Genomic DNA, 57,035 nt, shown 5'->3' on the forward strand with positions numbered 1-57,035 from the left:
CTTGACGAACAGTTCATCCCCAACGGAGACAACCTGCTCGGCGAGCTCCACGTGGCGGACTGCCAGCTCGGAGATGTGGACCAGGCCTTCGATGCCGTCTTCGACGCGGACGAACGCACCGAACGGAACCAGCTTGGTGACCTTACCCGGAACAACCTGGCCGAGGGCGTGGGTGCGGGCGAAGGTCTGCCACGGATCTTCCTGCGTAGCCTTCAGCGACAGGGAGACACGCTCGCGGTCGAGGTCAACTTCCAGAACCTCAACGGTGACTTCCTGGCCAACTTCGACAACCTCGGAGGGGTGGTCGATGTGCTTCCAGGACAGCTCGGAGACGTGGACGAGACCGTCTACGCCGCCAAGGTCCACGAATGCACCGAAGTTGACGATGGAGGAAACAACGCCCGGACGAACCTGGCCCTTTTCCAGCTTGTTGAGGAACGTGGAACGGACCTCGGACTGGGTCTGCTCGAGCCAGGCACGGCGGGACAGAACAACGTTGTTGCGGTTCTTGTCCAGCTCGATGATCTTGGCTTCGATCTGCTGACCGATGTACGGAGCCAGGTCGCGGACGCGACGCATCTCCACGAGGGATGCAGGCAGGAAGCCGCGCAGCCCGATGTCGAGGATAAGACCACCCTTGACAACCTCGATGACGGTACCGGTAACGACGCCGTCTTCTTCCTTGACCTTCTCGATGTCGCCCCAGGCACGCTCGTACTGAGCACGCTTCTTGGAGAGGATCAGACGGCCTTCTTTGTCTTCCTTGGTGAGCACCAGGGCTTCGACCTGATCGCCGACGGAGACAACGTCTCCGGGATCAACGTCGTGCTTGATGGAAAGCTCGCGGGAAGGAATGACACCCTCGGTCTTGTAACCGATGTCGAGCAGGACCTCGTCGCGGTCAACCTTGACAACGGTACCTTCGACGAGATCGCCGTCGTTGAAGTACTTGATCGTTGCGTCAATCGCGGCGAGGAAGTCCTCGGCAGTACCGATGTCGTTGATGGCGACCTGCGGGGTACCGGACTTCTCGTTGGTGGTGATGGTCATGTAGTTGGGACTCCGATGTGGAAGTTGTTTTGTATTCCGGACTGGTTTCCACTAACCGGCGGGATTAACCGCAGGCAAGATACTTGCCCAAGTGAATGACGAAGGCACGTAGATGCCTGCGACGAACAGCTTGTTTGCCCGGAGATGGACAGGATTGGTAATAACTTGCGCTATTACGCGCCCGATCAGTCTAGCCGGATGCGCCAACGCAGGTCAAAGGGAACCGCTGTGCCGCCGGCACTAAAATACCTGCCTGCCACTCAGGTGGTTAGAAATGCGTGCTGCAGTACGGTGCCGGGCCTGCGGTGAACAACTCTTCCAGGACGGCCAGCGCTTCCTCCCCGGCCCGCACTCCCCCGGCGGCCGCCAGGGTCCGCGCGCTGACTGCCCCCAGATAAAGGGACCCCAGGGCGGCCGCGCCCAGTTCCACCCGCGGGGCGTCCGGGTGCCCGCCGGGTCCGGCCGCGCGGACGGTCCCGACTCCGCCGCGTACTTCGAGCAGGAAGGTTCCCGCTGCCAGCCCCAACGGATCATCGACGTCGAGCACCACCGTGCCGTCGCCGAAGTAGCCGCGGGCCGCAAGGGCGGCCGCGGGATCCAGGATCCGCAGCCACAGGACGTCCGCGACGTCCTTCACCTTGTAGCGCCGCCGGTCCGCAAGCATCCAGGGCAGCGGATCCTCCACGGGCGCTTCGCTGAAGGTCAGCCGGTCCACCAGGTCAATGGAACCGAGGTAGCGCCACAGTTCGCGGTACGCCTCGTCGCTGGCCGCCACCAGGTCAGTGATCTTCACTGTGTGCGGCTCGTGCTGCCAGCCCAGGGACTTGTAGGCCGCGTAGCCGTCCGGGACGCCGTCTGCGTTGTACCGGAGAACACCGCGTACGGCCATATCCGGGTCCGTGTTTTCCCCGTTCCACTTCCCGGCAGCACGCATGGCGTACGCATGCTGCCGGCCAGGGCGCCGAAGGTGCGCTCCAAGTGGGCACGGAAGATGTCAGGCACCAGCCCCCGGAGCTTGTCGGCGTCGGCAATCGCGATGCTGCCGCGCGGCGGCGAGGTGAACTCCAGGTTGCCGCGGGTCTCCAGTTCGACGCCGGCGGTGGAGGTCGCGGCGCCGAAACCGAAGCGCCCGTAAATGGTTGCCTCGGACGCGGTGAGGGCTGCCAGCGCCAGTCCGGAGTCCTTGGCCCGGGCGAGGTCCGCGGTAATCATCCGCCGCAGGATACCCCGGCGCCGGTGGGTGGGCCGGACGGTGACCGCCGTGACCAGGTGCGCGGGCAGCAGTGCGCTTCCCCCGACGTTCAGGTCATTGACCATGGTGGCGTAGGTGGCCACGGGCACTGCCGGGTCCCAGGCGTACTCCGGCAGGCGATCGTCGTACACCGCCGTCAGGACGCGTCCGTCCCGCAGGTAACCGTCCACCTGGGCAGGCAGCCGCTCCTCTTTGGTGCGGTCCTCATGGAAGCCCAGGTTAACGGCGTCGAACCACCTGGCGGTCTGCTCATCAGCCTTGGCCGGGTCCGCTGCGTCGTACCCGGCCGGGAAGGACTCAAACCGGAGCCCGTCGGCGGTGCTGCCGGTGCTGCCGTCCGTACTGCGGTCCGTGCCCATGGTTCCCCCTGTGGCTATGCTGCGGGTCCCTCCCGCTTAATGCCCTGCCTCGTGCCAGCTGATGCCCTCGCCGACGGAGACGTCCAGCGGAACGGACAGATCCGCCGCGGAGCCCATCTGCGCCCGCACCAGCTTCTCCACCGCGTCCCGCTCTCCGGGGGCGACTTCGAGGACCAGTTCATCATGGACCTGCAGCAGCATCCGGGATTTCAGCCCCTGCGCCTTCAGTTCCCGGTCCACGCCGAGCATGGCCTTCTTGATGATGTCCGCTGCGGATCCCTGGATGGGTGCGTTGAGCGCCGCACGTTCAGCCATTTCGCGCAGCTGCCGGTTGTCGCTGGACAGGTCCGGCAGGTACCGGCGGCGGCCCTCGATGGTCGAGGTGAAACCGTCCTTGCGGGCCTGCTCGACGACGCCGCGCAGGTAGTCGCGCACGGCACCGAACCGCTCGAAGTAGTCGCGGATAAGGGTCCGGGCTTCATCCACCGGGATAGCCAGCTGTTTGGACAGGCCAAACGAACTCAGTCCGTAGACCAGGCCGTAGGACATGGCCTTGACCTTCGAGCGCATGGCACTGGTGACCTCTTCGGGTGCCACGTTGAACACGTGCGAACCGACAAAGCGGTGCAGGTCCTCGCCCGCCTGGAAGGCGGAGATCAGCCCTTCGTCACCGGACAGGTGTGCCATGATGCGCATTTCGATCTGCGAGTAGTCCGCGGTGAGCAGCGAGTCGTAGCCTTCACCGACCACGAAGACCTCGCGGATGCGGCGGCCCTCTTCGGAACGGATCGGGATGTTCTGCAGGTTCGGGTTGATCGAGGACAGCCGTCCGGTGGCCGCCACCGTCTGCGCGTAGGTGGTGTGGATGCGGCCGTCGTCGGCTACGGACTTCCGCAGCCCCTCCACCGTGGAACGCAGCTTGGACGCGTCACGGAACGCCAGCAGCTGCTCCAGGAACGGGTGTCCGGTCTTCACGATCAGGTCCGTCAGCGCGTCCGCGTCGGTGGAGTACCCGGTCTTGATCTTCTTGGTCTTCGGCAGGCCGAGTTCGTCGAACAGGACCGCCTGCAGCTGCTTCGGGGAGCCGAGGTTGATCTCCTTGCCGATGATCCGGAAGGCTTCCTCGCTCACACGGGCGATGGTGGCGCTGAAATCGTCCAGCAGCCGGTCCAGCTTCTCGGAGGATACGGCAATGCCGGCCAGTTCCATTTCCGCGAGGACCTCGGACAGCGGCAGTTCCAGCCCGCCGAGCAGCTGGTTGGCGCCGCGCTCCACGAGCTGGCCGGCAAAGTGCTCGCTCAGCCGCAGGGCGGCAAAGGCCTTGGACACGGCGGGCGTGGCTGCGTCCTCGTCACCGAGGGACAGTTCCAGCTGGTTGCTGGCGGCCGCGGCCGGCACAATGTTCATCCGCAGGTGGTACTGGGCCAGGTCCGCCAGCTCGTAGCTGCGGCGGTCCGGCTGGATCAGGTAGCCGGAGATCGCGGTGTCGTCGACTTCCCCGGCCAGGTGCAGGCCGCGGGCGGCCAGTGCCTTGTAGGCCTCCTTGAAATCGTGCACCACCTTCGGCTCGTCCCGGTCCGCCAGCCAGGCCGCGAGGACCTGCTCGGCGTCGGCGTCGAGTTCGGTCAGGGGCACGTAGGCGGCGGCTGCATCGGTGACGAGGGCAAGGCCGACGACGTCGCGCGCCCCTGCCGCACCCTCGGTGACCAGCTGCACGGCTGTCCGGGCCTGGTTGGTGGAGCGGATCCAGGTCCCGAGCTCCCCGGCGTCGGTGATGATGCTGTGTGCGGGCGCGGCCACTTCGTTGTGCGCGGCGCTCTCGCCCTCTTCCTCCCCGTAGACGTCGAAGAGCCGCTTGCGCAGTGCGTTGAACTGCAGGGCGTCGAAGAGTTCCTCGATGGCCTCCCGGTCCGGCCGGCGGGCAGCCATGGCCTCAAGCTCCACGGGAAGGTCCAGGTCCCGGAGCAGCCGGTTCAGGCGCCGGTTCCGCTTGACGTCTTCGATGTTCTCGCGCAGGGAATCGCCGACCTTGCCCTTGATGGAGTCCAGGTTCTCGAGAATCCCCTCGAGCCCGCCGTAAAGCTTGATCCACTTCGCAGCGGTCTTGGGTCCGACGCCGGGCACGCCGGGGAGGTTGTCCGCACTCTCACCCACGAGGGCGGCGAGGTCGGAGTACTTGTCCGGGGGAACCAGGTACTTGGCTTCCACAGCTGCCGCGTCCATCCGCGGCAGGTCGGAGACACCCTTCTTCGGGTAGAACACGGTGACGTGGTCATCCACCAGCTGGAAGGCATCCCGGTCTCCCGAAACGACCATAACGTCCCAGTTGAGGGCGGAGGCCTTTTCCGCCAGGGTTGCCAGGATGTCGTCCGCTTCGTACCCGTCCATCGACAGGGTGGGAATGCGCATGGCTTCCATGACCTTGATAATCAGGTCAATCTGGCCGTGGAACTCCTCGGGGGTCTTGTTCCGCCCGCCCTTGTATTCGGTGTATTCCTCCGACCGGAACGTAGGGGTATCCAGGTCAAAGGCGACGGCCACGTGAGTGGGCTTCTCCTCCTTGATCAGGTTGATCAGCATGGAGGTGAAACCGTAGACGGCGTTGGTGTGCTGGCCTGTGTCGGTGGAGAAGTTCTCGGCGGGGAGCGCGTAGAAGGCCCGGAACGCCATGGAGTGCCCGTCAATCACCAGCAGCCGGTTGTGCCCTCCGGCGTTCACGGTTCCCAGGGAAGCGGCGGCTGCACCGGCAGACGGGGTGCTTGGGTTTTCGACGGCGGTAGTGCTGTCTTCCGTGTCGCCGTTCATGTTGCCGTTAAGGGGGGTCGTGGCCAGTTTGGTAGATTCACTCACAAATGCAAGCCTAGTTGCCATGAGCGAGATTTTCACGCCGGGCCCTGCCGGCCGTCAGGCGGACACCAACCCCCACAAGCAGGAACTCATCGACGCCGGTGTGCCGGAGGAGATGCATGACTGGCTGTCCGCGCACGGCGTCGGCCGGCTGGTGGCGAAGATGGGCATCCGCTTCCTCGAAATGACCGCGGACCGGCTGGTGGCCACGATGCCGGTGGAGGGCAACGAACAGGTGGCAGGCATCCTGCACGGCGGCGCGCACCTGGTCCTCGCCGAGACCCTCGGCTCCTTCGGCGCAGGCATCCACGCCGGACCCGGGCGGCACGCCGTCGGCATAGAAATCGGTGCCACGCACCACCGGTCCGCGTCCTCCGGGCTGGTCACCGGAACGGCCACCGCCGTGCACCTGGGGAACACCCTCACCACGCATGAAGTGGTCATGACCGACGAGGAAGGCCGCAGGCTCTCCACGGCCCGCATCACGAACATGATCCGCGAGTCCCGCTAAGCGTCCGGCTGCCCGCCGAATTCATAGCACAGGCGGATGCTGCCGTCGGCGGACGGGCCGGCGCTGAGCAGCACGGCCGGCCGCGCCGCGGCCGGCCGCGCCGCGGCCGGCAGCAGGGGCAGGGGCAGCAGGGAGCGGCCCTGCCTGAGCAGGACCGGATGCACCACGAGGCGCAGTTCGTCCAGCAGTCCGTGATGCAGATACTGGCCGGCCAGGTCGGCGCCGCGCACCCATATCTCTCCCCCGTTGGCCGACTCCGAGATGTCCGCGGCGAATTCCCCCACCGGGCCGCGGACAAACATAATGTCGGCCCCCGGGACGCCGGGAAACTCATGGTGTGTGTAAACCCACACGGGTTTGGGCGGACAGTCCCACGCAGGGGAACCGCTCTCCCCCGGCTCCTGCAGCCGGGCATAGGTACCCGCACCCATCACGACGGCGCCGGCGTTTGCGGGTGATTCCGCCTCCTGGAATCCCCCGTTGCCCCGCCGGTCGGCGTCGTTGTGGGCGTTGAATCCGTCCAGGGACACGGAGGCGTAGTACACGGTGCGCACCATGACGCCATGCTAGCCATCCGGAGGCCGAACAGATATGGGCTGCGCCACAGAACGCACCCCGGGCGGAATAGGTTCAGCGGGGTCCCGGTTGCCGCCTATGGAACGTGACTGCCGTTCCCGGGCCTGCCTCTGCGGGTGCCGGCGGCGGCAAACTAGAGGAAGAGTTATTTAGTGAACCTGTTTTCTCCGATGACCGCGGGCAGCTTCGAGCTGTCCAACCGCCTCGTGATGGCACCGCTGACCCGCCAGCGCGCCGGCCGCGAGGGAATCCCCGGCCCGATGATGGTTGAGCACTACAGCCAGCGTGCCTCCCTCGGCCTGATCGTCAGTGAAGGCACCTACCCCAGCCGCGAAGGACAGGGTTTCCCGGGCCAGCCCGGGCTCGTGGATCCGGAGCAGCTGGAGGGCTGGCGGAAGGTCACGGACGCCGTGCATGCAGCCGGCGGCCGCATCGTTGCGCAGGTGATGCACGCAGGACGCGTGACCCACCCGAACATCAACGGCGGGCTGGACCTGGTGGCTCCGAGCGCCATCGCCGTGGACGGCATGTCCCACACCTACGAGGGCAAGCAGACCTACACGGTGCCCCGCGCACTGGAGACCGCGGAACTGGCTTCGGTGACCGCTGACTTTGTCCGCGGGTCCCGGGCAGCTGTGGACGCCGGGTTCGACGGCGTGGAACTGCACGGCGCCAACGGCTACCTCCTCCATGAATTCCTGTCCCCGGTGGCGAACCAGCGGACGGACAACTACGGCGGCAGCCCGGAGAACCGTGCCCGGTTCGTCATTGAAACACTTTCCGCAGTGGCGGCCGAAATCGGCGCCGACCGGGTGGGCCTGCGCATCTCCCCGGAACACAATGTCCAGGGCTGCCTGGAAATGGACGCAGACGATGTGCTCGCCACCTACGGCGCCCTGCTGGATGCCGTAGCTCCGCTGGGACTCGCCTACCTGAGCATCCTGCACCGCGACCCCGCCGGCGACCTGGTCCAGGCCCTGCGCACCCGCTTCGGCGGCAAGGTACTGCTCAACACGGGGTTCGGCCCGCTCACCACCCGCGAGGAAGCCCTGGCGATCATGGCAGACGGACTCGGGGACGCCGTCGTCGTTGGCCGCCCGGCCATTGCCAACCCGGACCTGGTGCGCCGCTGGCAGGAAGACCTGCCGCTGAACACGCCGGACGCCGCCACGTTCTACTCGTTCGGACCCGAGGGCTACACGGACTACCCGTTCTACGCCCCCGAAGCTGCGTCGCAGAACTAAGCTCCGCCAACGTCAAAGGCCCGCAGGATCCGTAGGGATCCTGCGGGCCTTTTCCTATCCCGGAGGCGTTGGCCGGTGCTGGAGGTCCTAGCTGTGCAGGGCCGGGACAATCAGGTAGATACCGAACAGTACCGCTGCGGCGCTGAGGGCGAAGCAGGCAAACGCGCCGGCCTTGGCCAGGGCAACGCGGTTGCGCGGGGTGGAGTCTGTTTCCGCGTCGAGCGAGACCGCGTAGAGGCGGACCCCGAACGAATAGATGCAGACGACGGTCAGGGCAGCGGCGAGGGTGACGCCGAAGACCGTCAGGTAGTCCATCCAGTGGATATTCATTTGGAACCTTCCTGGACGGTGCCGGCGTAGCTGCCGTCCGTGCCCGTGGTGCTGGAGTTGTTGCCCGGGGTACCGGCGGAGACGGACGTACCGGACGAGACGGACGTACCGGCGGAGACGGACGTACCGGACGTGCGCTTGCCGCCGGAAGTGCGGTTCCCGCCGGACTTCCGCTTACCCTTGCCGCTGTTCTTGCCGCGGCGCTTCTTGATGCGGACCACTTCGCCCGCGTTTTCAATGTCGCTGACCGCGTTGTCGTGGTTCACCGGGCTGCGGCGGGACCACAGGAACATGCCGAGGATGGTGAGGGTGCCGATGATGGTGATTGCGACCACACCTGCAGTGCCGATGGACGCGATGAGGGCCGCGACGGCACCCATAGCGGCGGCGGCGGGAAGCGTAAGGAGCCAGCCGGCGCCTACCTTACCGGCCGTGCCCCAGCGGACCTCGGCGCCCTTGCGGCCCAGGCCCGAACCGATGACGGAGCCGGAGGCGACCTGTGTGGTGGACAGCGCAAAGCCCAGGTGGGATGACGCCAGGATGGCGGCGGCCGTACTGGTTTCGGCAGCGAAGCCCTGTGCCGGCTTGACCTCGGTCAGGCCGGATCCCATGGTGCGGATGATGCGCCAGCCACCGGCGTAGGTTCCCGCGGCAATGGCAATGGCACAGGACGCGACAACCCAGAACTCGGGGCCGGTCCCGGAGGTCTGCAGGCCGCCGGCAACCAGGACAAGGGTGATCACACCCATGGTCTTCTGGGCGTCGTTGGTGCCGTGTGCCAGGGCCACGAGGGAGGAGGAGAAGATCTGGGCGTAGCGGAAGCCGCCGCGCTTGCGGGGCAGCTTGCTGCCGGAATCGGGATCATGCCGGCGGGTGATCCGGTACGCCAGCTTGGTGGCGAGGTAAGCCACGAACAGGGCGATGCACGGCGCGATCAGCGCCGGCAGGACAACCTTGGACATCAGCACGGAGTAATCCACGGAACCGAATCCGGCACCGACTATGGCGGCACCGATGAGGCCGCCGAACAGGGCGTGGGAGGAACTGCTCGGCAGTCCCCGCAGCCAGGTGATCAGGTTCCAGATGACTGCACCCATCAGGCCGGCGAAGATCATGACCGGGGTGATCTGGATCCCGCCCTCACCTTCCTTGATGAGTCCGCCGGAAATGGTTTTGGCTACCTCCGTGGAGAGGAAAGCACCCACCAGGTTAAGCACGGCCGCCAGTGCGACGGCGGTTTTTGGTTTGATGGCACCGGTGGCGATGGGGGTTGCCATCGCGTTGGCGGTGTCATGAAAACCGTTGGTGAAATCGAAGAATAGTGCTAGCGCGATCACCAGCGCGACCATAAGGGTGAGGTCCACCACATACCCTAACTAAAGACGAGTGAAAGAATCCGCGCAGCGGGTCCAGCCTCGACATGTGTTGAACAGCCGACGCCCGCTCTGCGCCAGATTGATCGTATGCGCTGAGGCGGGCGCGGACCAAAGCGGCGGTTGTGCGCTTGGTCTCCTGACCGTCCGCCGGGCTCAGATCCGCAGGCCGGTGTGCGGCTCCCACCCTGCGAGTTCCACGTCTATGACGGTGTCCGGTGCGGGCAGGAGGACCCGCCGGCAGTGCGTAGTCCGCCCGTCCGGCTCAACGATGCCCAGGACATATCCACCGGGACCCGGCAGGGGCAGCTCGTAGTTGCCCCTGGTGTCCGAGCGGGTGGACACGGTGCTCCCGCCTCCCGGCCGGACCAGGATCACGAGGGCGTCTGCAACAGGGCGGCCGGCGTGCCGGACCCGGCCGGTGAGGGACAGCTGCTCGCGGAAGTGGATGTCATGGTTGGCGGACGCATCAGGGAAGGCCAGCACTTCGGAAACCGGCCGCCAGCGGACCTGGCTGGCCACCATGACGTACCGCCCGCCGCCCGGAAGGAGGACGGCGTAGCGGCCGTCGTCGTCGGCCCGGCTCCAGTCCACCGGCCCGCCCTCGCTGTCCAGCACCGTGACGGTGCCCCGGCCCACGGGCCTGCCGTCCGCTGCAGCAAGGAGCCGTCCGCGGACCAGGATCTCCCGTTTCTGCTCCGCCGGCCGCGGCTCCCGGGTAGTGGTGCCGGAGTGCAGGTCCGGATGGGTGGCTTCCCGGCTGCCGGAGCGCGGAATGAGGCAGGCCACGCCCGTAGCGGCCAGCGCGGCGAAGCCGGCCAGTACGAAAATAGTGCGGAAGGCATCCAGGCCCGGAAAGGTGCCGCCGCCGATACTGACCGTCAGCGAGGCAAGGATCGTTGCCACCGCGGCGCTGCAGGTGGAGGTGCCTACGGACCGGAGCAGGGTGTTGACGCCGTTCGCCGCCGCGGTGTCGGTCAGCGGAACGTTGCTCATGATGATGGTCGGCATGGCTGCCATCGAAATTGCGGTGCCCACCGAGACGATCACCGCCCCGATGATGATTTCCGGAACTGTCTGCACGAAAAGGACCCGGACGAGATACCCGGCCGCCATGACCGAGCAGCCGGTGACCAGGGTGGCCCTGGCTCCGTAGGTGTTGGTGATGCGGGCAGACACCGGGGCAACGGCCACCATCGCCAGCCCTGAGGGGATCATGGTGAGTCCGGCGGCCAGCACACTGAGCCCGAAGCCGTAGCCGGTTTCCCTCGACAGCTGCAGCTGCTGTGTAGTGACGAGCATATTGGCGTACATCGAAAACCCGACCAGGACGGCTCCGATATTGGTGAGCAGCACCGGCCGCCGGGCTGAGGTCCGCAGGTCCACCAGGGGCTGGCCGGTGCGAAGCTCCGCGGGAAACCACAATGCAAAGGAAACGGCCGCTGCGGCCAGCAGCCCGAGGACCGGATAACTGCTCCATCCCCAGACTCCGCCCTTGGTAATGGCAAGCAGCACCGCCGTCATGCCGGCGGACAGCAGGAACGCGCCGGCGTAGTCAAAGGGGGCCGGACTGCGGACCGTGGACTCCGGAACGAAAACAACGACGGCGGCAATCAGCAGCAGGCCGACGATCCCCACCACCCAGAAAGTGGCCTGCCAGCCGAGCCGTTCGTAGACCAGCCCGGAGAGGGGAAGGCCCAGGGCGCTGCCGATGCCGAAGCTGGCGCTCATCAGCGACACCGCCCCGGCGATTTTCTGCTGCGGCAGGGCGTCCCGGAGGATGCTGATTCCCACCGGGATCACGGCACCGGCGGCCCCCTGCAGGCCCCGTCCGATGAGCGCCCAGGTAAACGTCCCGCCGATCGACGCCGTGAAGGCTCCGGCAACCATGAGGACCATAGCCAGCAGCAGCATCCGGCGCTTGCCGTACATATCCGCCAGACGGGACACGATGGGGGTGGCCACCGCTGCGGAGAGCAGGGTGACGGTGACCATCCAGGAGACGTCATCAGAAGTGACCCCGAAAATCCGGGGATACTCCGGCAGCAGCGGGACCACGGCCGTTTTCTCGAGCGAGACCACAATCCCGCCGCACCCCAGGGTGGCGATGACCAGCCAGTCGGGGAACTTCCGCGCGCTCCTGCGTGCTGCGGGCTGAGCGCTCATACCGGTCCTTCAGGCTCGGTGGTGCAGGCTGCGGAAGGACGGCCTAGCCCCGCGAGACGGGAATCTTGGTGGACGACGGTCCGGATTCGGGGACCGGCACACGGATTTCCAGGACGCCGTCGTTGTAGGAGGCCGTGACGTTGTCCTGGCTGGCGCCGGAGGGCAGCGCGACCTCCCGGGTGAATGACCCGTAGCGGAACTCGGAACGGTACCCGTGCTTTCCCTTGTGCTCGGTTCGTTCCTTCCGCTCCCCCTTGATGTGCAGGATCCCGTCGCTGACGGTGACGTCGAGGTCCTGTTCGGGATTGATGTTGGGCAGTTCGGCCCGGATCACCATGGCCGAGCCGTCCTGGTATTCCTCGACGGGGAATGCCGGAACCTCCCAGTCCCCCTCGAAAAACCTGCGGACCTGGTCGGGCAGTTCAAAACGCTCGCGTCGTGCAAGGGAAGCCATGGAATTCTCTTTCTCTCTTGCCCGGCCCGGCGGCGGAGGGCCGGGGCGGCGGAAGGAACAAACAGTGCAGCAAGGCTACGTCCGGCCGCGTGCCGTCCTCAATGGAATGCCGGGGTTTTCCCCGGCCCCGGCTGGCTTTTTGCGCGTTTTGGCCTGCGCCGCTGCTAAGCGGCGGCGGGGCCTAGCCATGGATTCTCGCCGCACGTAGAGTTTTTCGTGCGCGCAGCCCTTTTTGTGGACACCCACCGCCGTTCACTACGGCCCGGTGCCGGTAGGCATACTGTCAATGAGAGGCCTCCAAATGGCGCACAATAATCCTGATTCCCTTTCCGTAAATCCACTTTTTGCCCGTCCCGGCGAAGAGACCGCCGCCCCGAAGTATCGGCTGAACGACGGCGAGATGCTGCCGGAAACGGCCTACCAGATTGTCCATGACGAAACCATGCTGGACGGCAACGCCCGGCTGAACCTGGCGACCTTCGTCAGTACCTGGATGGACGACCACGCGAACCGGCTCTACAGCGAGACGTTCGACAAGAACATGATCGACAAGGACGAATACCCGCAGACAGCACAAATTGAGCAGAACTGCTGGCAGATCCTTGCTGATCTGTGGCATGCGCCGTCCCCCCGGGAAACCATCGGCACCTCGACCGTCGGCTCCTCCGAAGCCTGCATGCTGGGCGGACTGGCATTCAAGCGGCTGTGGCAGCACCGGCGCCGCAGCGAGGGAAAACCGGCTGATAAACCGAACCTCGTGATGAGTTCAGCGGTGCAGGTGTGCTGGGAAAAGTTCTGCAATTACTTCGACGTCGAGCCTCGGCTGGTGCCCATCAGCGAGGAGCATAAATGCCTGGACGGCTTCGAGCTGGAGAACTACGTCGATGAAAACACCATCGGCGTCGTCGCCATCATGGGTGTGACCTACACCGGCATGTATGAGCCGGTACAGCAGATCGCCGCCAAGCTCGACGAAATCCAGTCCTCCACGGGCCTGGACATTCCCATCCACGTGGACGGGGCGTCCGGTGCCATGATCGCTCCGTTCATCCAACAGGACCTGGAATGGGACTTCCGGCTGGAGCGGGTCCATTCGATCAGCACTTCCGGCCACAAATACGGTCTGGTCTACCCCGGCCTCGGCTGGGTGGTCTGGCGGGAACGGCAGTGGCTTCCGGAGGACCTGATCTTCTACGTCAGCTACCTCGGCGGCGACATGCCGACTTTCGCCCTCAACTTCTCCCGCCCCGGCGCCCAGGTGGTCCTGCAGTTCTACTTGTTCCTGCGCCTGGGCCGTGACGGGTATGCGCGGATCCAGCAGGCATCGCAGGACGTTGCGCTTCACTTGTCCGGCGCCATCGCGGAGATCGGACCCTTCGAACTGTGGAACGACGGTTCCGATATTCCGGTGTTCGCCTGGCGGTTGAAGGAAGGCCACACGGACAAGTGGAACCTGTATGACCTGGCCGACCGGCTCCGCACCAGGGGTTGGCTTGTACCGGCCTATCCCCTGCCGGACAACCTCTCCAACCTGACAGTGGAACGGATTGTGGTCCGCAACGGGCTGAGCATCGACCTGGCGGAGAAACTGCTGGCGGATATCCGCCGGGAAACCACGTATCTGGAACAGCTGAGCTCCCCTATGCCTCGTGAGGCGGAGCATCCCGGATTCCATCACTAATCGAGGAGGTGCGCTACATGAGCGATTCGAAGGCAGCAAATTCCTCCGCAGCGGATCAGCAGCGGTCGAAGTCGAAGCAGAATGCCCAAATCACCATCGGTGCCCTGGCGGTGATGAACATTGTGGCGGTGGTCAGCCTCCGCGGACTTCCGTCGGAGGCCGAGTACGGCCTGAGCTCGATTTTCTACTATGTCCTGGCCGCCGTCGTCTTCCTGATTCCGGTCTCCATCGTGGCGGCCGAGCTGGCCACCGGTTGGCCGGAAACGGGCGGGGTCTTCCGATGGGTCGGTGAGGCCTTCGGACCGCGGTGGGCCTTCCTGGCCATGTTTATGCTCTTCATCGAGGTCACCATCTGGTTCCCCACCGTGCTCACGTTCGGCGCGGTTTCGCTCGCTTACACCGGTGACAACCAGAACCTGGATGCGCAGCTGGCCGGCAATAAGCTTTTCGTCCTGGCGGTAGTCCTGGTGGTCTACTGGCTGGCCACGTTCATTGCCTTCCGGGGCGCGAAGGCTTTCTCGCGGGTGAGCCAATGGGGCGGCATCATCGGCACCATCATCCCGGCGGTGATTCTGATCGTGCTCGGTTTCGCCTACTTCTTTGCGGGCAATACCCCGCAGATCCAGATGGGCTGGGGCGAACTTATTCCCGATTTCGGCAACTTCTCCAACGTAGTGCTCGCGGCATCGATCTTCCTGTTCTACGCCGGCATGGAAATGAACGCCATCCACGTGAAAGAGGTCAAGAACCCCACCCGTGACTACCCGATCGCGGTGCTGACCGCGGCGGCGGGCACTGTCATCATCTTCGTGCTGGGAACCCTGGCCATCGCGTTCGTGGTGCCGCAGGCCGACATCAACCTCACCCAGTCCCTGCTGACCTCCTATAACGACATGTTCGAATGGGCTGGCATCGGCTGGGCTGGGCCCATAGTCGCCTTTATGCTGCTGATCGGCGTCCTCGCCGGTGTGGTGACCTGGGTGGCCGGTCCGTCAACAGGCATGCTTGCCGTGGCGAAAGCAGGCTACCTGCCCCGCTTCTGGCAGCACACCAACAAGAACGGCATGGGCACCCACATCCTGTTCTTCCAGGCCTTCATGGTCACCGGCCTGGGACTGACCTATGTAGTGCTGCCCTCGGTGCAGGCTGCCTACCAGATCCTGAGCCAGCTGACGGTGATCCTGTACCTCATCATGTACATGCTGATGTTCGCCGCCGCGATTTACCTGCGCTACAGCCAGCCGAACCGTCCGCGCCCCTACCGGGTGCCCGGAGGCGACGTCGGAATGTGGATCATCGGCGGCGTGGGTTTCCTCGGTTCACTGATGGCTTTCGCCTTCAGCTTCATCCCGCCGGACCAGATCTCCGTGGGATCCCCGGAAGTGTACGTGGGCATCCTGGTGGGCGGAGCAGCGGTGATGGTGATCCTGCCGTTCGTGATCTATGCCTTCCGCAAACCGCATTGGCGGGACGGCTCCAGCGCGTTCGTTCCGTTCACCTGGCAGATTGAACATACGCATCCCGGGACGGTCACCGAGTCCAGCATTTCCACCCAGCAGCTCACCCGTGAAGCGGAGGCTTCAGGTTCACCGATGACGTTCTCGCACGCTGACGGCGGCGGGCACGGGCGGACTGCAGGCGGGAGCACGGCGGTATGAAACTGGATGACTCCGCAATTGATTCAGCGGTCCGGACCGCTTATGCGGACCACCGGAACGCTTCCGGGGGCAAGAACGCCGGCTACATTCCGTATCTGGCGTCGGTGAATCCGGACCTCTTCGGGGTCTGCGCGATGACGGCGGACGGAGCCTTGTTCGAAGCCGGTGACACCGGGTTCGAGTTCGCGCTGGAATCCATTTCCAAGGTGTTCTCCATGGCATGGGCGATGGAGAAGGTGGGACTGGAAACCTTCCAGGAGAAGGTCGGGGCAGACCCCACCGGGGAACCGTTCAACTCGGTGATCTCCGTTGCGCTGCACGGTGACACTCCGGTGTCTCCCCTGGTCAACGCGGGGGCCATGTCCACCGTTTCACTGATTCCGGGAGACAACGCCGAGGATCGGTGGGAGGCGATCCTGCAGGTCCAGAGTGCTTTCGCCGGCCGGAAAATCAGTCTGAGCGACGAGGTGAACGACTCCGAACAGTCCACAAACTTCCACAACCGGGCCATAGCATGGCTGCTGTATTCGGGCGGCACCATGTATTCGGATCCAATGGAGGCGTGCGACGTGTATACCCGGCAGTGTTCCACCCTGGTCACCGCCCGGGACCTGGCCGCCATGGGCGCAACCATCGCGAACAAGGGCATCAACCCCCTGACCGGAGACCGGGTGGTCTCTGCCGCGAACATCCCGGCCATGCTCGCGGAAATGACCATGGAAGGCATGTACACCGCTTCCGGAGACTGGGCCTACCGGGTGGGGCTGCCCGGTAAGTCCGGCGTGGGCGGCGGCATCCTGGCCATCATGCCCGGCAAACTGGCTATTGCCGGGTTCGCGCCGCCGCTGGATGAGGTGGGCAACAGCGTCAAGGCACAGCGAGCGGTCGCGCAGGTTGCCGGGGCGCTGGGCCTGAGCATCTACAAGGCCAGCGAGTACAGCGACTAGCCGAGGTCGCGGCCGATCCGTTCCGCGGCTGCCCGCAGCGGCGGGATCACGGTCTCCTCCGCACGTGCGGAGCTGTGCAGCTGCAGCGACACGTTCGCAGCGGCCACAACCGTGCCGTCGCCGCTGCGGACCGGAACGGCCACACCCCGCAGGCCGTCTTCGAGCTCGTCGGCCACCCGTGACCAGCCCCGATCGCCGGCGTCGTGCACTGCCTTCCGCAGCTCCTCCACGGTGCGGACGGTGTGCGCGGTGTAGGGCAGCAGTTCGACCGTGTCGAAGTACGCTTCCTGTTCCACCTCAGGGAGGGACGCCAGCAGCACCCTGCCCATGGACGTGGCCCAGGCCGGGAACCGGGTGCCGACGTTGACTGCCACCCGCATCAGGCGGGGCGAGGTGATCCGCGAAACGTAGACGACGTCGGACCCGTCCAGGATGCACAGCGACGTGGTCTCACCGAGGTCCGCGGAGAGCTGCTTCAGGTGCGGCTCGGCCGCGTGCGGCAGCGAGAGGTGTGCCAGGAACGAGGAGCCGATATCCAGGGTGCGCGGTGCCAGCCGGAACACGGTTCCGTCAAAGCCCAGGTAACCCAGGTCCCGGAGGGTAAGGAGGAACCGGCGAGCCGCAGCCCGGCTGATGCCTGCCGCCGCGGCTGCGGAGCTGACGGTGTGTTCGGGCACGTTCAACGTGAAGGTGCCCAGCACGGCGAAGGCCTTCTCCACCGATTTCACGTAATAGCCGCCTGCGGCCTCCACTTATCCTGCCTTCCGCTTCGGCTCCCCGCGGGAGGCAAGGTACTGGGACGCCAGCCGGACGGGGGCATTGGGTGCACCGTAGCCCTCATACCCGCCGCGCCGCTCCACCACTTCGAAGAACACGTTGCCCACGGTACCCGTGTAGAAGTGCAGGAATTCGCCGTCACCGTCGCGGTCATACAGCAGGTTCAAGTCCTGCAGTTCGGCCAGGAACCCCGGATCAAGCCGGAAGCGGGCGGCCAGGTCCTCATAGTAATTCGCCGGCACGGGCAGGAACCGCAGCCCCCTTTCGACCGCCTGCCGGGCGGTGGCGACCAGATCGGTGGAGGTGAAGGCAACGTGCTGGGGGTACTCCGCGCCGCCGGGTTCGGATTCCACGATCAACGGGGCGATGTTCAGCGCCAGCCGCACCCCGCCGTCGGCGCTGCGCATGACCTGGCTGCGGACCAGGCCCATGGGGCTGGGAACCTCCTGCGAGGCAATGGGAGTCAGGGAAAGCGTGGATTCGTAGAACAGGACGGCTTCGTCGAAGTGCTGCCAGGGCTGCGACAGGTTGATATGGTCAATAGCCGAAATCAGCGGCTGTCCGGCGGGTTCGGTGCCGGTTCCGCCGGGACCGTTCTGTGCCGCCGGGCCGAACTCGTCCGCCCACGCGGCCGTGCCGTCGGCGGTGGCCTCGCAGAGGAAGACCTCCGTGGAATCCGGGGCAAATACGGCCTGCAGCACCTGCTCGTCCGCCTGGCTGCGCCGGCTGACCGGCCGTGCGCGCAGCTGCACCGCACGGGACGCCGCAGCCTGCGGGTCCTGCACATCCAGCCCCAGCGCGGAGATTCCCGGTTCCATTCCCCCGGCCTGCTGCCCGTTGATGATCACCCGCGCCGTGCCGGAGGTCCACAGCTGCACGGGTTTGGTCCGGTGCCGCCCGGCGAAGGTGAAGCCCAGCTGATGCAGGAGCGCGGACACCGTGTCCGGGCTCCCGGCCTTGACCTCGGCGAAGTTGAAGCCCGTTGGCTCGGCCACGCTCGGCAGGGTCGCGAGGGACATGGGATAGTGCGTGCCGGCGTCGTGCAGCGCGAGGTACGACGCCGTGCGCTCCTCCAGCCAGATCAGGGACCGCATGGCGTCCACGGCGGTGCGGTCCTCGGCGGTCTGCCGGAACACGTCGTTGAAGATTTCCAGGGACACCGGCCCGTCATAGCCGCTGCGGACCAGGTGGGCCATGAACCGCACCAGGTCGAACGCCCCCTCACCCGGAAAGACCCGGTAGTGCCGGCTCCAGGAGAGGACATCCAGGGACAGTTCCGGCGCGTCGGCGAGCTGGACGAAGAAGATCTTCTCCGCGGGGATTTTTTCGATCGCCGCCGGATCCCAGCCGCGGGAGAGGATGTGGAAGCTGTCCAGGCAGGTGCCGATCTGCGGGTGGTCGGCCAGGTCCACAATCCGCTGGGCATGCTCGAAGTCATTCACGTAGCGGCCCCAGGCCAGGGCTTCGTAGGCAACCTTCACCCCGTAGCCTGCAGCGAGCTCCCCCAGCCGGCGCAGCTGGTCCGCCGCCGCGGTGTCGTCGTCAATGGTCGCCGTGCCCACGTTGCTGCACAGCAGCATGGTCCCGATGCCCAGGCGGTTCATCAGCTCGAACTTGGCACGGGCCCGGTCCAGGTTGGCATTCAGGAGGGGCTCCTCCACGCCTTCGAAGTCGCGGAACGGCTGGTACAGGTCCAGGGTCAGTCCCAGGGTGTCCGCCAGGGCACGGATCTGCTCCGGGCTGGACGGGGACACCAAAAGGTCCGGCTCGAAGATTTCGATGCCGTCGAAACCGGCATCCGCGCAGGCGCGCATTTTCTCTTCGAGCGTCCCGCTCAGGCAGACGGTGGCAATTGACGTACGCATGGTGCTCCGGTCCCGGCCTCAGCGGCCCTGGCTAATCAGTTCGTGGAAGTGGGTGAGCATCCGAGCGGCGTCGGGACGGATGCCGGTGATCAGTTCGAAGGCGTCCACGGCCTGGCCCACGGCCATCCGGCCGCCGTCCAGCACCCGGCACCCGCGCGCCCGGGCTCCGCGGATCAGTTCCGTTTCCACCGGACGGTAGACGACGTCGGCCACCCACTGGGAGGAACTGAGCAGGTCCAGGTCCACGGCGATGCCCGGATGGGAATGCATCCCCACCGGTGTGGCATGGACCAGGCCGTCGGCTCCGGGCAGGACCGAGGGGAGGTCCGCCGGCGTGCCTGCGGTGATCCGCTGGTCCGGGAAAAGCCCGGACAGCGCTGCGGCGCGTTCCGCAGCACGCACAGGATCCAGGTCCAGCAGGGTCAGCTCGCCGGTACCCGCCTTGAGCAGGGCATAGGCCACGGCCGCACCGGCCCCGCCCACGCCCAGCTGGACCACCGAATCCAGCGCCGCATCCGGAAGCCCGCCTGCCAGCGCCCCGCCGAAGCCGGAGAAATCGGTGTTGTGTCCGATGAACCGGCCGTCCCGGATCAGGACCGTGTTGACGGCGCCCAGCCGGGCGGCGTCGTCGGACACAACATCCAGTTCAGCGAGGACCAATTGCTTGCAGGGATGGGTAACGTTGAATGCGTTGAAGCCCAGGTCCCGGCCGGCGCGCAGCAGCGCACCGACGTCGGTGCCCGGGCGGTCCAGGGCGGTGAGGTCGATGGGCCGGTAGATGTAGCGCAGGCCCTGCTGATCCGCTTCCCTTTCATGCATGGGAGGAGTGAGGGAAGCCGTAATGCCCTCCCCGATCAATCCGACAACGAATGATTCCCCGGTGCCGCTCATGGTGCTGTTCCTTCCGGTGCATGTGCATACGTGTGCAGGGCCGGTTCCGACGAACGCGGGCCGATTTGGCCGCGGCTTGCCCGGCCCATAACTGTGGGCTACATTACTTCAAGTGTACGGAGAATGCACACAGGTGCGCATAGTGCACACCGGGCGTCCCTTTCAGGCTTCCGCAGCACACTTTCCATCTCCGCTCCGCCCCCCACGTCAGCCACCGTCAGGAGAGATGCAATGGACGCATCCGCCCCCGCTGGACCCGCAACGGGTAAGACCCCGCGCAAGGCCGCCACTGCCAGCTTTATGGGCAGTGCCGTCGAGTACTACGATTTCTTCATTTTCGGTTCCGCCGCCGCGCTCATTTTTCCGCGCGTGTTCTTCCCGGATGCCGACACCCAGGCCAGCGTGATGTCGCTTGCCACCTTTGGTTTCGCCTACATCGCCCGTCCGGTGGGCGCCGTCATCCTCGGACACTTCGGTGACCGGGTGGGCCGCCAGAAGGTCCTGATGTTCACCCTCCTGCTGATGGGCGGGTCCACCTTCCTGATCGGCTGCCTGCCGGACTTCAACACGATCGGCTGGTGGGCTCCGGTACTGCTGGTCTTCTGCCGCCTGATGCAGGGCCTTTCCGCGGCCGGGGAGCAGGCCGGCGCCAGTTCCATGACCCTGGAACACGCACCGGACAACCGGCGCTCGTTCTTCACGTCCTGGACACTGACCGGAACCCAGGGCGGGCAGATCCTTGCCGCACTGGTGTTCATCCCCGTGGTTGCCCTGCCGGACGACATCAAATACGGCATCGGCTGGCGCATTCCGTTCTGGCTGAGCGCCGTGGTTGTCATTGTCACCTTCTTCATCCGCCGCTCGCTGCACGAAACCCCCACCTTCACGGAGGCAAAGGAACGCAACGAGATTGTGAAGCTGCCGGTGGGCGTCCTGCTCAAGGACCACTGGCGCGACGTGCTTCGCGTCATCTGCTGCGCCTTCATTGCGGCGGTGTCCACCGTGTACGGAACGCTGGCCATCAAGTACGGCACCGAGGTGGGCAACGTGGACGCGAATATCACGCTCTGGCTCGTGGTGGCCGGAAACGTCTTTGCACTGTTCACGCAGCCCCTGTTCGGCCGGTTGGCCGACCGGATCGGGCGCCGTCCGGTCTTCGTCTACGGCGCGGTCTCCAGTGCAGTGATCATGCCGTTCTACCTGCTGTCCATGGAGTCCGGTAACACGCTGCTGCAGTTCGCCCTTTCCGTTGCAGTCTTCTCCTGCGGCTACGCCGCGGCGAACGCCGTCTGGCCGTCCTTCTACGGAGAGATGTTCAGCGCCAAGGTCCGCTTCTCCGGCCTGGCCATCGGCACGCAGCTCGGCTTCCTGATGGCCGGTTTTGCACCGTCCATCGTTGCGGCCATCGGCGGGCTGGAACCCGGCGGATGGGTGGTGACCAGCATGTTCACCGGCGTCATCTGTGCGATCGCTGCGATTTCCGCCCTTACCGCCAAGGAAACCGCGCACACCCCCACTGCCGAACTGGGTCTGGGCCCGGCCAAGACCGCCGCCCCGGTGCGCCCGGCCACGGCGTAGGGAACTACCCCGGAAACGTACGGATCAGCCACAGGGCCGGGGCGGGACATTCTCCCGCCCCGGCCCTGTGGCATATCCGGGTGGGTACTGTGCCGCCGGATACCGAGCGGCCGGGTCACATGCCGCGCAGCCGGGCCCGGCGCGAAGTCCAGGCAATGTACCCGCCCAGCGCGCCCGTGGACGCGAGCCCGGCACTCATCAGCGGTGCCTGCCACGATTTCCAGCGGGACGAATCACCCAGCGTCAGCTCGCCCACACCCCGGATAAACGCCGAAGCGAAGATTGCCGCCACCAGCCGGTTGCCCACGCGCTCCAGCCGCATCACCAGCGGCAGCAGTTCCTCGCCGCGGAGGTGGACCTCCATGCCCTCGATTTCCAGGGTGTTGAGCAGCCGGCGTGCCTGGTCCGGCAGTTCCGCTCCCAGCTCCAGGACCTCCGTTCCCGCACGGCCGAGCCTGCGGGCGTAGTTCACGGGGTTCAGCTGCTGCAGCGCCATCCTGCGGGCGTACGGGCCCAGGGTGGGGCCCAGCCGGAACTGGGGATCCAGCACCTCGCCCATGCCCTCGGTCATGATCAGCATCCGCAGCAGCAGCGCCATTTCGCGGGGAAGCTGGATGTGGTGCGTGCGCAGGATGCCCAGTCCGGTGCTGATGATGGTCCCCACCGGCGCGCTGCCCAGGTCCTTGCCGGAGTACAGGCGGATCAGCGGTCCCAGGTCCATCCTCAGCTTTACCCGGTTCACCCGCATGCCGGAAGCGTTGATCCGCGCCAGTGCATTAGTGATCCGCTCGGGGTCCTTGCGCACAATGCCGATGAACAGGGCCGAGAGCTGGCTGCGGAGCTTCTCGTCCACCTCCCCCACCATTCCGAAGTCAATCAGTCCCACCCGGCCGCCGGGCTGCACGAAAAGATTCCCGGGGTGCGGGTCCGCATGGAAGAACCCGTCCTCGAAGACCATTTTCATTTCCACGCGGGCAGCAGCCACCGCAAGTGCGGGACGGTCGATCCCCGCGGCGTCGAGCGCGTCCACATCCGTGACCTTCATCCCCCGGATCCGGTCCATCGTCAGGACCCGGGAGGTGCTGTGGTCCCAGTACACTGCAGGAATGGTAATCGCCGCGTCATTTTCGAAGTTGACCTGGAAACGGTCCGCGTTGCGTCCTTCCTGGAGGTAGTCGAGCTCGGAGCGGAGGGTGGCGGCGAATTCATCCATGAGTCCGGTGATGTCATAGTCCCGGGCCGCTTCCCAGCGTTTGCCGGCCGCATTGGCCAGGTTCTGCAGGATCTCCAGGTCCTGGTCCACCTGGGCGGCAATCCCGGGCCGGCGTACCTTGACCACCACCTCCGTACCGTCCTTCAGTGTTGCGGCATAGACCTGCCCGATCGAGGCGCTTGCCATGACGGTGGTGTCAAAGGAGCCGAAGACCTCCAGCGGGTCCCCGCCCAGTTCCTGACGGAGCTCTTCCATGATCTGCGGCCACGGTACCGCTTCGGCATTGTCCTGCAGCTTCGCCAGTTCCCGCTGGTAGTCCGGCGGCAGCAGGTCGGGGCGGGTGGAGAGCAGCTGGCCGATCTTCACATACGTGGGGCCGAGCTCCTCAAGCGCCGTGCGCAGGTACTCGGGGCGGGTGCGTGGCCGGCCGGCCGGATCCGGGTCCTGCTGCCTGCGGAACGGCAGCCTGCCTTCGAGGCCGAGGGCGGACACCAGAAAACCCAAACCGTTGCGGGAGAGGATCTCGGCGATCTGCCGGTAACGGTCCAGCTGGCTGATCATTGCTCTGCTCCGTCCACGAAGATCCTTAGGCAGGCTGCGTTTCGTTACCGAAACACTAGCCGGAGGACAGGTTCCGCCGACAGGCCCCGGACCCCGTGCGACGCATGCGCGGCAGTGCGGGCATCCGGAAGCGTCCGGTCAGAGCAGGGAGCGGTAAATCGCTTCGTGGGCGGCGGCCACCCGGCGGCGCTCGGCGGTCCGTTCCTCCCGGCTCAGTCCGGGCCAGGAACGGGATGAATGCACCTGCTTGAGCGCGCCGGCGAGGGACTGGGCATCCAGTCCCTCTTCGTCGTGGACGAATTCGGTCACGGTGGAACGCTGCTGGGCATAGAAACCGCAGGACGGCGCCAGCACACTCGTGCCCAGATCGGTGCACGCCTCCAGCCAGCCGGAGTGCGTGCCGAACCGGTACGGCAGCACGGATACGTCCAGGCTTGACAGGTAGTCCCACAGTGCAGGCTCGTCGAAGTAGTCGCGGACCTGCAGCTCCAGCCGCCCGGCATCGGCGGCTTCCGTGAGCCAGCGGTGCAGGTCCGGTCGGAACTTCTCCCCTCCGGGCGTGAGGATGTCCGGGTGCCCGTTCACCTGCAGCACGGCACCGGGAAGCTGCTCCACGGCGTCGAGCAGATCCGGCAGCACCGCCCCGTCCATCATGTTCGGGCGCAGGCTCTTCAGGTGCACCCCGACGCGGAACTCCCCGCGGGGACCGGCCTCGAGCCGCCGGGCCTGGCGCCGCTCCAGCTCGTCGAGCCCGACAACGTGCGGGTGCGGCAGCACCTGCGGGCGGCGGCCCCATCGACGCTCGACGACGTCGGCCGCCCCGGGCGTGAGCGTGATCAGCGCATCGGCTGCGGAAATCAGCACGTCAAGCTGCGCGTCGTGCGCCTCCGGCGTGAGGTGGTGCGGATTGCGCAGGTCGTGGACCGTGTAGACCAGCGGTTTTCCCTGCGCCTTCAACTCCGCGGTGACGGCCCGCAGATCGGCGGGGGAAATGGCATCAAAGCCGAAGTGGATGTGCATCAAGTCAAAGCTGTCCGCGTTCTCCCGGATCCAGGCTGCGTCCAGCATGACCGGCGGCCACCACGTCGCTTCCGTGGACTGGCCCGGATTGCGGGGATCGGGGTCCGGCAGGCGCACTACGGGATTCCGCTCGCCGGGGACGGCACCGGTATGCCGGATGTAGACCTGGCTGTGCGGCACTGACGCCACCCTGATCATTGAATCTGCCGCCGTGCCCACGCCTGCTCCTTCTCCGCCGGAAAAACCTTCTTCAGTATACTTAGTGGTTTCGGGCGCCCGGGTCGGGCACCCCAGGCGGAAGGGAAGAATGCAGCCTCGGCATACGGGCTCCCCCCAGGAGTTTTCGGTCCTGATCATCAGCTCGGGACGGGACGCCCACCTGGCCAATGCAGTCCGCGGCATTGGCCGCTCTACGTGCCGGCCCGCCGAAATAGTGGTTTGCTACCTGAACCAGCCCTCGGCTGTTCCCCCGTCCAGTGAGGTGCCTCTGCGGGTGGTCCACACGGCGTCGGCGCCCGGCGGGCCGCTGCCGCTGGGAGCGGGCCGGAATGCCGCCGCTGCCGCCGCCCGGTCCGGCGCTCTGGTCTTCCTGGACGTGGACTGCATTCCCGGCCCGGAGATGTTCGAACAGCTGCTGGCCGATCTGGACCGCGCAGGCGGCCTGGTGATGGCCGCGCCCCGCTACCTCGCGGCGGACGCGGACGTCCAGGCCTGGGTAGCCGACGGCGACGAGTCAGTGCTGCTGCGCGATTCCGTGCCGCACCATGCCCGCGCTGCCCTGGCACCGGCGCCGGGAGAGCCGGCAGCCGCCTCGCAGGAATACGCCCTGTTCTGGTCCCTGGGATTTGCGGTCCGCCGGGATACCTTCGACCGGATCGGCGGCTTTGACGAATCCTTCGCCGGCTACGGCGGCGAGGACACGGACTTCGCCTTCACGGCCCGGCGGGAAGCCGTCCCCCTGGCGTTCTCCGCGGCAACCATGTTCCACCAGCACCACGGGGTGCACCGGCCGCCGCTGCAGCACCTGGAATCGATCGTGATCAACGCCGAGGCGTTCCGGCGCAAATGGGGCACCTGGCCGATGACCGGCTGGCTCGAGGCCTTTGCCCGGGACGGCTACGTCTCCTGGGACCGCGGCGGCGGTGAGCTGCGCCTGCTGCGCCGTCCCGGTTCCGCTGAGCTTGCAGCGGTTCGGGTCAACGCGCCGTACTGACCACCCGGCCGGCAGCGTCCGCGTTCCCGGCTCCGCCGGTCACGGCCGAGTCCACCGCGGTCAGGAAGCGCTCCCGGAAGGCTTCCGGGGATACCAGCAGCGTCCGGGCCAGCAGCTCCGGATCGGTTCCGCGCAGGTCCTCCAGCGTGCGCTGCCAATCCTGCACGGAGGCGAAGTCCGCCGCGGCGGCTGCCCCCGCCGCGGCCAGCGAAGAGGCGAAGACGGCCTGTTCGCTGAACGGGCGGGGTTCGGGGATCAGCAGTGCCGGACGCCGGGCGGCAGCCGCTGCGGCCACGGCATTGTGTCCGGCGGAGGTGACCACCACATCCGCGGCGGCAAGCCGGGGTCCCGGATCCGCCACTACGCCCGGCAGCGACACGTTCGCCGGTATCTTTCCGGGTGCGCCGGCGGTGTGCCCCATGACCTCCCACTGCCATTCCGGGGTCTGGCGGGCCGCGGCGAGCACGTCTTCGAGTGACACGCCGCTGCCGCCCAGGGAGGTCTGCACTGCAACGGTCCGGGGCTGCACGGGGATGAGCCCGGCGGGCGGCGCCGTATCCGGGGCAAGCATGCCCAGATACGTGCTCTTTGCTCCGTAGGCCTGCAGATGCGCCGGGTCCTCGAGAGCTTCCGGGAAGTAGGCGATCAGCCGGTGCACGGACTCATAGGCCAGCCGGTGGGGCGGGTCCGTCCGCTCCCCGTGCATCCGCCGGTGGATCACGGGATAGCCTGCCAGCCGGGCAAAAACGGCCGCCTCCACGGACACGTCCACCACCACTACGTCCGGGGAGAACTCCTCCCAGAGCCGGTGCAGCTGCCCAAACCGGGCCTGCAGTGCCGGTCCCGAGGGTGCATAGTGCAGGAACTCCCCCGGTCCGGGCGCGTAGGGGCCGCCGGGGCCGACGTCGGGCGGCAGCGGAGCGAACCGTGCGCCGCCGGGCAGCCGGGGTTCCCCTGAGGCAGGAGCGGTCCCGGTGACCAGCAGCTCCACGCCGCCCAGCCGGGCAATGTTGGCGGCGTGGCGCAGGTGTCCGGTGCCGTGGTGGTGGGCGTAATAGGCGACGCGGGGCAGGCGCGGGGAAGGCAAGGACGACTCCGGTTACGGGACGAGGGCTTCGGCGGGCGGGGCGGACGGCAGCCCGTCCGGGTTGAGCAGGAACCGCACCTGCTCTTCGTAAGAGTCCACCATGGCGGCCGCACTGAAGCGGGCCGCCGAATTCCGCACACGGTCCCGGTCCAGGCGGCGTGCGGCGGTGACCGCGGCAGCCAGGGCATCCGCACCGAGGCCTTCGGCGAGCCGGCCGCCGTCGGCGTCGATAATCTCCGGCATGGCGCCCAGGGGCAGGGCCGCCACCGGGGTGCCGCAGGCCATGGCTTCAAGCGCTGTGAGTCCGAAAGGCTCGGACCAGACCGGCGAGGCGATGAAGACCTCGCCCGATCCGAGGAAGGCGGCCAGGTTCCGGTGGTCGAGGTGGCCGACGTGGCGGACCCCGCGGCCCAGATGCGGGGCCACGGTGCGTTCAAAGTACTTCGCGTCGCTGATCGGCCCGGCAAAGTGCAGCTCCATGCCTGCCGCGCGCGCCGCGTCGATGGCAATGTGCAGGCCCTTTTCCGGGGTGACCCGTCCGGCCCAGACTGCGGTCCCCGGGCGGGACCCCGTGCCGGCGGGCCAGTCCGCCAGGCGGATGCCGTTGTGGATGACGTGCAGGTCCGGCAGGTGGGTGGACCAGCCGGTGGCATTGCGGGCGGAAACGCTGACAAACCGGTGCAGCGGTGACAGGGGTGCCCGGCCGTCCTCGACTGCCTCGATGATCCACGGCAGCGGCGGTGTGTGCAGGATGGTCAGCATGGGCACATCCGCGAGCCCAAGATACGGCAGCAGGCTCAGCGAGTTGTTGACGACGACGTCGAACCCGCCGTCCCGGACGGCCGCAATGGCCGAGCCAAGCGCACTGTCCAGGGTCTGCTGCTGCCGGCGGTCCGGAGCAGGACTGCGGCGGAAGTCAAAGCTTTCCGGGAGGACATCCACCACCCGGCCCCGGGAAACGGACCCGGCCTTGGCGAAAAGCGTGACGTCATGGCCGCGCGAGGCGAACTCGTCCGCCATCAGCGAGGTGTGCATTTCCAGGCCGCCGAGGAACGGGCTGGAGATCGGATGGTGCAGGTGGGCCAGGATGGCTATCCGCAGCGGCTTCCCGGCCGCCGCGCGCCCCTGCGGCAGGGGGAAGTCGAGACTCATATGAGTAAGTATGCCTTGAATCCCCCGCCCGGGACGGGAGGGCGCAGGCTGGCAGGACGGGCGTTGCGCTAGAACGGCTCCGTGCCGAAAGGCACCGGCGGAATGTGCTGGGACGGGATGCGGTCGCGGTCGTAGCTGATGGTGGTGTAGCCGTGCGGGACGGGTTTGCCGTGCTCGTCCAGGTTGACGAACACAATCTTGTCGATCGTCAGGATGCTGCGGCGGGTGATCATGTTCCGCACCTCGGCCTGCATGGTGAGGGACGTCCGGCCGAACTTGGTGGCGGTAAGCCCCATTTCGATCAGGTCTCCCTGCACCGCCGAGCTGACGAAGTTGATTTCCGACATGAACTTGGTGACCACCCGGCCGTTGCCCATCTGCAGGATGGCATACACGGTGGCCTCTTCGTCGATCCAGCGCAGCAGGCTGCCGCCGAACAGGGTGCCGTTGGCGTTCAGATCCTCGGGGCGGACCCACTTGCGGGTGTGGAAATTGATGTTCTCAAGGGCCATATATTCAGCTTATCCACAGGTCCGGGGCGGACCGGACCGATCCGTGGATGCCTTGATCACAGACCCGTGTTAGCTGCCCGACCCTCTGTGGCGGCCGGGGCCTCAGTCCGGGGTCTCGTTCAGAAGGTCTCCGAGCCGGGTCAGATCGCCGTCCAGCGGTACCGCCATGGCTTCGAACGTGCCGGCCTGCAGCAGGTCGCTGATGAGTTCAACCGACCCGCCTACCAGCGTGGAATCGAAGTCGATCTCGGAAGCGAGGAACCATGCCGCGTCCTGGGGCCACAGCAGGTTCGGGCTCTGGAGCGGGTCCCAGCCGTTGCGTTCCTGCCATCCCGGGTCGGCGAAGACCGCCAGGTCCCCGGTAAACAGCAGGTAGTCGCGTGCCGGCAGTTCCAGGCGCGGTACGCGGTCCGCCGCGGCATACCCCGGAAGCGGCAGTGCGTCCTGCGGAGCCGGCCCGCCGGCGGAAACAGCGGAGGTTTCCCCGGCGCCGGTGACCCAGCCCCACCCGTCCCACAGCCCGGCAAGGCAACGGCCGGGGGTCTGCGTGTGTGCGGCGAGGAGGCGGACCACCTCGGCCAGGGTTCCGGCGGGCAGTGCACCCACCAGCGGGTCTTCATAGTGCCAGCCGCGTTCGTTCCATACCGGATTACGGTAGCCGGCGAGGACGGCGGACCACTGCATCAGCGGGTGCGCAACCGTTCCCCGCGCCTCGGCAAGTTCCTCCCACCGCATGTTTCGGGATTCGACGGTTACCGGTCCGTCCGGCCGCCAGTCCAGCAGCTGTGCCCGGATCGGATGGAAAATCCGGGCATAGGCGGCATACCCCTCCGGAACCGTACCCGAGACGGTTCCGGCCTGAGCCAGCCGCGCGGCAATCCAAGCCCCCGACTGAGGGTCGGCAAGCGGCCCTTCCAACCTGGTCATCGGGCCAGTATGCCCTACGGGCCGCGCCGCGGACCCCGGTGACGGACCAGAAATGCGCCCCGCGCTTCTGGCCGCAGCCTTAGCCGGCACGGGCCGCGTCACCGGCGGGCGGCAGGTCGCGGGCGTCAACCGGCCCCTGGTCCAGCCGGAACGGAGGATACTCGTCGCGCATCAGCGCCGTGTAGGCGAGGACCCGGTAGGACCACCGCTGCAGACCCATCACGAGGTCGAAGAGCGCACGCGGATAGCGGCCGGTAAACAGCAGCGCGACGGCGGCAATCATCACCAGCAGGGCCAGCAGGGAGATTCCGACGGCCCAGCCGCCCACTGAGCGCAGGCTTTCGGCTGCAGGGTCCGTCACCCAGTCCACCGGCCCGTCCCAGTCCCCGCCGCCCACGCTCGGGTCCCAGCCGCCGAGCGGACCTGCCTGCCGCACCACAACGTAGCCGGAACCGCTGAAGGCCCCCACGACCAGTGCCTGCGGGAGGACCAGCAGCCACCATTTCACCAGCACCAGCCCGCGGGAGAGACGGTCCGGGTATGCGACGTCGAAGTCCGCCGGATAGTCGGTCCGCTCCAGGCTGAAGGGCGGATACCGGTCCGTGCCCAATACTCCGGTGGCATAGAAGGCCACGCGCCAGCTCCACCGGATGACGCCCACATTGAAATCGAACAGTGCCCGTGGATAGCGGGTGGTGAAGAGGATGGCGAATCCGGCAACAACGGTCGCCACACCAAACGCAATCCACAGGAAGGCAAGCAGGATGTAGTGCGGGATGGCCAGGAACCACTTCACGAGCCACAGCCAGCGGGACAGCCCCGGATCCAGTTCCCCGTAGAGACGCGCCGGGTACGGCCCGCCGTATCCTCCCGCGGCCAGCTGCCCCGCCCCCGCGGCGGAGAACACGGGCGCCTCGGGGGCGGCCGCAGCCACGCCGTACCCGTAGGGGCCGTGTCCACCTTCGGGGCCCGGATACCCGCCGGCCGCCGGATATGCGCTGCCGGGCTTCCGGCCGGTGAGGATGCCGGCCAGGATCAGCGCCACACCGCCGAGCACCAGGACAACGGCTCCGAGGACGAGCCACCAGGTGAGCGGACCGAGCACGTCCGAGCGCACACCCGCCTGGAGATCGGCCGTGACCCGGGGCGCGGCGTCGGCGTTCATCACGACGACGGTCCATTCCCCCTCTTGCAGCGGCCAGTCTATTTCCCGGGTTCCGGCACCCTCGGAGGACGCAGCCCAGAAATCCTGTTCCCCGGGCGGTGCCGGTGCTGCGGTGCCCGGGATCTCCTCGTACTCCGCAGAGAAGGGTTCAAAGGTCACGTCACCGAGTTCGGCGTGCGCCACTCCGTCGAGGTACCGCTCGACGTCGGTCTCTGAGGCGATCCCGATGAACAGCTCACCGTCCGGATTGGTGCCCCGGATCTGCACCGTGCCGACGTTGTCCCCGGCGCTGATACCGGAGCTCACCTCGATGTTTTCGCTGGTCAGGGCATACGAGCCGACGCTGTAGGTCTCTTCGGGAACCGACAGGTACCCGTCGTCGCGCTGGGCGGCAGCCAGCAGCCCCAGCGCAGCGGCAGCCGCCCCTGCGGTCAGCCCGGCAAGGACCAGCAGGGAGCCGATAATGATCAGGACGATTCTGCCCGGGTTCATGACGGTGCCCTTCGCTCGCAGCAAGGCGGAAACCCGGCGGGTTCGTCTTCAAGCGTTCGCCGCGCCGGGAACAGAGTCAAGCCGGCAGGGCCTGCTGCCGCCGCCCGGCTAGAAGTTGATCATGTGGCCGGTCAATCCGTGGAAGGCTTCCTGCAAGGCCTCGCTCAGGGTGGGATGGGTGTGCACGTTGCGGGCGAGCTCATGGGCGGTCAGGTCCCATTTCTGCGCCAGCGTCAGTTCAGGCAGCAGCTCGGAGACATCCGGCCCGATCAGATGACCGCCCAGGAGCTCCAGATGCTCCTTGTCCGCCACAAGCTTCACGAAGCCGACCGGTTCACCCAGGCCGTGCGCCTTGCCGTTGGCAGTGAACGGGAAAGTACTCACCACCACATCGTGCCCTTCGTCGCGGGCCTGCTGTTCGGTGAGTCCGAAGCTGGCCACCTGCGGCTGGCAGAACGTGGCCCGCGGCATCATGCGGTAGTCGCCCAGCGGCAGGGTTTCCGCCTTGCCGATGGTTTCGGCCGCCACCACGCCCATCGCCTCGGCCACATGGGCGAGCTGCAGCTTGGCGGTGATGTCACCGATCGCGTAGATGTGCGGGACGTTGGTGCGCATGTAGTCGTCAATGCCGATGGCACCGCGTTCGGTCAGCTGCACCCCTGTCGTTTCCAGCCCGTAGCCCTCGGTGCGCGGGGCGAAGCCGATGGACATCATCACCCGGTCCGCTTCGATGCTGCCCTGTTGGCCGTTCTTATCCGTGTAGGTCACGGTGACGGAAGACCCGTTGTCCTTCACTGTTTCCACCTTTGTGGAGGTCAGGATGGGGATGCCGAGCTTCTTGTACTGCTTGGCGATTTCCTTGGACACATCCGCGTCCTCATTGGGCAGTGCCCGGTCTAGGAATTCGATGATGGTGACATCCACGCCGTAGCTGCGGTGCACATAGCCGAATTCCATCCCGATGGCGCCGGCACCGACAATCACGATCTTCTTCGGCAGTTCCCGGTCCATGATCTGGGCCTCATACGTCACCACGTTCTCACTTAGTTCGACGCCGGGAAGCAGCCGCACATAGGTGCCGGTCGCGATGATCGCGTTATCGAAAGTGATCATCGCGCTGCCGCCCTTGGACAGGGCCACCTCGATCGTGTGGTCATCGGTGAAGACGCCGTGCCCGTCATATTCGGTGATCTTGTTTTTCTTCATCAGGAAGTGGACGCCCTTGACCCGGCCGTCAGCCACCTGGCGGCTGCGGTCAAAGGCAGCACCGAAATCGAAGCTGACCTCGCCGGTCATGCCGAAGGTCTTGGCCTGGTTGGTGAAGATCTGTGCCAGTTCGGCATTGCGGAGCAGCGCTTTGGAGGGAATGCAGCCCACGTTGAGGCAGACTCCGCCCCAGTATTTCTCCTCAACGATTGCCGTCTTCAACCCCAGCTGGGCGGCACGGATGGCCGCCACATATCCGCCCGGGCCGGCCCCCAGGACCACGACGTCGTAATGTTCGCTCATGGGAACCAACTCTCCTTGCCTGGGGTGCGGGAAAATCTCTCAGCCGGCTTAAGGCTCTCACGAGGTGACGCTGAGGGCACGGGTGCCGGGAACCTTCAGATGTAGCCCCGGTAGCCTGACCAGGCCCGGCGCCGTTCCGGGAACGGATCCGATTCGATCCGGTCATGCTTGTCGAACACGCGGGTGTGTCGGTGGAACTCGTCGTAGGCGGGCCAGCCGGCGCCGGGGTGTGAATGCCTGGCGAGGCTCAGCAGCGAGCCCTGGAACCGTTCGGACAGGGCCTTCAGCTCTTCGGTTCCGCCCAACAGGGTCAGGGCCCTCGCCGTCCCGGTTCCGATGTCGCCGAACATCACCGGCACATCGAAGGAATGGGTCGCGCCGAACCCCAGCAGGTTCATGGCCGGCGTTGCATAGTCATAGCGGTATGACCACGTGGGAGCAATGCGTGAGTGCCCTTCGGCAACCATCTGGCTTGGATACCAGAACACCAGGTCACCGCTGATCTCCTCCGACCGCCTGCGGGACGGGTAGCCCGGATAGGCGGCAACCACCCGGTCCCGGGCCAGCGGGTCGGTGCCCGCGAACATTTTTTCGATCAGTTCGGGTGTGGAGGGCAGAATGTTGGAGACCTTGGCGAAAAGCGCACCTTCCCGGGCCATGGTGCCCAGCACGAGGGGAACCGGAGTGGATTCGCCCGCAAAGAAGGAGTCGATCGGATGCCTGGGGAGGAAGTCCCCGTCAATGACCGGAGAGACGCTGAGCGAGCCCGGCTGCTTGGCCGGGCCGATCTTCGTCGTCAGTTTCCGGGTGGCGTTGACCAGCTTCGCCGCGTCAATGCTGGTCAGGGCTTCGGCGGCTGCAGAGGGTTCAACCCCCAGAATCTCCAGCAGGTCGGCCGCCCAGGCCGCATGCAGGTCCGACGAATAGGCTGCCGACGGCGCCGCGCTCTGCGCATAGGCCTGATGGAACAGGCCCCGGGCGGCGGGAACACACATCAGGGTGGTGACGGCGAGACCACCCGCCGATTCGCCGAACAGGGTGACATTGTCCGGGTCGCCGCCGAAGGCTTCAATGTTCTGCTGCACCCATTCCAGGGCGGCGAGCTGGTCCCGCAGGCCCATGTTGGCGTCGAACGGCCGTTCCGGCGTCGAGTACGCGCGGAAGTCCATAAACCCCAGCGCCCCGATGCGGTAGTTGAGCGAGACGTAGAGGACGCCGCCGTCCCGGACCAGCTTGGTTCCCCGGTACGTAGGCTCCGCGGAGGAACCGGAACTGAAGGCGCCGCCGTACAGGTAGACCAGCACCGGCAGCAGCCCGTCCGCCGGATCCAGCGGTGCGGAGACGTTCAGGGACAGGCAGTCCTCATCCATGGCCACCCTTCGCCGGGTCCCGGTGAGGCTCGGCGCCTTGGACTGCGGGGGCACCGGGCCGAACCTCCCGGCGTCGCGGATGCCGTTCCAGCTGGGGGGCGGCTGCGGCGCACGGAGCCGGAGTCGACCGACCGGCGGAGCAGCGTAAGGGATGCCGCGCCAGGTGCGCACGCCGTGGTCCACAATGCCCTGCACCAGTCCGTTGCCGGTCTCAACCACCAGCGATGCGACGTCAATAGCCACGGTCGACTCTTTCCAGCCGGGGAAGCTGCCTTGCGACTATCTACGATAGGCGCGCCCCGGGGAGGCCACCAGAGACGGTGTCGGTTACCGGTGGCACCGGCCCAACATCAGGGTCCGGCACGCCGGAGAAGTGCCTAAGCGGCGGAGACGAGCTGCCGGCGTACCCCGGCGCTGCGCCGCCCATGCACCGGGCGGGACATCAGGCGGCGGTGCATGACCACTTCCTTGAGGCAAAGGGCAGCAACCGCTGCGATGTTAAGGGCGATCTTCGTGCCGGTGGACCAGTCGGTTCCCACGCACAGCATCCAGACGAGGATCAGGACCGGCACCTCCGCCGACCGCAGCGCCTTCACTGGCCGGTTCCGAATTGCCCGAAGGAAGCGTGTGTAGTCACCGCGAGCCCATGTCGAACCGTCGTTGCGCTGCGGCTGCCCCTGCTGCCGTGCGCTGCAGCTGAGCTGCGCTTTCTCATCCATGAAGCCATGAGGACACTTCTTCCGTGAAATCGCCCGAGACCTGCGTGCCGCACCTCCCAAGGGTGCCTCACAGCATACTTTGTATCACATTCCGCGCGCCGGGGCGTTCCCGCCGCTTCGGGGACGGGCCGGGGACGGTCCGGGCTACCCTGCGCGGACCGTTCCGTCCTTCACTTCCCAGCGTCGGTCCAGGCGCACGTTCTCCAGCAGCCGGCGGTCGTGGGACACCAGCAGCAGTGCTCCTTCATAGCTTTCCAGCGCCTCTTCGAGCTGCTCAATGGCGGGCAGGTCCAGATGGTTGGTGGGCTCGTCCAGGACCAGCAGGTTCACGCCGCGGGCCTGCAGGAGAGCCAGCGAAGCGCGGGTACGCTCCCCCGGAGACAGTGCGTCAACCCGGCTGGACACCTGGTCCGCCTTGAGCCCGAACTTGGCAAGCAGGGTCCGCGCTTCCGCGGAGGAGAGTTCCGGAACGGCGGCTTCAAAGGCCTCCCCGAGCGGCAGATGCGCAGGGAGCTGGCCGCGGCCCTGGTCGATCTCCCCCACGGCCACGGAGGCGCCCAAGGAGGCGGTGCCGGAGTCGGGCACCTCACGTCCCAGCAGCAGCTGCAGCAGAGTGGATTTCCCGGCGCCGTTGGGACCGGTAATGCCGATCCGCTCCCCCGCGTTGACCTGCACCGACACGGGGCCCAGGGTGAACCCGCCGCGGTTCAGCACGGCGTCGTTCAGGGTGGAGACCACCGAGCTGGAGCGGGGCGCGGATCCGATGCGCAGCTGCAGCTGCCATTCCTTGCGCGGTTCCTCCACCTCGTCCAGCCGGGCGATGCGGGATTCCATCTGGCGGACCTTCCGCGCCTGTTTTTCGGACGATTCGGTGCTGGCCTTGCGCCGGATCTTGTCATTGTCGGGGTTTTTCTTCATGGCGTTGCGCACGCCCTGCGAACTCCATTCCCGGGTGGTCCGGGCGCGGGAGACCAGATCTGCCTTCTTGTCGGCGAATTCGTCGTAGGCCTCGCGGGCGTGCCGGCGGGCGACGGCGCGTTCCTCCAGGTACGCCTCATAGCCGCCTTCATAGACCGCGGTGCTGTTCTGCGCCAGGTCCAGCTCGACAACCGTCGTCACGCACCGGGCCAGGAATTCGCGGTCATGGGAGACCAGGACGACGCCGCCGCGCAGGCCCCGGACAAACTGTTCCAGGCGTTCCAGCCCGTCCAGGTCGAGGTCATTGGTGGGTTCGTCAAGCAGGACAATGTCGAAGCGGCTCAACAGCAGTGCGGCCAGCGCCACGCGCGCCGCCTGCCCGCCCGAGAGCCCGGCCATTGCGGTGTCCAGGCCGAGCCCCAGACCCAGATCCGCCAGGACCGCAGGTGCCCGGTCCTCCAGATCGGCGGCGCCGGAGGCCAGCCACCGGTCCAGGGCGGCAGCGTAGGTATCGTCAGCACCCGGCAGTTCCGATCCCAGCGCTTCGGCCGCCGTCTCCATCGCCTCGGTGGCAGCTGCCGCCCCGGTGCGGCGGGCCAGATAGCCACCCACGGTTTCGCCGGCCAGCCGGACGTGTTCCTGCGGAAGCCAGCCTACGAAGGCATCAACAGGCGAGGTGCTGACCGTGCCGGCCTGCGGTTCGGCTGCCCCGGCCAGCAGCCTCAGCAGCGTCGATTTTCCGGCACCGTTGGCGCCCACCACACCCACGACATCCCCCGGGGAGACGGTGAGGGAAAGATGCTCGAAAAGGGTGCGGTGCGCGTGGCCGCCGGAAAGGTCCCGGGCGACGAGGGTTGCAGTCATTCCTCCATTCTATTTTGTGTCCGCACCTGTTTTGGCCCGGTTCCGCAGCGGTAAGGTGGCATCTGACCCGCAGCAAAGGACGATCATGACCTCCATGCATCCATCCGGCCCCGGAAACCTTCGGCTGATCTTTCCGCAGTGGCAGGGAGCTGCCGGAGCAGGCGCGGTCGGGTCGCTGCCCGCGGGGCAGCCGCACCAGACCCAGCTCTCCTACCATCTCGGGCCGGCACTGCTCGAGCTGCTTTCCCCCGCGCACGACGGTCCCACGGGTTACGTGACGGTAAGCACAGACACTTCGGATGAGGCCGTGGAGACGGTAAACGGTATTTATGCCCGCTCTGCCGTACTGCGCCAGCTCCGGGACGGGCTGCGGGTGGTGTCCGAACACGCTCCGGCCTCGGTGGTCACCTTCGGCGGGGAATGCTCGGTGTCCGTGGCGCCCTTCAGCTACCTTGCCTCGCGATACGGAGCGGATCTGGCGGTGCTGTGGGTGGACGCGCACCCTGACACCGGGATGCCGGGTGACAGCTATACCGGCTTCCGTTCGATGTCCCTGGCAACCCTCGCCGGAGAGGGCGACCCGGAATTCCTCGCCGCCCTCCCCGCGGTGGTGCCGCCGTCGAATATCCTCCACGTCGGCCTGCAGGACTGGCAGGACCCCGGCATTGCCAACAAACAGCGGATGGGCATCGCCAGCGTCGGAATCACGGACACCCCGGAGGACACCCGGAAGATCCTGGATTGGCTGGCACTGACGGGCGCCGCCAAACTGGCTGTCCATGTTGACCTGGATGTGCTGGACCGGCGGGACTTCTCCGGGGCCACGGGCGGCGGCACCCGCGGTATGCGGGTGCCTGATCTGCTGCGGATCATCGATGCCCTGGGCGATGCCGGCGAGATAGTGGGCCTCTCCCTGGCCCAGCACGCGCCGCTGGAGCTCCTTCGGCTGGGCGGACTGCTTCGGGACCTTCCGGTCTAGGTCAGCGGAAGCCGCGGTAGCCGTTCCAGGCCTCCCGGCGGGCCCGGTGCGGATCCAGCATGACCCGGTCGGTGCTGTCGAAGATCTTGGTTGTCCGGGTTCCGGTGTTGTAGCCCGGCCAGAGTCCGGGACTTCCTGTACGGGCAAACCGCAGCAGGGCTCCGCGGAAGCGGTTGCCGACGGACACTGCGGTCCGCCTGCCGCCCGCCAGGGTCAGGAACCGGCCCACGCCGTCGTCGTAGTTGCCGAATACCGCGGGGATGTCCATGGCGTGGGTGGCGCCCATCCCGAGCAGGTTTGCCATCCGCGGGGCGTAGTCGAACCGGTAGGACCACGTGGGGGCGTGGGCGGAGTGCGCCTCCGCCACCTGGACGCTGGGCAGCCAGAAGACGGCGTCGCCGCCCACGTCCACGGCGGCGCGCCGGGCCGGATAGCCGGGGTAGGCCGCGAGGACCTGGTCCTTCAGCTCCGGTTCGGTGCGGGCAAACATGGTGTCGATCCGTTCCACCGTGGTCGGGAGGATGTCCTGCACCCGGTCGAACAGCGCACCCTCGCGGAACATGTTGCCGATGACCAGGGGGATGCGGTGTGCCTTTCCCGCCCGGAAGGCATCGATGGGATGCAGCGGAAGGAACTCGCCGTCGACCACCGGCGCCACCGCCCGGGCGCCGGGCTCGGACTCCGGCGTGACCCTGCGGGTGAGCCTGCCCACCGCTTCCACCAGGCGCTGCGCAGGCAGCGTAGCCAGGGCATCCGGTGCGTCCTGCTCCCGCACCCCCATCAGGTCCATCAGGGTGCCGGCCCACTTTTCCGGCAGCCCGGGGCCGTAGGCGGTGGCCGGTGCCGAGCTCTGGACGAAGGCCCGGTGGAAGAGTCCTTCGGCGGACGGAACGCACATCAGCGCGGTAATCGACATACCGCCGGCAGACTCGCCGAAAACCGTGACGTTGTCCGGGTCGCCGCCGAAGCCTGCAATGTTGCGCTGCACCCAGCGCAGGGCAGCGACCTGGTCCGCCAGTCCGACGTTGACGTCAAGAGGCCGGCCGGGTGTCGAATACTTGCGGAAGTCCATCCAGCCGAGGGCGCCCAGCCGGTAGTTCATGCAGACGTAGACCACGTCCCCGTGCTTCACCAGGTTCCGGCCGTCGTAGGCCGGGGACGACGCCGCGCCGATGGTGAATGCTCCGCCGTAGAAGTACACCAGGACGGGGCGGGGCGGCGCGTTATGCAACGGGGCCGTGACATTGATGGTGAGGCAGTCCTCGTCCATGGGTGTCTTCCGGCCGGCGCCCATGGACGGCAGGCCGCGTTCCTGCGGCGGGACCGGGCCGTAACGGGCGGCGTCCAGCGTCCCTTTCCAGGGCTGCACGGGCCGGGGCCGGCGCAGCCGCGCCTCCCCGGTCGGCGGCGCTGCGTACGGGATTCCCCGCCACGTCCGCACGCCGTCGGCGAGTGTCCCCCGCACCGTTCCCTCCGCCGTCTGCACAGTGAGGTCCGGCGGTGCCGTAGTTGTTGCCACAGTGTTCCTTCCGAGATTTAGGCGCCCTGCGCGATCATAAGCACGCCCCTGAGCCCGCCGCCATCCCCGCGGTGCTATTCGCCGCCGTCAGCTAAGCCCTCGGCGGACGCCGGGCGGAATCCCGGCAAAAAAAGGACAGCATGCTTATGGTGGAAGGACCGCTATCAACTGAAGGAGTGCAATATGTCCCGCATCGCCATTATCGGAGGCCACGGAAAAGTAGCCCTGCACCTGGCCCGCCGGCTCAGCGACAAGGGCCACAGCGTCACCTCGCTCTTCCGCAACCCGGACCACGCAGCCGAAGTTGAACAGACCGGCGCAGCGGCCGTGGTGGCCGACGTCGAAAACCTCTCCACGGAACAGATCACGGAACTGCTTCGCGGCCAGGACGCCGTCGTCTGGAGCGCAGGTGCCGGCGGCGGTACTCCCGAACGTACCTTTGCCGTGGACCGTGACGCCGCGATCCGTTCCATGGACGCCGCGGAAGCAGCCGGAGCGGACCGCTATGTGATGGTTTCCTACTTCGGTGCCGGCAAGGACCACGGCGTTCCCGAAGATGACGGCTTCTTTGCCTACGCAGAGGCCAAAGCCGACGCCGACGAGCACCTGCGTGCCAGCCGCCTGAACTGGACCATCCTCGGCCCCAGCGCGCTGACTCTGGATCCCGGCACGGGCCGGATTGAAACCGGCGCCGGTGTGGAGGGCGGATCCGTTTCGCGTGAGGACGTTGCCCACGTGGCGGCCGAAGTCCTCGAACGCCCCGAAACCGCCGGAAAAACCATCGAGTTCAACAACGGTTCCACTCCGGTGGCTGAGGCCCTGGACTCGCTCACCTAACCGGTCCACCAACAGCAACGGCAGCCGCACCTGCGGCTGCCGTTGTCATGTGTTCGGTGCTAGCCCGTGATCTTGTACTTTTCGCGGTCCGCGGCGTCGAGGACCTGCTGCTCCTCCACGGCCATGGCGCTGCCGCCGCGGCTCCGCGGCATCCACCACGCACCGGGTTCGGGCGTCACGGGGTAGGTATCGATGCAGTAATCAATTCCCTCCTGCAGTTCCTCCTGCAGCCGGCGGGTCTCTGCGACGACGTCGGCATCCTTTTCGACGCGCATGATTTCACCGACGTGCACGCGGACCGGGTTTTTCCAAGCGGCCTTGATGCTCAGGCCGTGCCCGCGGGTCAGCATGCGGTGGCCGCCCCAAACGGATACCGGAATGATCGGGACGCCGGCCTCGGCGGCCATGCGCACGGCGCCGGTCTTCAGCTGCCGCACGGTGAAGCTGCGGCTGACGCCTGCCTCGGGCAGCACCGCCAGGTAATCGCCGCCGCGCAGCTTTTCAACGGACTCCTTGTAGGCTGCTGCCCCGTCGGCACGGTCCACCACAATGTGCTCACACCAGTCGCAGACGGCCTTGACGAACTTCTTTTTGGTGGCCTTCTTGGTGACGAGGAACCGCATGTGGACCTTCAGCTTCCGCCACATCAGCAGCTCGGCAAAGGCAAAGTCCAGGTAGCCGAAATGCGTAATGGCCACCACTGCCCCCTTGCCGGGGACGACGGTGCGGTTCAGGCCGTGGATGTCCTCGTGGGCGGGAAGGTTCTCCAGGCCGGAGGGGATTACGGGAACCCTGAAGAGGCTGCGGGCAGTGAGGCCCGTGAATACGATGCCTCGATAGACGAACTTGTTGGGGTTACGCTTTGCGGGCAACGTCGGCTCCTGAGTAGGGGGATTTCGGGGCAGGCAAAGGAATTCTACCGCGGAGGCGGACGGCGGCAGACCCGCCGGTCCGCCTCGCGGGCAAATGGCCGGACACCGCGGTCCGGGCCACCGGAACAGGCGACGGCGAATGGTTTGACGGTTATCTTTTAGCCATGGTGATACGCGGGAGGTTCGCTGGCAAAGGGTCTCCCGGCAGGGTGCGCACCGTACCGCCCGCGACGGCGGATCCTGCAGCGGTCCGCGACGCGGAACTGGGCGAGGTCGACTGGTTCGCGCTTCCGGACGGTGCGGTCCGTTCGCGGTTCCCCGCCCCCAGCGGGCCGCTGGCTGCCGTGAGCATGGGAGACCCGGGCGGGCCTGCGGTGGTCCTCGTGCCCGGAGCCATGGGGTCAAAGGAGGACTTCTCGTTGATGCTGCCGGAGCTTGCATCTGCAGGGTATTTCGCCTTCACCTTTGATCTTGCCGGCCAGTACGAATCCGCCGGCGCCGGCCCGGAGCACCTGTGCCCGCCGCGCCCCCGGTACGACTACGACCTGTTCACGGGCGATCTCGCGGCAGTGCTGTCCGCCTACGGCCCGGCCCACGTGGTGGGCTATTCCTTTGCCGGCATCGTCGCCCAGCTGACACTGCTCCAGCGGCCGGACCTGTTCCGCAGCATCACCCTGCTCGGCTGCCCGCCCCGGGGCGGGCAGAGTTTCCGCGGGGTGAGCCGCATCGGCTGGGCTTCTCCCCTGGTCGGGGACAGGATCAGTGCCGACCTGATCGTCTGGGGTGTGCAGCGCAATTTCATCCATGCGCCCCCCGGGCGGATGGCCCTGGTCGCCCACCGGTTTACGCTGACCCGGAAGGAGTCGATCCGGGACATGGTGGGACTGATGCGCCATGCCCCGGACCTGCGGACCCCGCTGGCCGCCGCCGGCGTGCCGAAGTTCGTGGCCGTCGGCGAGCATGATGTCTGGCCGCTGAGGCTGCACCGGGAATTTGCGGCCGATATCGGTGCGTCGTTTGCCGCCTACGGCAGCGGGCACAGCCCCAGCGAGGAATCGCCCTACCAGTTCACGCGCGACCTGCTGCGCCTTTTCGGTTCCGCCGCCTGAAGCCGCAGAGCCGCTCCCGCCGGCGCCGGCACGGCGGCTCCTGCTCGAAGTCGACCCTGAAGGTGGCGTAGGCCATGGCCAGCCGCCGGCCCAGCCCCCGCCACGTGGCAAAGGGCCGGGCCGAGACGCCCACGCGCAGGTCTCGGTCCCAGCGGATCCGCATCCCGGGGCGGAGCTGGTAACAGAGGTCGAGGTCATCATGCACCCGGGGATTGCCCCGGTGCACCCGGCCCCGCAAGCGGTTCCACATGCTGCGGTGCAGGCCGAAGTTGGAGCCGAAGAGGGGCGGATGTCCCAGCAGCAGGGTCATGGACCAGCGGTAGCCGCCGATGTAGAGGGTTTGGGCTATCCACCGGATCACCGGGCCGGAACCGTAGAACTCCCCCGGTCCGGTCACCGCGGTGTCTTCCCCCGCGGCGAGGAGGTCAGCTTCCAGCCGTGCCAGCCAGTGCGGCGGTGGAACCGAATCAGCGTCCAGCCGGGCCAGCCATTCCCCGCGCGCCTCATCAAAGCCGCGGAAGGTAGCGGAGGCAACCCCGACCTCCGGCTCGTAGATCCGGCGGACTCCCGCCGCCCGGCAGACATCCGGCGTCGCGTCGGTGCTGGCGTTGTCCACCACCAGCACCTCGTCCGGCGGCCGGGTCTGCCGGGCCACCGCCCGCAGGCAGGCGGCAAGCATGGCGGCGTCGTTATGGGAAGGGATTACCACTGTGATGGTCGACATCGCGTCCTGGCTGCCGGTTGTGCTGCCTGCCCTCCGATTCTGCCACCGTGCCCCTTTCTCCGGCCATGGCACGGACAGCGGGGACCGGCCGGACCAGCGAAGCCGGCAACGGTGCATCCCGGACCGTCCGTCGTCCAGCCCGCCGTCACGCGGCTTAACCCGCAGACATGCTGGGCCACAATCCTTGGCGGCGGGAAACCGGCCCAACTAGCGTTGCATAGCCGCGGCATCCTGCGGCGGAATCCTCTTTCCCCCTCTAGGAGCAGTTTCCATGCTTATTTCAGGCCTGGTGGTCGGGCTGGCGCTCGGGTTCGTTATGCAGCGCGGCAGATTCTGCGTCACCGGCGCCTTCCGGGACGTCTGGGTCACGCGCAATACCCGATGGCTCACCGCCTTCCTCGTGGTGGTGGCCGTGCAGAGCGTCGGCGTATTCGCGCTGGACGCCGCAGGCATCATCACCCTGCAGGCCGAGGCATTTCCCTGGCTGGCCACCATCGTGGGCGGCTTCATCTTCGGTTTTGCCATTGTGCTGGCCGGCGGATGCGCCACCGGAACCTACTACCGCGCCGGCGAAGGCCTGGTCGGCAGCTGGCTCGCACTGATCTCCTACGCCCTGTTCGCCGCGGTCATGAAGACCGGTCCCCTGTCCGGATTCAACACCGCCATGCGGTCCGTCACCGTGGAGCAGAGCAACTTCTACTCCGTTCTGGGAATCTCACCGTGGCTGCTGGTGGCGGTGCTCGTGGCGGCCGTGGCGCTGGCTGTCCGGCATCACCTGGCCAAGCCCAAATTCACCATGGCGGCCCTGCCGGCGTCGAAGACCGGGTTGGCGCACCTTCTGTTTGAAAAGCCGTGGAACGCCTTCGCCACCGCCGTCGTCATCGGCCTCATCGCCACGGCTGCGTGGCCGCTGAGCTGGGCCACCGGCCGCGAGGACGGCCTGGGCATCACCACCCCGTCCTCCAAGCTGGTCAGCTACCTGGTGACCGGTGACGCGGAGCTCGTGGACTGGGGCGTGTACCTGGTCATCGGCATCCTGCTCGGCTCCTTCATTGCCGCCAAGGGCAGCGGCGAATTCCGGGTCCGGGTGCCCGACGCCGCCACGGCAGTAAAGAGCCTCGGCGGCGGTGCCCTGATGGGCATCGGCGCAGCACTGGCCGGCGGCTGCACCATCGGCAACGCCATGGTGCAGACGGCCCAGTTCACCTTCCAGGGCTGGACCGCGCTGATCTTCATGATCCTCGGCACCGGCGTTGCCGCGAAACTCACCATCATGAACCGCCGCCCGGCGCCTGCCTCCGCACGCGTCCCCGCCGGCGTCTAATCCCCTCCAAGCTAGAAAAGGAAACACACCATGGCACAGGTCACCCTGGAAACCAACGGATCCGTCTGCCCCTTCCCCCTCGTGGAGGCCAAGCAGGCCATGACAACGCTGACGAACGGCGACGAACTCGTCATCCACTTTGACTGCACCCAGGCCACGGACGCGATTCCGCGCTGGGCAGCCGAGAGCGGCTACCCGGTCACGGATTTCTCCAAGCGCGGCCCGGCAGAGTGGTCCATCACGGTGCAGAAGGCCTAATCCTTCCGGCGGGCCCGGCTGGGCTGCACCCGAGGCGGCTCCCCCGGCATCTTCGGATAGTCCGGCGGGAAGGGCAGCTCGCCCAGCCCGTTGGCCAGGTCCCGCTCCCACCAGCCCAGCAGGACGTCGATGGACCCCGGCCGGGCGGCCATGTCCGCCCAGGGATCCCCTATAGTACGCAGGCGCTCCGGAACGGTCTGCATGGTGAAGTCTGCAGGATGCACCCGCTCCAGCTCCTCCCACGTGACGGGGCAGGAGACGGGTGCGTTCGGGAGTGCCCGGGGGCTGTAGGCGCCGGCCATGGTGCGGTCACGGTTGGCCTGGTTGAAGTCCACGAACACGCGTTCGCCGCGTTCTTCCTTCCACCAGGCCGTGGTCACCTTGTCCGGCATCCGGCGCTCCACCTCCCGGGCCGCGGCGATGACGGCGTGCCGGACGTCCAGGAATTCATAGTCCGGCCGGATCGGGGCGAACAGATGGATGCCGCGGTTGCCCGAGGTCTTGATGAACGCCTCCAGTCCGGCCTCGGCGAGGATGGACCGCAGCTCCCGGGCCGGCCGGACGGCGTCGTCAAAGTCCGTGCCCGGCTGGGGATCCAGGTCAATGCGCAGCTGGTCCGGGTTGTCCGTGTTGTCCGCCCGCGAGGGCCAGGGATGGAACACCACCGTGTTCATCTGCGCGGCCCACACCGCGGCGGCCGGCTCGTCCAGCACCACCTGCGGGTGTGACCGGGCGCTGGGGTACGTGACGGTGACCGAGCGCATCCAGTCCGGCATGCCGCGCGGCGGGTTCTTGGAGAAAAAGACTTCCCCGCCGATGCCCTCCGGGAACCGCTCCAGCGAGACGGGCCGCCCGCCGTTGGCCCGGATGAAGGCATCACCGACTTCCGCGAAATAACGGGCCAGATCCAGTTTGGTGATGCCGGGTTCAGGCCAGATGACCCGTCCGGGGCTGGAGATGCGGACCTGCCGATCCCCTTCCGGGCCGGGGACGGTCAGGGTGGTTTCCTCGCGTGCCATGGTGCTGCTTTCCCTTGACGGAGCCGTGTGGGAAAGAGGCTACCGTGTCAGCCGGCCGGAACACCCGGGGGCTTACTCCACCGGTGTGCCGGGGCGGTAGTTCTTCCGGCCGTGCACAAAGTAGTAGAGCACGGTGGACGCCAGCAGGACGGCGGCGAGCAGCCAGTACATTCCGTGGAAGCCCGTGAACGGCAGGAGCGCACCCAGCAGCAGCGGGCCGAGGCCCACGCCCGCGTCCATGAGGATGAAGAAGGTGGAGGTGGCCAGGCCGATCCTGGCAGCCGGCGCCATGCTCACGGCAATCGCCTGGGCACACGGCATCAGGGCACCGAAACCGAAGCCCACGAAGATTCCGGCCGCCGCCATCACCGTGTCATTCGGGGCGTAGGCCAGGAGGGCCAGGCCGACGGCAAAGGACACCAGGGTCGGGTAGACCACGGCGTTGTCGCCGTGCCGGTCCTGGATGCGTCCTACAAAGAGCCGCGAGACCAGCACGACGCCGGCGTAGACCACAAAGAAGAGGCTGGCACCGAGCGCCAGGCCTTCGCTCTGCGCGTAGGAGTTGAGGAAGGACAGGATGCCTGCGTACGCCGCACCGGCAATGAACATCACCGAGGCAATGGCAAGTGCGGACGGATCGATGATGTCCGTCAGGTGCATCCGCCACTTGTTCTTCTGTTCCTCGGGGCCGGGTATGCGTTCGGGCAGCCGCAGCACCAGGGAGAGCGCCAGGGCGACGGCGGCACAGCCGGCGGCGAACAGAAACAGGGCGCGGTAGCTGACGGAGTTCACCAGGAACACGGCCAGGAAGGGGCCGATTGCCGTGGCCAGGGTGGTGGAGATACCGAAATAGCCGGTTCCCTCACCGCGCCGGTGTACGGGAATGAGCCCCATGACCGAGGCGGAGATACTCGTACTCGCCGCTCCGAAGGCCATGCCGTGCAGTATCCGCACGGCCAGCAGCAGTGCCAGGTTCGAGGCCGGAATGTAGAGCAGCGAAGCGGCCACGAAGACCGCGAGGCTGATCACCAGCAGGCGCCGGCGTCCTACGAAGTCCAGGAACTTACCCGCAAACACGCGCGCCGCAAGGGCGCCGAGGACGAAGGACCCGGAGGCGAATCCGGCCGCGCCGTCCGAGGCGGCGAACTCCTGCACCGCGTAAAGCGCCATGGTGGTCATCAACAGATAAAACACCAGTGAAATAAAGAGATTGGTGATGATCGCCAGCACAAATCCCCTGGTCCATAATTTCGAACCGCTGCCAGCCACTGCTCACTCCTGTTTGTCGACATCTGCCGCCCATATTGAAAGGCTGCCTAACAATTCTACGCGCAGCCGGACGCGGCCAGGGCGCGCAAAACAGCGCCTCTTTTCGTGATCCCGCGCACATTCCCTTTCCTGATGATGCTGCCGGGATGCATGGGAACCCAGGTGTCACTTCCGTAACCGCGGCCGTTTTTTGCGGTCCCGAATATCGGACGGGAAGCCCTCGGAGTACTGTCCCCTGGTGCCCCTGTTGCCCGCGGGATTACAGGGATTTCACCTGCACGTTCGCCGAAGTTGGGACAGACCGGCGATCCTTGTTAAAATCGAGTTGGATGTTGTGCGAAGTGGCAGGTGTCGGGCAAATCGAGTAGCATACCGCGCCCCCGATCACACGCCCAAGAGAAGCAGATCACATAATGGTTATCCAACCGTAACTATCCAGTACGGTTATACCCATGCCGCTTTCTGATGCGGCTCCCCCGGGCTTGTTACCTAGCTCTGCCGCTGGTCCCGGGGTCCACAGATCGCACAACCACGGCAGAGGCGGGGGAACCATTTACGGGTTCCTGGAATCCTTGGGGTTAAGTCGACCGGTTTCCACCGGCGGCCGGGTGTCTCCCATCCGAATCCGACAGCTCACCTCGCAGGTATCGGGAGAGGTTATTACATGACTTTCAACAAGACTCGTGGACGCCACCGCGCCGAGAACATCGACGCACGCTCCACCATCGCACAGGCTGTTGCAGGCCGCGGCCGCACCATCGGAAGCACCGCTGCTGTAGTAGTGGCCGGTTCCGGCCTCATGCTCGGCATGGCCGCTCCGGCCTCCGCCGGTGTTGTCGCCAACGACAACTTCACCCCGGCACAGGCTGTTGCTCCGGTTGCCCCGGCCGCTCCGCTTGCTGCCCCCGCAGCTGCTGCCGCCACCCACACCGTGATCTCCGGTGACACCCTGGGCCAGATCGCCGCCGCTTACGGCGTTGGCCTGGACACCCTGCTGTCCCTGAACGGCCTGTCCCTGGCCTCCGTGATCTACCCCGGTGATGTCATCACCCTTGCCGGCGAGGCCGCTCCGGCGATCGCCGCTGCACCCGCTGCGTCCTACGCACCGGTTGCCGCACCGGCCGCCGCAGCCGCGCCGGCTGAGGCCGCCAACCTCGGCGTCGTCACCACGCAGGGAACGTCATTCTCCGCTCCCGCTGCCTCCGGCACCAACGCCATCATGCTGGCTTCGGCTCAGTCGCAGCTGGGCGCAGCCCAGGACTGCACCGTGCTGGTTGAGGTTGCCCTGCGCGCTGCCGGCCACAACGTGGGAGACCTCGGTCCCGCGCAGCTGGCCGCCTACGGCACCCAGGTCTCCACTCCGGAGCCCGGTGACATGGTCTTCTACGCCGACGGCGGCATGGGCCTGGCCCACATTGCCATCTACGTAGGCAACGGCGAAGCCATCCACAGCGGCTGGAACGGCAACCAGACGGTTGTCCAGTCCGTCAACGTCGGCTCCGGCCCCGTGTTCTACCGCGCATAAGGCTTCCTAGCCCCAACGTGCAAAGATGAGCGCCCGACCCCGTTAGGGGCCGGGCGCTCATTGCGTTAACGGGCAGACCCTGCGCCGGCAGAGTCAGGGCACAAACCGGTACCCCATGCCGTGTTCAGTCAGGAGGTGCGCCGGAGCAGCCGGGTCACTCTCCAGTTTCCGCCGCAGCTGCCCGATGTACAGGCGCAGGTAGCCGGAGTCCGTGGTGCCCGGACCCCAGACGTTGGTCAACAGCGTCTGCTGGGTGATCAGCATCCCCGGATGGGCGAGCAGCTCCGCCAGGAACCGCCACTCGGTGGGGGTGAGGCGGATGTCCGAGCCGTCGTCGAGCCGGGCGATCCGCCGCGCGGCCAGATCCACCCGCACCGCCCCGAAGGTGATTTCGCTGGGCCCCGCAGCGGACGGGGACCGGCGCGACAGCGCACGGATCCGGGCCAGCAGTTCCTCGGTGGAGAACGGCTTGGTGACGTAGTCATCCGCTCCGAGATCCAGTGCCCGGACCTTGTCCGCCGGATCGATCCGGCCGGACACCACCAGGATCGGCACGGCGCTCCAGCCGCGGACGGCTTCAATGACGTCCATCCCGCTCAGTCCCGGCATGCCCAGGTCCAGCACCAGCAGGTCCGGATGGGTGTCCACCGCCTTGCGGATGGCGGCGCCTCCGCTTTCCGCGGTCACCACCTCGTATCCGTACGCGCTCAGGGTGATCCGCAGTGCCCGGAGGATCTGTACGTCGTCGTCGGCGACCAGGATCTTCATCCGGCCACCGCCGACAGTCCGCCCGCGGGGATGCGGGGTGCGGCAACCGGCAGTGAGAGGACCATGGTCAGTCCGCCGCCGGGGGTGTCTTCAGTTTCCAGTGTTCCGCCCATTCCTTCCGTGAATCCCTTGGCCAGGGCCAGGCCCAGGCCGAGCCCGGTGGAGTTGTCTATGTCCCCCAGCCGCTGGAACGGGACAAAAATTTCGCCCCGCCGCTGTTCGGGAACGCCCGGTCCTGAGTCTATGACGCGGATTTCCACCCGCCCGGCAAACTCACTGACCGACAGCACGCACCGCATGCCCGCCGGGCTGAAGCGCACCGCGTTGGCCAGCAGGTTGACCAGCACCCGCTGCAGGAGCACAGGATCGGCCAGGACCACGCGCGGCGCAGCAGGGATTTCGAGTTCCACCTCCGCCGGGCCCAGTTCCAGCTCCTCGAGCGCCGGCAGCACCGCATCGGCGACGTTCAGCGGCTCCAGGCTCACCCCGACGACGCCCGCCTGCAGCCTGCTGACGTCCAGCAGGCTGGTGACGAGTCCGGACAGGGAGGCGAGGGATTCCTCGGCGGTGGCCAGCAGCTCGTTCCGGTCCTGCTCGGACCAGGTGACGTCCGTTGCCCGCAGGCTGGTGACGGCGGCCGTTGCGGCCGTGAGCGGACGGCGCAGGTCATGCCCGACGGCGGCCAGCAGCGCCGTGCGGACCTTGTCCGCTTCGGCCAGCGGGCCCAGTCCCCGAGCGGTTTCGGTCAGTTCCCGGTGCTCCAGCGCTGCCTCCAGCTGGGCGGTAATGACCGCCAGCAGGCGCCGGTCCGACGCCGCCAGTTCACGGCCCCACAAGTCCAGGAAGCACCGCTCCCCGACCGGCAGCCGGGTGAAGGCCGGGTCGTCGGGCGCCACTGACGCCGGCCAGTCGCCGTCGGCGTACAGGTCTTCGCCCTCGGACCGCATGCGCGCGGCGCTGACGTTGAAGGCCTCGCGGGTCCGGCTCACCAGGGCACCCAGTGCGTCCTCCCCGCGCAGCACGCTGCCGGCCACCGAGGCCAGCAGTTCGGACTCCGACGCCGAGCGCCGGGCGGTTCGAGCCCGCCGGGCGGCGGCATCCACCACGTAGCTCACGAGCATGGCGTTAACGATGTAGAGCCCCAGTGCCAGCATGTGCGACGGGGTGGCCACGGTCACGGTGTAGAGCGGAGAGATAAAGAAGAAATCCAGGGTCAGGCCCGAGAGCAGGGCGGCGAACAGCGCCGGCCAGATGCCGCCGACCAGGGCCACCAGGATCACCAGCAGCTGGTAGCTGAGCACGTCGCCAGTGATGGTTTCGGCGCTGCGCACGGACACCAGCCCGGCGGTCAGCAGCGGGCCGCCGATCAGGGCGAAGCCGAAGCCGAGCAGGCGCCGGCGCACCGAGAGGGCACTGCCGAAGTGCGGCAGCACCAGGGTCCGGGCGGCCGCCGAGTGGGAGACCATGTGCACGTCGATGTCACCGGACTCCCGGATGACCGTGGCCCCGATTCCCGGCCCGGACAGCAGCGCCGCGATCCGGGGGCGCCGGCTGACGCCCACCACCAGCTGGGTGGCGTTGACGCTGCGGGCAAAGTCCACCAGTGCCCGCGGAACGTCGTTTCCCACCACCTGGTGGAAGCTGCCGCCGAGCTTCTCCACCAGGAGCCGCTGGGAAGCCAGCTCCCCCGGTTCCGGTCCGCGCAGTCCGTCGGCCCCGGAGACGTGCACGGCCAGCAGCTTGCCGCCGGCGGACCGGGCGGCAATCCGTGCTCCGCGGCGCAGCAGGGTGCGCCCCTCGGGGCCCCCGGTGAGCGCCACCACCACCCGCTCCCGTGCCTCCCATTTGCGGCTGATGCCATGCTCTTCGCGGTAGCGGTTCAGCGCCGAATCCACTTCGTCGGCCAGCCACAACAGGGCCAGCTCGCGCAGGGCCGTCAGGTTTCCGAGACGGAAATAGTTGGACAGGGCGGCGTCGACCCGTTCGGCGGGGTAAATGACGCCGTCGGCCAGACGGCCCCGCAGCGACTGCGGAGTGAGGTCCACCAGCTCCACCTGTTCGGCGCCGCGCAGGACGGCGTCCGGCACGGTTTCGGCCTGCAGAGTGCCGGTGATCTGCTCAATCACGTCGTTCAAGGAGTCAATATGCTGGATGTTCACGGTGGACAGGACGTTGATCCCGGCGTCAAGCAGGGCCTGCACATCCTGCCACCGCTTTTCGTGCTTTCCCCCGGGCACGTTGGTATGGGCGAGTTCGTCCACCAGCGCATATTCGGGCGCCCGCGCCAGGACCGCGGGCAGGTCCATCTCCTGCAGTTCCAGCCCCCGGTGCCGCAGGACCGCGCGCGGGATAGTCTCCAGGCCCTCGGCCACGGCTGCCGTCCCGGCGCGTCCGTGCGTTTCCACCAGCGCGACGACGACGTCGGATCCCTCGTCCCGGAGGCGGCGCCCCTCTTCGAGCATTGCGTAGGTTTTGCCTACACCGGGTGCCGCCCCCAGAAAAACCCTCAACTGTCCTCGCGTCATGGACTAAGTGTCCAGCTCCGCCAGCGAAATGTTCAAAAGCAACACGTTGACGGTGCTGCTGCCGAGAATTCCGGCGAACGGGGCCTGTGTGGCGTCGTCCACCAGGGCAGAGACCTGCTCCGGGTCCAGCCCGCGTTCGGCGGCCACCCGGTCCACCTGCATCCGGGCGTATTCGGGGCTGATGTGCGGATCCAGCCCCGAACCCGATGCCGTGACGGCATCGGCGGGGACATCTTCCGGAGCCACACCTTCCAGCTCTGCCACGGCGCCCCGGCGCTCCGCCACGGCGGCGGCCAGGTCCTCGCTCAGGGGGCCAAGGTTGGAACCGCTGGAGGCGCCGCCGTCGTACCCGTCGCCCGCCGCGGAGGGCCGGGACTGGAACCACTGGGGCAGGGCCGCGCCGTCGGCGTCCGTAAAGGACTGGCCGATCAGCTCCGAACCCACGTCGCTGCCGCCGCTGCTGACCATGGAGCCGTTGGCCCGGCCGTGCAGTGCGGCCTGGCCGATTCCGGCCACTGCCAGCGGATATCCAACGCCGAGCAGGAGCGTGAGCACCGCCAGGACGCGGAGGGAGACGCCAAGCTGGCGCATGCTGCTGCGGACGGGGTTCATTTCCTGCTCCTTGTAAGGGACGTGCTGCGTTTGATGAGGTGCATGCGGATGATGGATGCCATGTCAGAACCCCGGGATCAGGCTGATCAGGAGGTCGATGAGCTTGATCCCGATGAACGGAGCAATCACGCCGCCCACCCCGTAGATCAGCAGGTTGCGGCTGAGGATCGAGGAGGATCCGGCGGCCCGGTACTTTACGCCGCGCAGCGCCAGCGGAATCAGTGCCACGATGATCACCGCGTTGAAGATCACCGCGGAGAGGATGGCCGAGGCCGGCGAATGCAGCTGCATCAGGTTCAGCGCGGCCAGGCCCGGGAAGACCCCGACGAACATGGCCGGGATGATGGCGAAGTACTTGGCAATGTCGTTGGCGATGGAGAAGGTGGTCAGCGCGCCGCGGGTGATGAGCAGCTGTTTGCCGATGCCCACAATGTCGATCAGCTTGGTGGGGTCCGAGTCCAGGTCCACCATGTTGCCGGCTTCCTTGGCCGCGGAGGTGCCGGTGTTCATGGCCACGCCGACGTCGGCCTGGGCCAGTGCCGGGGCGTCGTTGGTGCCGTCGCCGGTCATCGCCACCAGGTGCCCGCCGGCCTGTTCGCGGCGGATCAGGGCCATCTTGTCTTCAGGGGTGGCTTCAGCGAGGAAGTCATCCACTCCCGCCTCGGCGGCAATGGCCTTGGCGGTGTACGGGTTATCGCCGGTGATCATGACGGTGCGGATGCCCATGGCCCGCAGCTGGGTGAAGCGTTCCTTCAGGCCCTCCTTAACCACGTCCTTGAGGTGGACGACGCCGAGCACCCGGGTGCCGCCGTCGGCGTCCCGGACCGCCACCAGCAGCGGAGTGCCGCCCCCGGTGGAGATCTTCTTTACCTGGTCCTCGACGGCCATCAGGACGTCCACCTCTATTCCGCCGGATTCGGCGGTCCAGTCCAGGATGGCCGAGGACGCACCCTTGCGGATCTTCGCTCCGTCGGGGAAGTCCATGCCGCTCATCCGCGTCTGCGCAGTGAACGGCACGCTGACGGAGCCGACCGGCGGTTCCGGGCGGCAGCCCTTCGCGGCGGCCAGCTCCACCACCGACTTGCCCTCCGGGGTGGGATCACCGAAGGAGGACAGCACGGCGGCGTCGATCAGGTCGGTGCTCTCGGTGCCGTTGATCGGGATGAACCCTGCGGCCTGGCGGTTGCCGTAGGTGATGGTGCCCGTTTTATCGAGCAGCAGCGTGGTGACGTCACCGGCGGCCTCCACGGCGCGGCCGGACATGGCCAGGACATTACGCTGGACCAGGCGGTCCATGCCGGCAATGCCGATGGCTGAAAGCAGCGCGCCGATGGTGGTGGGGATCAGGCAGACCAGCAGTGCCACCAGGACGGGGATGCTGACGGTGGCGGACGAGTAGCCGGCCAGCGGGTTGAGCGTCAGCACCACCACGATGAAGACCAGGGACAGGGTGGCCAGGAGGATATTCAGTGCAATCTCGTTGGGCGTCTTCTGCCGTGCGGCACCTTCGACAAGCCGGATCATCCGGTCCACGAAGGTCTCACCGGGCTTGCTGGTGATCCGGACAACTATCCGGTCCGACAGGACGCGGGTGCCGCCGGTGACGGCCGAACGGTCTCCGCCTGATTCGCGGACCACCGGAGCGGATTCGCCGGTGATTGCCGATTCGTCCACCGAGGCAATGCCGTCAATGATGTCGCCGTCGCCGGGAATAATCTGCCCGGCTACGACCACCACCACGTCATCCAGGCCCAGATCGGCCGAGGGGACCTCCGAGACGGCGGCCCCGAGGGCGGCGGGATCACGGCCGGAGTCGTAACCCTCCACCCGGTAGGCGGTGGTGGTGGCCCGGCTGTTGCGCAGGCTGGCAGCCTGCGCCTTGCCGCGGCCCTCGGCTACCGCTTCAGCGAGGTTGGCGAAGATCACGGTGGCCCAGAGCCAGCCGGCAATCAGCCAGGAGAACGCACCGGGAACGGGGGTGCCGCCGGAATCCTGCGGACCGCCGAGGAAGGGTTCGGCGACGGCGATTGCAGTGATCAGGGCGGCCCCGATTTCGACAATGAACATCACCGGGGTGCGGACCATCAGCCGCGGGTCCATTTTCCGGAAGGCTCCGGGCAGGGCGGCGGCCAGCGAGCCCGCAGTGATGCCGCGGGCGGCAGGAGCCGGCGCCGGAGCCGCTTCGGACTCCAGGGGTTTGGTAAGTGTGGACATGGTTATTGCAGTCCTTCCGCCAGGGGACCCAGCGCGAGTACGGGAAAGAAGGTCAGGGCGGTCACGATCACGGTGACGCCGCACAGCAGCGTCACGGACTGCGGCCGGTGCGTAGGCAGGGTGCCGGCCGAGGCGGGGACCTTGCCCTGCTCGGCAAAGGCTCCCGCCAGGGCGATCACGAAAATCATCGGCAGGAAGCGTCCCACCAGCATGGCCACACCGAGTGCCGTGTTCAGCCACGGGGTGTTGGCCGTAAGCCCGGCGAACGCGGAGCCGTTGTTGTTGGCCGCGGACGTGAAGGCGTACAGGACCTCACTGAACCCGTGGAGCCCGGTGTTCAGGATGGAGGTGCCCTCAATGTCGGCCCGGATGCCCGGGACCGCGAAGCTCAGCGCAGTTCCCGCCAGGACCAGGGTCGGCATGGTGAGGATGAACAGGCTGGCGAGTTTGATTTCCTTCGGACCGATCTTCTTGCCGAGGTACTCCGGGGTGCGTCCCACCAGGAGTCCGGCCACGAAGGCGGTGATGATCGCCAGGATCAGCATGCCGTAGAGCCCGGAGCCGACGCCGCCGGGGGCCACTTCGCCGAGCATCATGTTCAGCATGGCCATCATGCCGCCCAGCGGACTGAAGCTGTCATGCATGGCGTTCACCGCACCGGTGGACGTCAGCGTGCTGGTGGAGCCGAAGAGCGTGGACGCGGCGATGCCGTACCGCTGTTCCTTTCCTTCCATGGAACCGGCTGCACCGTCCGCGGCACCGAATTCGAAGGCCGTCATCGCGGCCAGCGACACCGTGAAGATTGCGGCCATGGCCGCCAGGATGGCGTACCCCTGCCGGCGGTCCCGCACCATGGTGCCGAACGTGCGGGGCAGGCTGAACGGGATAACGAGCATCAGGAAGATCTCCACCAGGTTGGTCCACCCGCTGGGATTCTCGAACGGATGGGCGGAGTTGGCGTTGAAGAACCCGCCGCCGTTGGTGCCCAGCAGCTTGATGGCTTCCTGGGAGGCCACCGGCCCGCCGGGGATGGTAGAGGTGCCGCCGATGAGGTTGGTGACCGAGGTGAAGCCGTTGAAGTTCTGAATCACGCCGCCGATCATCAGCACCACCGCGCCCAGGACTGCGCCGGGCAGCAGCAGCCGCAGCACGCCGCGGGTCAGGTCCACCCAGAAGTTGCCGATGGTGGATGAGTTGCGTCCGGCCAGCCCGCGGATCAATGCCACGGCTACGGCCAGTCCCACAGCTGCCGAGAGGAAGTTCTGCACAGCGAGGCCGAGCATCTGCACCGCGTAGCCCATGGTCACTTCCGGCGAGTAGGACTGCCAGTTGGTGTTGGCCACGAAGGACGCCGCCGTGTTGAAGGACAGGGCCTCGGGCACCGCCGGAAGTCCGAGCGAGCCCGGCAGCAGAGGCTGGATGCGCTGGAGCAGGTAGAGCAGGAGCATACTCGCTCCGGAGAACACCAGGACGCCACGCAGGTAGCTCTGCCAGGCCTGGCCGGAGGAACCGTCCACTCCGGCCAGGCGGTAGAAGCCGCGTTCTACGCGGAGGTGCTTTTCGGAGGAGTAGAGCCCGGCCATGTAGTCGCCGAGCGGCCGGTGGACCGCAGCCAGCAGGACCACCAGGCTCAGGGCCTGCGCAACCGTTACCCACCCGCCCATCAGAACCGCTCCGGGCGGATAAGAGCAACCAGGAGATAGCCGGCGGCGGCCACCCCGAGGCAGAGCGCCAGGACGTTGAAAACGATCACAGCTTTTCCACCGCCCCGGCCATCAGGACAAACGCAGCGAAAAGCCCTGCGAAGCCCACCACAAATAGAACATCAAGCACGGGAATTGCCCCCAGCCGGTCGACGTGCCGCCCCTGGCAGCACGGGCACGCCTTGTGCCGCATACGATTAGATGCCTCCGCCGGCGCCCGGATGACCATCCTCACGTTTCCCTCACGCAGGGGTGCCAAACCCTTACGGAATGCATGTACCGGGCGTTTTATGACCTCGTCTTCCGGGTCTGCCCCGGAGTGCCGCCCGGGCCGGTATACACTGTAAACTGACGCCCACCGAAGGAACACCCTTGTCACGGAACCTGCCCCTCAGCCCCGCTGCCATAGCTGCGGCCGCCGTCCGCATCGCTGACGCGGACGGTTTGGATGCGGTATCCATGCGCCGGGTGGCGGCTGAGTTCGGGGTTTCCGCCATGGCGCTCTACCGCCATGTGGCGGACCGCAGTGCCCTGCTGCTGCTGATGGCCGAGGCCGCGGCCGGGGATTACGCGCTCCTGCCGGGACGCGGCCTGGGCTGGCAGGAAACCCTCGAACATCTGGCCGACGCCCAATGGCGTGCCTTCACGGCGCACCCCTGGCTGCTGCGCATTGTTCTGACTCCGCGGCGGCTCGTGAACATGGCAACGCCGGCCGAGGTGGAACTGGTCCTTACCCGCCTGCGCTCCGCCGGCCTCAGTGAAGAAGACGGCTTTGACTGCCTGCTGGGCATCTCGGCGGCCGTGATCGGCACGGCTGCCATCGCGGCGGCGGCACACTCCGGGGCACCGGAGAAGTCCGGGCAGCCGGCAGCCGGGCATAGCCGCTGGACCACGGACGATGCAGTGGAGCATCCGCAGGCAGCCCGGTTCCAGGCCCGGGGCATCAGCTATCCGGACTCGCGCCGGTCACTGGAGTTCTTCGTCGCGAACTTCATTGCCGGCGTCGAACAGAACCTCAACAAAGCTCCGGACGCTGACAAACCGTCCGGTTTTACGGAAGGAAACAAATGAAACTGAACAACAAGACCGCGATCATCACCGGAGGCGCCGGCGGCATCGGCCAGGGCATTGTCCGGCGGTTCCTCGCCGAGGGCGCCAAGGTGGCAGTAGTGGACATCGACCAGGCGCAGGGCGACAAGCTCCTGGCCGATCTGGAGGGCAAGGGAGAGGTCATCTTCATTGCCAAGGACATCTCGCTGGCCGAAAACGCCGCAGCCATCGTGGCCGAAACCGTGGAGCGCTTCGGCGGCCTGGACATCCTGGTCAACAATGCGCACGCCTCCAAGCAGGCACCCATCATGGAAACCACGCAGGAGATCTGGGACCTGTCCTTCAACACGGGCACCATGGCGACCTTCCACCTGATGCGCGCCGCCTACCCGGAGCTGAAGAAGACCCGCGGCAGCATCATCAACTTCGGCTCGGGCGCCGGTATCA

At 67.0% G+C, this 57,035-nt stretch carries 49 protein-coding genes and 1 riboswitch (2 of these 50 only partly in view); of the genes, 15 read left to right on the forward strand and 34 right to left on the reverse strand.

The features are described 5' to 3' along the window. The 4 genes from rpsA to polA form a co-directional block, all read right to left on the reverse strand. Positions 1 to 1,050: the 5' portion of a 30S ribosomal protein S1 gene (gene rpsA, locus NNX37_RS09235; RefSeq protein ID WP_146362043.1), read on the reverse strand. The gene continues 423 nt to the left of window position 1, outside the view; the window shows 1,050 of its 1,473 coding nt (coding positions 1-1,050); its start codon is at positions 1,048 to 1,050; its stop codon lies beyond the left edge, outside the window. 268 nt (positions 1,051 to 1,318) lie between these two features. After that, positions 1,319 to 1,939: a sterol carrier protein domain-containing protein gene (locus tag NNX37_RS09240; RefSeq protein WP_255792148.1), complete on the reverse strand. Its 621-nt coding sequence runs from the start codon at positions 1,937 to 1,939 to the stop codon at positions 1,319 to 1,321. Next, positions 1,840 to 2,661 carry a GNAT family N-acetyltransferase gene (locus NNX37_RS09245; RefSeq protein WP_255792151.1) on the reverse strand — a complete coding sequence of 274 codons (822 nt, stop codon included), beginning with the start codon at positions 2,659 to 2,661 and terminating at the stop codon, positions 1,840 to 1,842. Before NNX37_RS09245 ends, NNX37_RS09240 begins: the two co-directional genes overlap by 100 nt. Positions 2,662 to 2,697: 36 nt before the next feature. Next, entirely contained in the window at positions 2,698 to 5,466 is a 2,769-nt protein-coding gene (gene polA / locus NNX37_RS09250; protein ID WP_407079950.1) for a DNA polymerase I, read from the reverse strand. Between the two features lie 64 nt (positions 5,467 to 5,530). Between polA and NNX37_RS09255 the strand changes: the two genes are divergently transcribed. Next, positions 5,531 to 6,019: a hotdog fold thioesterase gene (locus tag NNX37_RS09255; protein ID WP_255792154.1), complete on the forward strand. Its 489-nt coding sequence runs from the start codon at positions 5,531 to 5,533 to the stop codon at positions 6,017 to 6,019. Here the strand turns inward: NNX37_RS09255 and NNX37_RS09260 are convergent. Continuing rightward, positions 6,016 to 6,576 (reverse strand): dihydrofolate reductase family protein, encoded by a 561-nt coding sequence (locus NNX37_RS09260; protein WP_255792155.1) that lies wholly within the window; start codon positions 6,574 to 6,576, stop codon positions 6,016 to 6,018. The genes NNX37_RS09255 and NNX37_RS09260 overlap by 4 nt on opposite strands. A 189-nt stretch (positions 6,577 to 6,765) precedes the next feature. On the opposite strand from NNX37_RS09260, the gene NNX37_RS09265 reads away from it, so the two are divergent. Then, positions 6,766 to 7,839, forward strand: coding sequence for an alkene reductase (locus NNX37_RS09265; RefSeq protein WP_255792828.1), 1,074 nt, complete (start codon positions 6,766 to 6,768; stop codon positions 7,837 to 7,839). 87 nt (positions 7,840 to 7,926) lie between these two features. Here NNX37_RS09265 and NNX37_RS09270 read toward each other — a convergent pair whose 3' ends face one another. The 4 genes from NNX37_RS09270 to NNX37_RS09285 all read right to left on the reverse strand — a co-directional run bounded on the left by NNX37_RS09270 (position 7,927) and on the right by NNX37_RS09285 (position 12,162). Further along, positions 7,927 to 8,169 carry a hypothetical protein gene (locus NNX37_RS09270; RefSeq protein WP_304659252.1) on the reverse strand — a complete coding sequence of 81 codons (243 nt, stop codon included), beginning with the start codon at positions 8,167 to 8,169 and terminating at the stop codon, positions 7,927 to 7,929. After that, positions 8,166 to 9,533, reverse strand: a complete 1,368-nt coding sequence (locus tag NNX37_RS09275) for an inorganic phosphate transporter (RefSeq protein WP_255792156.1) — start codon at positions 9,531 to 9,533, stop codon at positions 8,166 to 8,168. Before NNX37_RS09275 ends, NNX37_RS09270 begins: the two co-directional genes overlap by 4 nt. A 165-nt stretch (positions 9,534 to 9,698) precedes the next feature. Then, the gene (locus NNX37_RS09280) at positions 9,699 to 11,708 is read right to left on the reverse strand and encodes an MFS transporter (RefSeq protein ID WP_255792157.1); all 2,010 of its coding nucleotides are present in this window, start codon (positions 11,706 to 11,708) and stop codon (positions 9,699 to 9,701) included. A gap of 43 nt (positions 11,709 to 11,751) precedes the next feature. After that, entirely contained in the window at positions 11,752 to 12,162 is a 411-nt protein-coding gene (locus tag NNX37_RS09285) for an Hsp20/alpha crystallin family protein (RefSeq protein ID WP_255792158.1), read from the reverse strand. A gap of 301 nt (positions 12,163 to 12,463) precedes the next feature. On the opposite strand from NNX37_RS09285, the gene NNX37_RS09290 reads away from it, so the two are divergent. Genes NNX37_RS09290 through glsA form a run of 3 tightly spaced genes read left to right on the forward strand, consistent with a single transcriptional unit; the run spans position 12,464 to position 16,448 of the window. Beyond that, the gene (locus tag NNX37_RS09290; protein ID WP_255792159.1) at positions 12,464 to 13,843 is read left to right on the forward strand and encodes a glutamate decarboxylase; all 1,380 of its coding nucleotides are present in this window, start codon (positions 12,464 to 12,466) and stop codon (positions 13,841 to 13,843) included. A 17-nt stretch (positions 13,844 to 13,860) separates the two neighbouring features. Further along, positions 13,861 to 15,501 carry a putative glutamine/gamma-aminobutyrate antiporter GadC gene (gadC, locus tag NNX37_RS09295; RefSeq protein ID WP_255792162.1) on the forward strand — a complete coding sequence of 547 codons (1,641 nt, stop codon included), beginning with the start codon at positions 13,861 to 13,863 and terminating at the stop codon, positions 15,499 to 15,501. Then, a complete protein-coding gene (glsA, locus tag NNX37_RS09300; RefSeq protein ID WP_255792181.1) occupies positions 15,498 to 16,448 on the forward strand; it encodes a glutaminase A in 951 nt (316 codons plus the stop codon). The genes gadC and glsA overlap by 4 nt, the downstream gene beginning before the upstream one ends. Here the strand turns inward: glsA and NNX37_RS16525 are convergent. From NNX37_RS16525 to NNX37_RS09315, 3 genes are read right to left on the reverse strand one after another with little or no spacing between them, the layout of a single operon-like run. Continuing rightward, entirely contained in the window at positions 16,445 to 17,200 is a 756-nt protein-coding gene (locus tag NNX37_RS16525) for an IclR family transcriptional regulator domain-containing protein (RefSeq protein ID WP_255792182.1), read from the reverse strand. The genes glsA and NNX37_RS16525 overlap by 4 nt on opposite strands. Continuing rightward, complete coding sequence (locus tag NNX37_RS09310; protein ID WP_255792185.1) at positions 17,201 to 19,090, reverse strand: bifunctional sugar phosphate isomerase/epimerase/4-hydroxyphenylpyruvate dioxygenase family protein; 1,890 nt, start codon at positions 19,088 to 19,090, stop codon at positions 17,201 to 17,203. 18 nt (positions 19,091 to 19,108) lie between these two features. Then, positions 19,109 to 19,981, reverse strand: coding sequence for a shikimate dehydrogenase (locus NNX37_RS09315; protein WP_255792187.1), 873 nt, complete (start codon positions 19,979 to 19,981; stop codon positions 19,109 to 19,111). A 231-nt stretch (positions 19,982 to 20,212) separates the two neighbouring features. Here NNX37_RS09315 and NNX37_RS09320 point away from each other — a divergent pair, with 231 nt between their 5' ends. After that, positions 20,213 to 21,559, forward strand: a complete 1,347-nt coding sequence (locus NNX37_RS09320) for an MFS transporter (RefSeq protein WP_255792190.1) — start codon at positions 20,213 to 20,215, stop codon at positions 21,557 to 21,559. Between the two features lie 115 nt (positions 21,560 to 21,674). On the opposite strand, the gene NNX37_RS09325 is transcribed toward NNX37_RS09320, so the two are convergent. Together NNX37_RS09325 and NNX37_RS09330 are read right to left on the reverse strand one after the other, a co-directional pair. After that, positions 21,675 to 23,333: an ABC1 kinase family protein gene (locus tag NNX37_RS09325; RefSeq protein WP_255792192.1), complete on the reverse strand. Its 1,659-nt coding sequence runs from the start codon at positions 23,331 to 23,333 to the stop codon at positions 21,675 to 21,677. Positions 23,334 to 23,471: 138 nt separating this feature from the next. Continuing rightward, a complete protein-coding gene (locus NNX37_RS09330) occupies positions 23,472 to 24,572 on the reverse strand; it encodes a glycosyltransferase family protein (protein WP_255792194.1) in 1,101 nt (366 codons plus the stop codon). A gap of 88 nt (positions 24,573 to 24,660) precedes the next feature. Between NNX37_RS09330 and NNX37_RS09335 the strand changes: the two genes are divergently transcribed. Further along, on the forward strand, positions 24,661 to 25,566 hold the full coding sequence (locus NNX37_RS09335) for a galactosyltransferase-related protein (protein ID WP_255792195.1): 906 nt from the start codon (positions 24,661 to 24,663) through the stop codon (positions 25,564 to 25,566). Here NNX37_RS09335 and NNX37_RS09340 read toward each other — a convergent pair. The 9 genes from NNX37_RS09340 to abc-f all read right to left on the reverse strand — a co-directional run bounded on the left by NNX37_RS09340 (position 25,550) and on the right by abc-f (position 36,281). Next, positions 25,550 to 26,653, reverse strand: a complete 1,104-nt coding sequence (locus NNX37_RS09340) for a glycosyltransferase (RefSeq protein WP_255792196.1) — start codon at positions 26,651 to 26,653, stop codon at positions 25,550 to 25,552. The two genes, NNX37_RS09335 and NNX37_RS09340, sit on opposite strands and share 17 nt — an antisense overlap. Before the next feature lie 12 nt (positions 26,654 to 26,665). Beyond that, positions 26,666 to 27,805 (reverse strand): glycosyltransferase, encoded by a 1,140-nt coding sequence (locus NNX37_RS09345; protein ID WP_255792197.1) that lies wholly within the window; start codon positions 27,803 to 27,805, stop codon positions 26,666 to 26,668. Positions 27,806 to 27,873: 68 nt separating this feature from the next. Next, a complete protein-coding gene (locus NNX37_RS09350) occupies positions 27,874 to 28,317 on the reverse strand; it encodes an acyl-CoA thioesterase (protein ID WP_255792198.1) in 444 nt (147 codons plus the stop codon). A 102-nt stretch (positions 28,318 to 28,419) separates the two neighbouring features. After that, positions 28,420 to 29,244 carry a hypothetical protein gene (locus NNX37_RS09355; protein WP_255792199.1) on the reverse strand — a complete coding sequence of 275 codons (825 nt, stop codon included), beginning with the start codon at positions 29,242 to 29,244 and terminating at the stop codon, positions 28,420 to 28,422. Positions 29,245 to 29,323: 79 nt separating this feature from the next. Continuing rightward, positions 29,324 to 30,901, reverse strand: coding sequence for a DUF4389 domain-containing protein (locus tag NNX37_RS09360; RefSeq protein ID WP_255792200.1), 1,578 nt, complete (start codon positions 30,899 to 30,901; stop codon positions 29,324 to 29,326). A gap of 108 nt (positions 30,902 to 31,009) precedes the next feature. Beyond that, a complete protein-coding gene (gene lpdA / locus NNX37_RS09365) occupies positions 31,010 to 32,410 on the reverse strand; it encodes a dihydrolipoyl dehydrogenase (RefSeq protein WP_255792201.1) in 1,401 nt (466 codons plus the stop codon). A gap of 95 nt (positions 32,411 to 32,505) precedes the next feature. Next, a complete protein-coding gene (locus NNX37_RS09370) occupies positions 32,506 to 34,023 on the reverse strand; it encodes a carboxylesterase/lipase family protein (RefSeq protein ID WP_255792202.1) in 1,518 nt (505 codons plus the stop codon). 134 nt (positions 34,024 to 34,157) lie between these two features. Next, the gene (locus NNX37_RS09375) at positions 34,158 to 34,499 is read right to left on the reverse strand and encodes a hypothetical protein (protein WP_255792203.1); all 342 of its coding nucleotides are present in this window, start codon (positions 34,497 to 34,499) and stop codon (positions 34,158 to 34,160) included. Between the two features lie 144 nt (positions 34,500 to 34,643). Then, positions 34,644 to 36,281 (reverse strand): ribosomal protection-like ABC-F family protein, encoded by a 1,638-nt coding sequence (gene abc-f / locus NNX37_RS09380; protein WP_255792204.1) that lies wholly within the window; start codon positions 36,279 to 36,281, stop codon positions 34,644 to 34,646. A gap of 85 nt (positions 36,282 to 36,366) precedes the next feature. Here abc-f and NNX37_RS09385 point away from each other — a divergent pair, with 85 nt between their 5' ends. Next, complete coding sequence (locus tag NNX37_RS09385; protein WP_255792205.1) at positions 36,367 to 37,260, forward strand: arginase family protein; 894 nt, start codon at positions 36,367 to 36,369, stop codon at positions 37,258 to 37,260. Position 37,261: 1 nt separating this feature from the next. On the opposite strand, the gene NNX37_RS09390 is transcribed toward NNX37_RS09385, so the two are convergent. Further along, on the reverse strand, positions 37,262 to 38,779 hold the full coding sequence (locus tag NNX37_RS09390; RefSeq protein WP_255792207.1) for a carboxylesterase/lipase family protein: 1,518 nt from the start codon (positions 38,777 to 38,779) through the stop codon (positions 37,262 to 37,264). 183 nt (positions 38,780 to 38,962) lie between these two features. Here NNX37_RS09390 and NNX37_RS09395 point away from each other — a divergent pair, with 183 nt between their 5' ends. Beyond that, positions 38,963 to 39,616, forward strand: a complete 654-nt coding sequence (locus NNX37_RS09395; RefSeq protein ID WP_255792209.1) for an SDR family oxidoreductase — start codon at positions 38,963 to 38,965, stop codon at positions 39,614 to 39,616. Between the two features lie 59 nt (positions 39,617 to 39,675). On the opposite strand, the gene NNX37_RS09400 is transcribed toward NNX37_RS09395, so the two are convergent. Further along, positions 39,676 to 40,488: a lysophospholipid acyltransferase family protein gene (locus NNX37_RS09400; protein WP_255792210.1), complete on the reverse strand. Its 813-nt coding sequence runs from the start codon at positions 40,486 to 40,488 to the stop codon at positions 39,676 to 39,678. Positions 40,489 to 40,697: 209 nt separating this feature from the next. Here NNX37_RS09400 and NNX37_RS09405 point away from each other — a divergent pair, with 209 nt between their 5' ends. Then, on the forward strand, positions 40,698 to 41,597 hold the full coding sequence (locus NNX37_RS09405; protein WP_255792211.1) for an alpha/beta fold hydrolase: 900 nt from the start codon (positions 40,698 to 40,700) through the stop codon (positions 41,595 to 41,597). Here NNX37_RS09405 and NNX37_RS09410 read toward each other — a convergent pair. Beyond that, positions 41,557 to 42,321, reverse strand: a complete 765-nt coding sequence (locus NNX37_RS09410) for a glycosyltransferase family A protein (protein ID WP_255792212.1) — start codon at positions 42,319 to 42,321, stop codon at positions 41,557 to 41,559. The two genes, NNX37_RS09405 and NNX37_RS09410, sit on opposite strands and share 41 nt — an antisense overlap. A 271-nt stretch (positions 42,322 to 42,592) precedes the next feature. Here NNX37_RS09410 and NNX37_RS09415 point away from each other — a divergent pair, with 271 nt between their 5' ends. Together NNX37_RS09415 and NNX37_RS09420 are read left to right on the forward strand one after the other, a co-directional pair. Beyond that, positions 42,593 to 43,645 carry a YeeE/YedE family protein gene (locus NNX37_RS09415; RefSeq protein ID WP_255792214.1) on the forward strand — a complete coding sequence of 351 codons (1,053 nt, stop codon included), beginning with the start codon at positions 42,593 to 42,595 and terminating at the stop codon, positions 43,643 to 43,645. A gap of 30 nt (positions 43,646 to 43,675) precedes the next feature. Beyond that, entirely contained in the window at positions 43,676 to 43,903 is a 228-nt protein-coding gene (locus NNX37_RS09420) for a sulfurtransferase TusA family protein (RefSeq protein ID WP_255792216.1), read from the forward strand. On the opposite strand, the gene ligD is transcribed toward NNX37_RS09420, so the two are convergent. Then, positions 43,900 to 44,922: a non-homologous end-joining DNA ligase gene (ligD, locus tag NNX37_RS09425; RefSeq protein WP_255792218.1), complete on the reverse strand. Its 1,023-nt coding sequence runs from the start codon at positions 44,920 to 44,922 to the stop codon at positions 43,900 to 43,902. The genes NNX37_RS09420 and ligD overlap by 4 nt on opposite strands. Positions 44,923 to 44,994: 72 nt before the next feature. Continuing rightward, on the reverse strand, positions 44,995 to 46,191 hold the full coding sequence (locus tag NNX37_RS09430; protein WP_255792220.1) for an MFS transporter: 1,197 nt from the start codon (positions 46,189 to 46,191) through the stop codon (positions 44,995 to 44,997). Positions 46,192 to 46,703: 512 nt separating this feature from the next. Then, positions 46,704 to 46,852, forward strand: a riboswitch (cyclic di-AMP (ydaO/yuaA leader). A 3-nt stretch (positions 46,853 to 46,855) separates the two neighbouring features. On the opposite strand from NNX37_RS09430, the gene NNX37_RS09435 reads away from it, so the two are divergent. After that, positions 46,856 to 47,716 (forward strand): LysM peptidoglycan-binding domain-containing protein, encoded by an 861-nt coding sequence (locus tag NNX37_RS09435; protein WP_255792221.1) that lies wholly within the window; start codon positions 46,856 to 46,858, stop codon positions 47,714 to 47,716. A 93-nt stretch (positions 47,717 to 47,809) separates the two neighbouring features. Here the strand turns inward: NNX37_RS09435 and NNX37_RS09440 are convergent, their stop codons facing one another. The 6 genes from NNX37_RS09440 to kdpF form a co-directional block, all read right to left on the reverse strand. Beyond that, the gene (locus NNX37_RS09440; RefSeq protein WP_255792223.1) at positions 47,810 to 48,484 is read right to left on the reverse strand and encodes a response regulator; all 675 of its coding nucleotides are present in this window, start codon (positions 48,482 to 48,484) and stop codon (positions 47,810 to 47,812) included. Continuing rightward, positions 48,481 to 51,009, reverse strand: coding sequence for an ATP-binding protein (locus NNX37_RS09445; RefSeq protein ID WP_255792225.1), 2,529 nt, complete (start codon positions 51,007 to 51,009; stop codon positions 48,481 to 48,483). Before NNX37_RS09445 ends, NNX37_RS09440 begins: the two co-directional genes overlap by 4 nt. Before the next feature lie 3 nt (positions 51,010 to 51,012). After that, a complete protein-coding gene (gene kdpC / locus NNX37_RS09450; RefSeq protein WP_255792227.1) occupies positions 51,013 to 51,621 on the reverse strand; it encodes a potassium-transporting ATPase subunit KdpC in 609 nt (202 codons plus the stop codon). A gap of 63 nt (positions 51,622 to 51,684) precedes the next feature. Further along, complete coding sequence (gene kdpB / locus NNX37_RS09455; RefSeq protein ID WP_255792230.1) at positions 51,685 to 53,835, reverse strand: potassium-transporting ATPase subunit KdpB; 2,151 nt, start codon at positions 53,833 to 53,835, stop codon at positions 51,685 to 51,687. 2 nt (positions 53,836 to 53,837) lie between these two features. After that, positions 53,838 to 55,499, reverse strand: a complete 1,662-nt coding sequence (kdpA, locus tag NNX37_RS09460) for a potassium-transporting ATPase subunit KdpA (protein WP_255792231.1) — start codon at positions 55,497 to 55,499, stop codon at positions 53,838 to 53,840. Next, positions 55,499 to 55,588: a K(+)-transporting ATPase subunit F gene (gene kdpF, locus NNX37_RS09465; RefSeq protein WP_255792234.1), complete on the reverse strand. Its 90-nt coding sequence runs from the start codon at positions 55,586 to 55,588 to the stop codon at positions 55,499 to 55,501. Before kdpF ends, kdpA begins: the two co-directional genes overlap by 1 nt. Before the next feature lie 322 nt (positions 55,589 to 55,910). Between kdpF and NNX37_RS09470 the strand changes: the two genes are divergently transcribed. Together NNX37_RS09470 and NNX37_RS09475 are read left to right on the forward strand one after the other, a co-directional pair. After that, the gene (locus tag NNX37_RS09470) at positions 55,911 to 56,609 is read left to right on the forward strand and encodes a TetR/AcrR family transcriptional regulator (RefSeq protein WP_255792236.1); all 699 of its coding nucleotides are present in this window, start codon (positions 55,911 to 55,913) and stop codon (positions 56,607 to 56,609) included. Beyond that, positions 56,606 to 57,035: the 5' portion of an SDR family NAD(P)-dependent oxidoreductase gene (locus tag NNX37_RS09475; protein ID WP_255792237.1), read on the forward strand. Its footprint extends 320 nt past the window's final position; the window shows 430 of its 750 coding nt (coding positions 1-430); its start codon is at positions 56,606 to 56,608; its stop codon lies beyond the right edge, outside the window. The genes NNX37_RS09470 and NNX37_RS09475 overlap by 4 nt, the downstream gene beginning before the upstream one ends.

The organism is Arthrobacter zhaoxinii, assembly GCF_024385505.1.
In the GTDB taxonomy this organism is placed as follows: domain Bacteria; phylum Actinomycetota; class Actinomycetes; order Actinomycetales; family Micrococcaceae; genus Arthrobacter_B; species Arthrobacter_B zhaoxinii.

Excerpts from the sequence above, each read along its gene's own strand:
- NNX37_RS09240 (WP_255792148.1), bottom strand. The coding sequence starts at position 1,939 with ATGGCCGTACGCGGTGTTCTCCGGTACAACGCAGACGGCGTCCCGGAC.
- NNX37_RS09245 (WP_255792151.1), bottom strand. The coding sequence starts at position 2,661 with ATGGGCACGGACCGCAGTACGGACGGCAGCACCGGCAGCACCGCCGAC.
- polA (WP_407079950.1), bottom strand. The coding sequence starts at position 5,466 with ATGAACGGCGACACGGAAGACAGCACTACCGCCGTCGAAAACCCAAGC.
- NNX37_RS09255 (WP_255792154.1), top strand. The coding sequence starts at position 5,531 with ATGAGCGAGATTTTCACGCCGGGCCCTGCCGGCCGTCAGGCGGACACC.
- NNX37_RS09260 (WP_255792155.1), bottom strand. The coding sequence starts at position 6,576 with ATGGTGCGCACCGTGTACTACGCCTCCGTGTCCCTGGACGGATTCAAC.
- NNX37_RS09265 (WP_255792828.1), top strand. The coding sequence starts at position 6,766 with ATGACCGCGGGCAGCTTCGAGCTGTCCAACCGCCTCGTGATGGCACCG.
- NNX37_RS09270 (WP_304659252.1), bottom strand. The coding sequence starts at position 8,169 with ATGAATATCCACTGGATGGACTACCTGACGGTCTTCGGCGTCACCCTC.
- NNX37_RS09280 (WP_255792157.1), bottom strand. The coding sequence starts at position 11,708 with ATGAGCGCTCAGCCCGCAGCACGCAGGAGCGCGCGGAAGTTCCCCGAC.
- NNX37_RS09285 (WP_255792158.1), bottom strand. The coding sequence starts at position 12,162 with ATGGCTTCCCTTGCACGACGCGAGCGTTTTGAACTGCCCGACCAGGTC.
- NNX37_RS09290 (WP_255792159.1), top strand. The coding sequence starts at position 12,464 with ATGGCGCACAATAATCCTGATTCCCTTTCCGTAAATCCACTTTTTGCC.
- gadC (WP_255792162.1), top strand. The coding sequence starts at position 13,861 with ATGAGCGATTCGAAGGCAGCAAATTCCTCCGCAGCGGATCAGCAGCGG.
- glsA (WP_255792181.1), top strand. The coding sequence starts at position 15,498 with ATGAAACTGGATGACTCCGCAATTGATTCAGCGGTCCGGACCGCTTAT.
- NNX37_RS09310 (WP_255792185.1), bottom strand. The coding sequence starts at position 19,090 with ATGCGTACGTCAATTGCCACCGTCTGCCTGAGCGGGACGCTCGAAGAG.
- NNX37_RS09315 (WP_255792187.1), bottom strand. The coding sequence starts at position 19,981 with ATGAGCGGCACCGGGGAATCATTCGTTGTCGGATTGATCGGGGAGGGC.
- NNX37_RS09320 (WP_255792190.1), top strand. The coding sequence starts at position 20,213 with ATGGACGCATCCGCCCCCGCTGGACCCGCAACGGGTAAGACCCCGCGC.
- NNX37_RS09325 (WP_255792192.1), bottom strand. The coding sequence starts at position 23,333 with ATGATCAGCCAGCTGGACCGTTACCGGCAGATCGCCGAGATCCTCTCC.
- NNX37_RS09335 (WP_255792195.1), top strand. The coding sequence starts at position 24,661 with ATGCAGCCTCGGCATACGGGCTCCCCCCAGGAGTTTTCGGTCCTGATC.
- NNX37_RS09345 (WP_255792197.1), bottom strand. The coding sequence starts at position 27,805 with ATGAGTCTCGACTTCCCCCTGCCGCAGGGGCGCGCGGCGGCCGGGAAG.
- NNX37_RS09350 (WP_255792198.1), bottom strand. The coding sequence starts at position 28,317 with ATGGCCCTTGAGAACATCAATTTCCACACCCGCAAGTGGGTCCGCCCC.
- NNX37_RS09355 (WP_255792199.1), bottom strand. The coding sequence starts at position 29,244 with ATGACCAGGTTGGAAGGGCCGCTTGCCGACCCTCAGTCGGGGGCTTGG.
- NNX37_RS09360 (WP_255792200.1), bottom strand. The coding sequence starts at position 30,901 with ATGAACCCGGGCAGAATCGTCCTGATCATTATCGGCTCCCTGCTGGTC.
- lpdA (WP_255792201.1), bottom strand. The coding sequence starts at position 32,410 with ATGAGCGAACATTACGACGTCGTGGTCCTGGGGGCCGGCCCGGGCGGA.
- NNX37_RS09375 (WP_255792203.1), bottom strand. The coding sequence starts at position 34,499 with ATGGATGAGAAAGCGCAGCTCAGCTGCAGCGCACGGCAGCAGGGGCAG.
- abc-f (WP_255792204.1), bottom strand. The coding sequence starts at position 36,281 with ATGACTGCAACCCTCGTCGCCCGGGACCTTTCCGGCGGCCACGCGCAC.
- NNX37_RS09385 (WP_255792205.1), top strand. The coding sequence starts at position 36,367 with ATGACCTCCATGCATCCATCCGGCCCCGGAAACCTTCGGCTGATCTTT.
- NNX37_RS09395 (WP_255792209.1), top strand. The coding sequence starts at position 38,963 with ATGTCCCGCATCGCCATTATCGGAGGCCACGGAAAAGTAGCCCTGCAC.
- NNX37_RS09410 (WP_255792212.1), bottom strand. The coding sequence starts at position 42,321 with ATGTCGACCATCACAGTGGTAATCCCTTCCCATAACGACGCCGCCATG.
- NNX37_RS09415 (WP_255792214.1), top strand. The coding sequence starts at position 42,593 with ATGCTTATTTCAGGCCTGGTGGTCGGGCTGGCGCTCGGGTTCGTTATG.
- NNX37_RS09420 (WP_255792216.1), top strand. The coding sequence starts at position 43,676 with ATGGCACAGGTCACCCTGGAAACCAACGGATCCGTCTGCCCCTTCCCC.
- ligD (WP_255792218.1), bottom strand. The coding sequence starts at position 44,922 with ATGGCACGCGAGGAAACCACCCTGACCGTCCCCGGCCCGGAAGGGGAT.
- NNX37_RS09435 (WP_255792221.1), top strand. The coding sequence starts at position 46,856 with ATGACTTTCAACAAGACTCGTGGACGCCACCGCGCCGAGAACATCGAC.
- NNX37_RS09440 (WP_255792223.1), bottom strand. The coding sequence starts at position 48,484 with ATGAAGATCCTGGTCGCCGACGACGACGTACAGATCCTCCGGGCACTG.
- NNX37_RS09445 (WP_255792225.1), bottom strand. The coding sequence starts at position 51,009 with ATGACGCGAGGACAGTTGAGGGTTTTTCTGGGGGCGGCACCCGGTGTA.
- kdpC (WP_255792227.1), bottom strand. The coding sequence starts at position 51,621 with ATGAACCCCGTCCGCAGCAGCATGCGCCAGCTTGGCGTCTCCCTCCGC.
- kdpB (WP_255792230.1), bottom strand. The coding sequence starts at position 53,835 with ATGTCCACACTTACCAAACCCCTGGAGTCCGAAGCGGCTCCGGCGCCG.
- kdpA (WP_255792231.1), bottom strand. The coding sequence starts at position 55,499 with ATGGGCGGGTGGGTAACGGTTGCGCAGGCCCTGAGCCTGGTGGTCCTG.